The following is a 56726-nucleotide window of genomic DNA, read 5'->3' on the forward strand; positions in this document are numbered from 1 at the left end:
CTACATAGAGGCGGTTTTCGGTTGAGGTTACCCACTGACAAAACCGCTCCCAAGCGCTCGCGTTGGAGCTTTGTTGAAGAGTTGTGGTCATGTTTTTATGATGGCTATGTATTTTTCTAGGTTCTGTGGCGGTTTCCTGCCACTTACAACAAACATATTAACTTGTTTATTTAGTTTTGTAAAGGGGTTTTCACAAAAAATTTTAGGAAATTTATAATAAGTATTTCTTATCATCAACTTTGTCAGAGTCACAATATCTGGCCGGATGAAGTCTACAAGCACTCAAGAACAACAACAAGCACCCCATTACAGGGGTGCTTGGTACTTTTGATTGAAGCATAAGGCTTAAGAATTAGCCTTGGATAGTAGGAATGGCTTCAACACTGGCTAAATCTAAGGGGAAATTGTGAACGTTGCGTTCGTGCATGGCTTCAATACCCAAGTTAGCCCGGTTAATGACATCCGCCCAGGTATTGAGAACATGGCCGTCAGAATCCAATAAGGACTGGTTAAAGTTAAAACCATTCAAATTGAAAGCAAAACAGGCAACTCCCAGAGAAGCAAACCAGATACCCACTACAGGCCAAGCTCCCAAGAAGAAGTGCAAAGCACGGCTGTTATTGAAGGAAGCGTATTGGAAGATCAGACGACCAAAGTAGCCGTGAGCAGCGATGATATTATAGGTCTCCTGTTCTTGACCAAAAAGATAGCCTCGGTTTTGGCTTTCGGATTCAGTAGTTTCACGCACTAAAGAAGAGGTGACCAAGCTACCGTGCATAGCGGAGAACAATGCGCCACCAAAGATACCGATTACACCCATCATGTGCATCGGATGCATCAAGACATTATGTTCGGCTTGGAGAACGATCATAAAGTTGAAGGTGCCGGAGATTCCTAGAGGCAAACCGTCAGAGTAAGACCCTTGACCGATGGAATAGATCAACAGCACCGCAGTCGCAGCAGCTACGGGAGCGCTATAAGCAACTGCAATCCAAGGTCTCATACCAAGACGGTAGGAGAGTTCCCACTCCCGACCCATATAGCAAAAGATGCCGATGAGGAAGTGGAAGACAATTAACTGATAGGGACCGCCGTTATAGAGCCATTCGTCCATATTGGCTGCTTCCCAGATGGGATAGAAGTGCAAACCAATTGCGTTGGAAGTAGGAACCACTGCTGCAGTAATAATGTTGTTACCGTAGAGCAATGAACCGGAGACGGGTTCGCGGATTCCATCTATATCGACAGGAGGTGCTGCGATAAAAGCGATGATAAAGCAGAGGGTTGCAGTTAGGAGAGTGGGAATCATTAGAACACCGAACCAGCCTAGGTAGAGGCGGTTTTCGGTAGAAGTTACCCACTGACAAAACTGTTCCCAAGCGCTCGCATTAGATCTGGGTTGTAGGGTGGTCGTCATGATTTTATAATAGCTTATAGCTATCTAGATGTTCAAGCTATACAGCGATTAAATTTTCGCTTACCGTTTTATCTTAATATATCTATTTAGTAATGTAAAGGTGTCTTAAGGTTTTTTTTATGAGATATCTGGAATCCTTAGATAGATTAAACTTCGAGGTGGCCTATCTAGCCTGCCATATCGTCAATCCATCATCTTATAGCTATGTATCGAGAAGTAACGTATAGCCCTGCTTATACCCTCGTACCAACTTACGAATGTTTCAATCAATGCAGCTACTGTAACTTTCGAGTTAGTCCTGGTGACGATCCTTGGTTGAGCAGTATTCAGGCTCATGAGCGGTTGCAAGCCTTACAGGGTAAGGGAATTTGCGAGATCTTAATTCTCAGTGGCGAAGTCCATCCGGCTAGTTCTCGCCGCAGAGCTTGGTTAGAGAGAATTTATAGTGTGGCTGAGTTGGCGCTTTCCTATGGGTTTTTGCCCCATACTAATGTAGGGCCGTTAAGCTTTGAAGAGATGGCTTGCTTAAAAGAAGCGAATGTTTCCATGGGGTTGATGGTGGAGCAGGTGTCTGGACAGTTATTGGAAACGGTTCATGCTCGCGCACCGAGTAAGGAACCGGGATTAAGATTGGAACAGTTAAGATGGGCTGGAGAGCTGGGAATTCCGTTTACGACGGGGATTTTGGTGGGCATTGGGGAAACGGAAGCAGATAGAATAGGGAGTTTAGAGGCGATCGCCGAAATTCATCAGACCTACTCTCATATACAAGAGGCGATCCTTCAACCCTATAGTCCTGGACACCAACAAACCAGCACCTTACCTGGATTTGACTTAACCGGACTACCTCCCCTAGTTGCTCTGGCGCGTCGCATTCTGCCTTCAGAAATTACCCTACAAATTCCGCCCAATCTTGTCTATTATCCAGACCTATTATTATCTTGTTTAGAAGCAGGAGCAACCGATCTCGGAGGACTTGGCCCCAAAGATGAAGTGAATCCAGATTATCCCCATCCCTCTCCTGAAGATCTGCAACAATTCCTTCAGCCTTACGGATGGCATCTACAACCGCGCTTACCGGTATATCCCCAATTTGATTCCTGGTTATCCCCAAGGTTGAATAGCGCAGTTGGGCAGTGGCGAGAAAAAATTTCCGTTAGGGTCTAGTCAAAGTTTAATTGATTCTGTTATTCTAGAAAGAGTGGTCAAACACGGCGACATAGCCAAGCGGTAAGGCCGAGGTCTGCAAAACCTCTATCCCCCGGTTCGAATCCGGGTGTCGCCTTTTTAATTAAACATGAATCCGGGAAGTCATTGCGAAGGTCGCGCTAGCGGAATGAAGCGAAGGGTTGGGGCAGATTCACAAAGGTTGTTGGTAGGAATTGAAAGATATTGGTGAACCTGCCCCTACAATTATTAATTGTTAATTATTAACTGTTTCATTCACGGGGAAGCGGTTGAGCAATTTCATCGCCCAAATCGCATTATCTTTCAACGTATCGGAAACATGGGGAATATGGGGAATTTGAGATAATAAATCTAAGGTTCGTCGGAGCAAGCGCACAATATCCCCTTCATCTAAACTCGTCTGTTCACACAGTTCTGCCCAATCCTGTTCTTGGGCCCATTGTTCCACTAAAGCGATTAATTCATATTCTAACCAAATGGGCAGGGCTACATCATAACGCCGTTGTTGCTGGAAGAGTTGGCGACGCATTCCTTGGAGTTCCAACAGGCTCTCAATCACGGGTTGAGACGTATTATAGTTCACCCAACTATCTGGCCGGGGTGTTTCGGTTACGAGGGCAGCACAGGCGGCAGCTAAATGATGGGGTTCCAAGTGGGCAAAGGCTTCAGAGGTTAAGGCGATGCCGAGCCATAACTCATTTTCTCCCCGCAGGGTAGCCGCAGATTCACCGAGGGGCGTGGGAACGAGGTTAGGATTGAGAGCGTTAAAGGCTTGGAGAATGGCAATTAAATTGAGAAACTCTTCCCAATATCGAGATTTAAGACGCTGAAACTTGCTGAGGCGATCGCCAATTTCTGTTTCTAGTCTAGCAGCACGAGAAATCTGCTTGAGAACCCGACCCCGTTCCGGCCACTGATGTACTGGATGCTCCATTAACTTATTCGTGATTTCCTCAACTTGCAAGAGTTGATCGTCCACCTCTGGAGCGGCTAATGTGGGTTCTAACTGGGGAATCTGGTTCGCTGTGGCGGTCGTTTCCGCGCCACTACTGCGACATTCTCCTGGTTTTAAGCCTAACTCTGGGGGCAGTTCCCAACCATCCACGACCTTAAACCGGGGAATATCCCCATATAACCCCACCACATCTCCGTAGGTCGCCACCATCCAGCGATTATCTGCCCCCAAACAGACCAAATAGGGGGCTTGGCCGCTGCCGGGGACTTTTCTGACCAAAATGGCGGAAATGGCTTGAGGAACGGTAATATGCTTACCTTTCAAACTCAGCACGGTTCCCTGGACGGCAAAATCGATCGCCGCCGCTAAATCCTTAGTTCGTGCACGTTCCGCTTGGTTTTGCAAGGTTTTCAACAGTCGTTTGGCTTCCCGCAGTCGTTCTTGGAGTTTCTTATAACTGGCGGCCAATTCCTGGAGGGTTTCGAGGTTGCCATAGGAAGCCAGTTGGGAATGAATTTGCTTTTCTTCAGCTTGCAACGCGGCGATCGCCTGCTGCTGGGGAATTAAAGTTAAATTGGCCATATACTGACCAAAACTACGCTCGATCAGTTGTTTGGCTTCCTCCAAACTATGGGTTTGCAGCAGGTTCAGCACCATCCCATAACTCGGAGTAAACTGACTCACTAAGGGATCGGCTCCCGCTGTAGCTAAATACCCCGCTTCTTTTGCTCCCTCAAACCGGGTTTCCACCACTACTAAATGACCAATTTCATCCATTCCCCTACGTCCTGCGCGTCCTGCCATTTGCAGAAATTCACTGGGGTTGAGCAGACGGTGGCCCTGATCCGTGCGTTTGGATAAGCTGGAAATGATGGTGGTTCTGGCAGGCATATTAATCCCGGCCGCTAGAGTTTCTGTCGCAAATACAACCTTAATTAATCCCTGTTGAAACAGTTCTTCGACTAGGGATTTCCAAGCCGGTAATAACCCCGCATGGTGAGAGGCAACCCCTCGATAGAGGCATTCCACTTGGGATCGTCGAATGGCTTCAGGATGCTCGTGCAGCACTAGTTCTATATGGGCGGCTACTTGCCGTTTTTCTTCGGAGGAGAGCAGAGAGAGTCCCACTGTTTCAGCCACAGCGCGATCGCATCCTTTACGGGAGAAAATAAAGTAAATCGCCGGTAGCATATCCCGATCGCTGAGTTGGGAAACCACGGATAACAATCCAGGGACTTGATCCTTGGGTTTCACCTTAGGCGGTTTCTTTCCCCTAGCTTTGGGATTCAATAAGAGGCGGTTAATGCTGTTGCCTTTCTTATTCAGTAGGGGAAAAATGCCTTTCAGGTTGCAAAAGTTATATTGCAAGGGAACTGGACGGAAGTCCGAGTAAATTAGTTCTGTGGGGCCATGAACATCTGAGAGCCAGGCAGTGAGCTGGTCGCTGTTGGCTACTGTTGCGGAGAGGGCCACCAGTTGAATATGGGGAGGACAGTAAATAATAGACTCTTCCCAAACCGTTCCCCGTTGGCGATCGTTCATATAGTGGCATTCATCCAAAACCACCGCCTCTACCCCTTGGATCGATGTGCCAATTTGACCAATCGGTGTTCCGTAGAGCATATTACGAAACACTTCTGTTGTCATGATCACAACTGGTGCTTCCCGATTAAGGGATAAATCGCCAGTTACTAATCCAACATTTTCTGTGCCAAAGACTTGACTGAAATCACGCAATTTCTGATTCGAGAGCGCTTTCAGGGGAGTGGTATAGAATACTCTCCTCCCCCGTGACAAGGCGCGATAAATGGCGTATTCTCCAATTAAGGTTTTACCCGATCCCGTGGGAGCGCATACCACAACGGACTTATCAGCATTCAATGCAGCGATCGCCTGATGTTGGAAGTCATCAAGTTCAAATGAAAACAAGCGTTTCGGGTCAAGGTCAGTAGACGAAGGAGAACTATTCACCGTTCTAAATTCTGAGCATAAGCTAATTTGCTCTATTCTAGTGTATTCTGGCTAACGGCGTAGAGAAAGTCGGCGATCGCATCACGGAAGGACACGAGAACAGGGTGATACGAGAGTACGGAGATACTCCAGACGCAGGGAGTAACAATAGTTTTAGAGTGCGTTATTAACGCACCCTACTAAGTCTAGTCAGAGCGATTGACTTTATTTACCCATAAAGTAGGCTTTGCTTCCAATGATAGAAGCAGCTAACCAACCGGCAACAATAACGAGGCTAAGAAAAACGAAATCAACCATGAGGTTCTCCTGATGTGTTCAGATAAAAGACGTTGCAGTGAAAGACGAAGGCAAGGGACTCAACTGTTTTAGAACTTCCGTAGTATTCTCGGAGGTTCCTATTAGCTTTTATCACCCTGAAAGTAAGCTACACTTCCGATAACTGAAGCAGCTAACCAACCGGCAACAACGACAAGTGCAAGAATAACTAGGTCAACCATGATGTTCTCCTTATGTGATTGATTGCTTTCCAGTGAGAGATTGAGATAAACGCTGAGGCGTTTCAGTGGGATTATGGGAAGTGGTGATTAGTTTTGTTCACCTTGGAAATAAGCTGCGCTTCCGATCGCAGAAGCAGCTAACCAACCGGCAACAATAACGAGGCTAAGAAAAACGAAGTAAATCATGACTGTCTCCTAGTTTGTGAAGTTTTGTGTCCTGACTTGTTAATTAATGTAACAAGATATTGCAATAAATGTCAACATGATCTATATCACATTCAGGAGAATAGTAGGGTGAGGATAGAAGAGGAATATTCCTTTTTCATAGATTCATCTGCTATATTCTTTGCTTTCCTTTTTCAGGATCAAGAAGAGGCGATCGCCTCTTCCCCATATTGATGTGACGCTCACAGGTGCTTAGAATACGATTGTGTCCTATTCGTATCAGAAGAATCCCTGTGGCTACAACTCCAACCCATCCAGCTCAAACGATTGCCTCCGTCCCCGATCTCCTCGGCCGTTTTGGTCAGTTTGGCGGCAAATACGTCCCAGAAACCCTCATGCCTGCCCTAGCAGAACTAGAGCAAGCCTACGCTCATTATCGCCACAACCCTGAATTTCAAGCCGAACTCCAAGGCCTACTCCGTGATTATGTCGGTCGTCCCAGTCCCCTCTACTTCGCCGAAAGACTCACCCAACACTACCGTAAACCCGATGGTATTGGCCCCCAAATCTATCTCAAACGAGAAGACCTCAACCATACCGGCGCTCATAAAATCAATAATGCCCTGGCTCAAGTTCTCCTGGCCAAGCGCATGGGCAAACAGCGTATTATTGCCGAAACCGGAGCCGGACAACATGGGGTCGCTACCGCCACGGTTTGTGCCCGCTTTGGTCTGAGCTGTGTGATTTATATGGGCGTTCACGATATGGAGCGCCAAAAACTGAATGTCTTTCGGATGCGACTGCTGGGAGCTGAAGTGCGCCCCGTAGAAGCGGGAACTGGAACCCTGAAAGATGCTACCTCAGAAGCCATTCGCGACTGGGTAACGAATGTGGAAACAACTCACTACATCTTAGGTTCAGTTGCCGGGCCCCATCCTTACCCGATGATGGTGAGAGACTTTCATACCATTATTGGTGAAGAAACCCGCGCCCAAGCTTGGGAAAAATGGGGCGGACTACCCGATATTCTTTTAGCTTGTGTTGGTGGTGGATCGAATGCCATGGGACTCTTTTATGAGTTTGTTAAGGAAAGTTCTGTGCGCCTCATTGGTGTGGAAGCGGCCGGAGAAGGGGTGAATACGGATAAGCACGCGGCAACCCTCACCCAAGGCCAAGTAGGCGTATTACATGGAGCGATGAGCTATCTGTTGCAGGATGAAGATGGCCAGGTGATTGAAGCCCATTCGATTAGCGCGGGCTTAGATTATCCCGGAGTTGGCCCCGAACACAGCTATTTGAAGCAAACGGAACGGGCTGAGTACTATAGCGTGACGGATCGCGAGGCAGTCGCTGCCTTTGAGCGCTTATCGAAATTAGAGGGCATTATTCCTGCTTTAGAAACGTCTCATGCGATCGCCTATTTAGAAACCCTCTGTCCCCAACTCGAAGGCAATCCTCGCATTATTATCAACTGTTCCGGGCGGGGTGACAAAGACGTGCAAACCGTGGCTAAATACTTGGGTTAAGTCCGGGAATGGGGGAATGGGGAGATTACCTGTTCCCTAATTACCCATTACCAACGCAAAGCGCTTTTAAAATAAAAAAACGCCCCACAAGTGGGCGTCCATCAGGGTGCATCAAATTCAATATACCATACAAATGAGGGGTGAGACCCCTCACCTCAATATTCTTTCATCAGAATTTTTTATGGAAACGACCAGAACCATTGTTATAGCGAAAAGTGCTGCCCGTGAAATACAGTGTTGAATTCTGTCTTGTCATGTACCCTAACCCTATTCTCTATTCCCTAGCGCGAAGCGCTATATACGCTGAATTCAGTTAACGAGGGAGACGGATGGTAAAGGTTGTCCCTTGTTGCTCTTCGGATTCAAAGCTAATTTGGCCCTGGTGAGCATCAATAATGGATTTGGCGATCGCCGTTCCCAGTCCTGTTCCCCCCCGCTTGCCATGGGTTACAAAGGCCTCAAAGAAGTCTTCTTGAATCGCTTTCGGAATGCCTGGACCATTATCCCGAATCTGGATCGCCACCCATTCAGCCTGGCTTTTAGCCGTTACTTCGATGCAGCCACCTTTTCCTTCAAACGCTTCTACTGCATTAGTAATGATGTTTTGCAGAACCCGCAACAGCTTATTAAAATCAGCATAAATTTCCACCGGTTCAATCTGCACGACCCACTCCACTTGAGCAGAATGCAAGTAAATTCGATTGAGCTTTTCAAACTGTTTCAATAAGTCCGACAGTTGTATCGGTTGCCGATAGAGGGTGGCATGGCCCTTAGAAAACTCTAACACTTCTTCCGCCATTCCCAACATGCGGGTAATTTGTGCTTGAATCAGATCGCACCATTCTTGAGTTTCTTCATCAGAGTGCATCTCTTGGAGCATAGAACTTGAGAGCTGAATGCCATTAAAGGGACTTTTGAAGTCATGGATAATAGTATTCACCATTTCGCCCACCAACACCATTTTTTGTTTATGAACAATTTGATTCACATATTGGGTGGTTGTAATGCGAATATGGTGGATAATATGCCGGAAGAGGGCTAAAATAACTTCCCCTTTGCTATTTTGTAAAATATCCATCAGTTTATCTTGGGGAATTTTCGCTAAAATACTTCCTTCAGCGGCTGTTGCTCTGGCACTTCTCGGTTTCCCATCTAAGACACCAAATTCTCCAAAAAAATCATTTTCCTTAGCTAAGGCGATCGTTTGATATTTCTCGGTATCGATCATCTTGCTAAATTCAACTTGACCGGCTAACACCAGATAGAGTCCATCCGGAACTTCACCTTCTTCAAAAATCACAGTTGGTTGGTCAAACTCGATCGTATCCGCCAGATCGCATAATTGAGCGACTTGATCGGGTTCAAAATAACTAATAAAAGGATGGGATTCCAAGTTCATGGGCCATACTCACCTTGAATCTTAGATGGCAATGATTTTTGATGCAATCCTAATGGACTGATTTTATTTTACCGGACTCTAGAGCTGACCAAAATAAATAATTGTTACTGAAATATAGAACTGGTAATGGGTCATGGGTAATCACTAATGAGTTAAGAAGGGTAGATATACGCAGGAGTATTACCTGAAAGCAGAAACTTTTGTATTACCGAAGTTGGGCATCGACTTGAGGTTTTAAGGTGTTAAATAACAGATTAGCAGCTAATTGATTACCGGTTAAATTCCAGTGGGTATCCCGTAAAATATAGAGGACTTGTTCTTTGCCTGCTTCTTGAAAAGGCTCTAACATATCCAAATAATCAATATCATGGGCTTCGAGGGCTTCAATGACTACTTTTTGAGGCAGTTCCAAATCATAGTCTTGAGGATTGAGTTCATAGGCCGTAAAAATCTTACTCGCCAGAGTTGGGTCAATTTGGTATTCTGACGGATAAAGCGCCACCACAAAGGGAATATTTTTTTCTTTCAGCAGTTCTGCCATTTGCACGACTGCTTGCAGAGAATATTCAAACTGAGGGGTGAAATTTCCTGCTTGATAGGCGGGTAAGTTATTTATTTCCAGCTTCCAGCGTTCAATGTCTAAAAAAGTTTCTTCTGAATAGATGGGGGCTGGTTCAGGGCTAGGATTAGGAGCGGGAGTATCTTGGGCGATAGCTCCCTCAATCAGTTCAAATTTTCCTTGATTTTCCTGTTGAGCTTGTTGCAGTTTCAGTTGTTCCTGAAAAATTCGATAGCGTTGCTGTAAAAACATCTTAACTCTAGATTGTCCAATGAGAGGATATCCCAAGATCTTCAATTCTTTAGTGCGATCGATATCGATAAACGTATCGTTAAGAACAATCCGTTTTTGATTGACTGGCGTATGTAAATCATTGCCAACAAAAAAGCCCAAAACTACGAGATCGGGATTAAACTTTAAACCATATTTTTGTAGCATTCCCAAATACATGGGCGGATCGGCCATGGGAAACCCCACATTAATCACCTCAACTTTGGGCGCTCCATAATAGTCTTCAAACTGTTGCTCTAAGAGTGCCGTATAGTTGCCATCTAGATTGCCTGCCCAGCTATAGGAATCTCCAACGACTACAATACGGTAGGTTCCCGGTGCTTTCTCTAGGGGATAATCGCGATCGTTAAATCCATATTCATTCGTCCCAGGAGTCTCAGGATTGACTCGAAATCCGAGATCCGCATCATACTGGAAAAAACCCTTAAATAGATAAGGTTCCATCACGATCATAAATAGTTCTGCGGCTAACCAGGGAACCCCTATCCACAGAAATCCTAAAAATGCCCAATTAACTACTCTACGAAAATTGAGTTTCTGCCACCCTTTCATATTATTTGGTTTTAACATCATCCAATAAATTCTGATATAAGATCTCTGATGCTAATTGATTCCCTGCTAGATTCCAATGGGTATCTCTGAGTAAATATAAGGTTTGGGTTTGACCCACTTGACGGAATTGATCGAGCATATCAATATAAGAAATTCCCTCTCGATCGAGAAACTCAATGAGCAACTTTTGCATCAGATTTAGATCGTAGTCTTCCCGGTTGAGTTGATACATTTCAAAAAGTTGATCGGCTAAGGCTTGACTAACTTGAAACTCATCGGGATAAATCGCTACCTTAAATTCAATTTGGCGCTCTGCCAAAAGTTGCTTCATTTGGGTAATACTGTCAAACAAGTATTTAATTCTATCATCGTATTTACCTTCTGTGTGCGCTCTAAGATTACAAAACTCTAATCTGGCTCGCTGAATTTTTAAGAAAGTTTCCTCGGTAAATGTACCTTGTTCCTCTTGTGGAGTCGGGTTTGCCCATGCCGGTTGTTCAATTTGAGCAGTTTCTTGAAAAACCTTATATTTTTGCTCAATAAACATCCATAGGCGAGACTTAAAAATAATTGGATATCCTAATATCTGAATTTCGTTTCGTTTATCAATATCAATTTGAGTATCATTGACCACAATACGTTTGCGGTAGGGGTCAGCATCAATAAAATCATTACCCACAAAGACCCCCAAAACGACTAAGTCTGGCTGATATTGCAAACCGAATTTTTGCAGCATAATTAACTGCTCCCCAGCATGGGTCATGGGATAGCCTGCATTAATAACTTCCACAGGAGGTAAATCTGGGGTTTGAGCAAACTGATTTTCGAGTAGGGTCGTATAGTTACCCTCTAATCCCCCTGCCCAGTTGAACGAGTCGCCAACGATCATCATTCTTACGGTTCCGGGAACTCGCTCGAGAGGATAGTCTTGGTCGTTAAACCCGAAACGGTTTGAGCCTAATGTATCGGGTCTGACTCGAAAGCCCATATCGGGATCGTACTGGTAGAAACCCCTGAAAAGAAAGGGATCGAGCAGGATCATGGCCATCTCAACGATAATCCAAGGGATACCAATCCAGCAGATCAACAGAAGGGCAACTTGAGAGACTTTATTGACTTTGAGGGATTTTGTCGGTTTAATCATTAAGAAAGTTTACAATATGAACGCACCTGAAGATTATGCCAAGCGATCGCAATCATGAAGGTCGTCCAAGAGAAAAGTAAACTTATGCTCTGCTTTCCTGAACCAATATAGCGATCGCAGTGCCTATTAGAGTAAACCCTAAGTTACAATCTCTATTCATGATCCCAAAAAAAATCCAAAATTGGCTTAAATTAACTGGCGTGGGGGTGAACTAAATGAAGATCCTAGGAATTTCAGCGTTTTATCATGATAGCGCGGCGGCGATTGTCTGCGATGGTGAAATCGTAGCCGCAGCGCAGGAAGAGCGGTTTTCGCGCAAGAAACACGACCCGCGTTTTCCGAAACATGCGATCGCCTATTGCCTGGAAATGGCCCAAACCACGATCTCTGACCTAGATCATATCGTCTTCTACGACAAACCCCTACTCAAATTTGAGCGTCTCCTAGAAACTTACCTGGCCTATGCCCCCAAAGGCTTTCGGTCATTCTTGGCAGCCATGCCCGTCTGGTTAAAAGAAAAGCTCTATCTGAAAACGGTATTAAGAACAGAACTCTCAGAAATCGGACAGTGCAAGAAAACTGAGCTTCCCCAACTGATGTTCACCGAGCATCACCAATCCCATGCCGCCTCCGCCTTCTTCCCCAGTCCATTTGAGAGAGCTGCTGTTCTCTGTCTGGATGGGGTAGGTGAATGGGCAACAACTACCGCTTGGCTCGGAGAAGGCAACCAACTGATTCCCCAATGGCAAATTGACTTTCCCCACTCCTTGGGCTTGCTCTATTCTGCCTTTACCTACTACACCGGCTTCAAAGTCAACTCTGGGGAATACAAACTCATGGGACTTGCGCCCTATGGCGAACCCAAATATATTGACACCATCCTCAGCAACCTGATTGATGTCAAAGACGATGGTACATTCCGGTTGAACATGGACTACTTCAACTATGCCACCGGTCTGACAATGACCAATAGCAAGTTTGATGACCTATTTGGCGGTCCTCCCCGGAAACCCGAAACCCCCATCAGTCAGCGAGAAATGGACATCGCCAGCTCCATCCAGTGGGTGACTGAAGATGTGGTCATCCGTCTGGCGAATACAGTGAAAAAAGAACTCCAGGTGGAAAACCTCTGTTTAGCCGGTGGAGTTGCCCTCAACTGCGTCGCCAATGGTCGAATTCTACGCGAATGTGGCTTTAAGGAAGTCTGGGTACAACCAGCGGCTGGCGACGCGGGTGGAGCATTAGGCGCTGCCCTATCTGCTTGGTATGAATACCACAGTATGCCGCGTACCGTGAAACCGGTGATTTCTCCGGTAATGTTCAGCAGTGCCAAAGAAACTGCCACAGCAACCGTGGGAACCTTAACCCCAGAAAAAATTGCTGCTCCCGTACAAGACCAAATGCGTGGGTCTTATTTGGGGCCGAAGTTCTCTGATGCTGAAATTCTGGACTATTTGGACTTAGTGAAAGCTTCCTATGTTCTCCTAGATGATGCTCAACTCATGCCCCGGTTAGCTGAAATTTTGGCTACTGACAATGTGGTGGGATGGTTCCAAGGTCCGATGGAGTTTGGCCCCCGCGCATTGGGTGGACGCTCGATTATTGGTGACCCCAGGTCGCCGAAAATGCAGTCGGTGATGAATCTGAAAATTAAGTATCGAGAGTCTTTCCGTCCCTTTGCCCCTTCAGTTTTGGCCGAGCGCGTGTCTGATTTCTTCGAGCAATATAGCCCTAGTCCCTATATGCTGATGGTGGCTCCTGTTAAGGAATCTTTGCGTATTCCGATGACCGAGGAGCAAAAGCAACTGTTTGGAATTGAAAAACTCAATATTCCGCGATCTGAAATTCCTGCCATTACCCACGTGGACTATTCGGCGCGTATCCAAACGGTTCACAAGGAAACGAACCCCCGCTATCACAGTTTAATTAGTCATTTTGATAAACTGACCGGGTGCGGTCTGATTGTGAATACGTCCTTTAATGTGCGCGGTGAACCGATTGTTTGTACTCCGGAAGATGCTTATCGCTGCTTCATGCGTACCGAAATGGATTATCTGGTTCTGGAAAATTTCTTGTTAGCTAAGACTGACCAACCCGCTTGGGAAAAAGATGAGTCTTGGAAGACAGAGTTTGAATTAGATTAGGTCTTGATTCCCCCAACCCCCCAGAGCTGTTTCATTCTCCTCTGAAAAATGGGGAGATGGGGGGATGGGAGGATGGGGGGATAGGGCGTTTTAATCATAATAAATCATCAGATTAAAAGTGATAAAACGTTCAGTCCCTAAGAAAAGTAACTACGAATAGGACGAATACAATCGTTAATCTGTTATGTATCCAATCAAAAAACTCAATACAAAAGAACTCCGCCAATTTGGTCTCCTGTTTGGGGTAATGGTGGGTTTAGTTTTTGGGATTATCTGGCCATTGATCCTCGGTCATAGCAGTGCCCTGTGGCCCTGGATTGTGCTGGGTATTTTCTGGGCTTGGGCATTAGTTGCGCCGAAAACTCTCGACCCGTTTTATCAAGGTTTTGCCCGCTTTGGTTTGATGATGGGTTGGATTAATACCCGCTTGATTTTAGGGATTATTTTTTATGGGATGATCGTGCCGATGGGGTTTCTGAGAAAACAGTTTGGAGGCGACCCCATGCGTCGAGAATGGCGTAAACCGGTGGAGACGTATCGAATTCCTTCCCATCCCAGAACAGCGAAGAGTTTGGAATATCCATTTTAGTCAATTGTTAACTGAAATCCATTGGAGTGTCATATATGGAATTTTTTGAAGATCTTTGGGCTTTTTTAGGAGAGCGTAAAAAGTATTGGCTGTTGCCGTTAATTATTAGTTTGGTAATGGTTGGTGCTTTGATTATCCTCAGTCAAGCGTCTGTGATTGCACCGTTTATTTATACATTGTTCTAGGGAGATTAGAGTAACCTTATCTGGTAGAGGCGAAGATTTTTTCGCCCCTACCACCAGTTTTTATTTGTTATATCCAGGGAAGAGTTCTGCATTAGAGACTCTATCTTTTCAGTTATGGCAGTTAATAGCCAGCGATCGCACGAAACCTGATTTTTTTGAGCCAAACATTGAATTTCCAGAAATAATTCGTCTGGTAAGTTTAGGCGAGAACTATAGCTCTGATCCCCAACACCCTCTCCCGTGCTAATCCTGTAGGGTTTTCGTACGGGAGAGGGGACTAAATCTGTCTCTCATCTATTAGAGAAAGGCTATATTCATGGGCTAACTTTCTCCTCTGATTGTAGATCAGATGAACGTATGATTAGCGTTTCGTAGTCGGGAGACCATAACGGTTGTCATAGTCATGATCGTCGTCATGGTCATGATCGTCGTCATCGTCGTCATCGTCGTCATCGTCGTCATCGTCATGATCGTCATCATAATGATCGACCCCATGCTCTTTGGCTTCGTAGGATGGATATGTAATGGAAATTTCGGACTCTTGGAGAGGCTCTTCCTGAGCAGGGAAAAGTGCTGATAGTGCGATACCATCAAGACTGAGTAGGAGAGAAATGATAACGGCGATCGCCAGAATCCCTTGATTGATCATTGGATTTACGATTTAACTGTAATAAATACTTGGGATAATTGTATCATAATTTAAATGGGTATAACTATGTCTCGATTCACCATTATCAAGCCAGAAGAATCGTATACTTTTGCAGATTACTTTAAGCTTAACTTTGCGCCGCAAGATATTCTGGCATGTTTTCAGGTTTTACTCTCTAGGCGATCTCTACAATTTCCCCAGTATACCGGTACTCTCGATCGCCTACTCGACCTCACAACTCGCATTGAAGAGAGCCTCCCGCGTCTTAGCCTCACCAGTGAAATGGCTCGTCGGGAATTCCTGATCGCCCCGGTTTTAACGGACGTGCTGCACTATACCCAAGCTACCCTCAATGTTGAATATCCCGTGTTCGTGAGCCATCAACTCAAAGGTTCCCTCGATTATTTGCTGCAAAGCGATGGTGTTTTCCTGGTGATCGAAGCTAAAAATGAAGATCTAGAACGGGGTTTTGTGCAACTGGCGATCGAATTGATTGCTCTCGATCAATGGATCGAGAGCAATCAAACCCTTCTCTACGGCGCAATTTCCACCGGCAATATTTGGCAATTTGGTCAATTCGATCGCCAGTCTCGTCAAGTCACCCAAGACCTCAATCTTTACCGTGTCCCTGCTGATCTAGAAGACCTGCTACGCATCCTAGTCCAAATTCTGAATAATTAAATATTCCCTTGATTGACAATTTGCTCTAAAGTAGTTTCCATTACCTTGTTCGTGTGTCCCATAACCGATAAAACTAAGGCTTCTCGATGAATGCGTTGTGCAGGGTGATGTTTTTGGTTGGCGCTGCCTCTGGAAACCATAATCGTAGCTAAACTACACTGATGAGTCAAGGCGATCGCCTGAGCGCGTAGTTGCAACTGTTGCTCTAGAGATAACTGCTGTTCCTCTTTTTCTGTGTAAATTTTGGTACGCAAATGCTCCAGTTGCTCGGATAAGGCTAAAAATTGAGGGGCGATCGAGGCTTGAGCTTTGCTGGCATTTTCGACAATATCTAAACCGGATCGTGCCAATCCTAGCAAAGAGAACGTCGGATTTAAAACATTCTGGCGGGTTTTTTCCTCGATCCAGTCTTTAGATTGAAGACTAATCACCGTTTCATCCGGAACAAAATAGCGATCGCATTCGGCACTCACTGTATTGGTTGACGACATTGCCGCTAAAGACATGGGAGCTGAAAATCGTAACTCTCCTTTAGCAGAGGTGACAAACGGAATCAGGGCAAAAATAATCCTCTCATCTTCCAATCTCGCAGCAACAACCGCTTCTTGAAACAAATTCCAACCGGTTATCCAGGGCAGATATCCAGACAATAGATAACCGCCTTGAACTTTCGTTGCTGTTAATGTCGGTTTTTCTCGGCGCAAATGGGCATAGGATACACCGACTAAAATCTGACCCGATCTCATTTTAGGGAGATAATGACTTTTCAGCCTTTCATTATCTCCGTTAGCAATAAACGATCCTGCACTTTGATGTTGAGTTTGGGTAAAATTGAGCGTGCCGGAATATCGAGCTAGTCTTTCCAAGACTCTAAAATAATCTAATTGACTCACTTCTGTTTCACTCCAGGGTGGAGGAACATTAAGAGCCAGTAGCGATCGCGCCCCTAAACCCGCTAATCCTTCTCGCAAGATTTCCGTTTTTTCTTCCATGGCTTCTGGATTCGGAGCTGTTTTGAGATAATCTTCCGTTTGTTGCGATAAATCTAAACAAGTGGGGGCTGGCATTGTTTCTAAAATAGGTCGGTGGTTTTTGGCAGAGTTTCTGGCGATCGATACGAGTCAACTTTGAGACTTCATGAATCAACTCATGATAGTGTCATTGAGAGGATCTGTCGATCGAGCTTTTGAAACCATTCTATGGTCTGAAAACTGGCACATGAAAGGTGAATGTAAACCCAAAATAATATCCTCCTTCTTCACACCCATTGCCGTTAACTTTTCTCCCAAATCCACATCCGTGAAATTTCGTTGCAGCCATATTTTATCATCCTTAATATCAATACATTAATTGCTTGTTTGGCGATCGCAGCTTGAGTAAAGTCAAACCCAAAAAAGTTTCATAAACAACATCTGGCACGGCAAGATACCCCTCTTCTGTCACTTTTGGATAAAGGGGCGTGAAACCCTGATTCCTTCGTTAGCGATCGCGGGCTGTAATGACGGAAATTCGTTAGAATTTCCCAGAGTGACAGAAGAGGGGTACAGCACTTTGCGCTGTTATGAGGGACAGTGTTGAATCCTCAAAGCTATGTACCAAAAGCCTATTCCCTATTCCCTATTCCCTAGCGCAAAGCGCTATAAAGGCGGCGATCGGGTTCTAGTTTCTCAAGCATAACTTGATAGTTAACAAAGTGTCCAACCGCCACATGAAAAGCAAACATGGGAGAAAGATCGGAAAATGTTTTGATCTCAACCGCTATTTTTTGCTCTTCTTTGGTTGCCATCAATAATTTTTCTGCTGCCAGATCGATATAGGTCGTTGTATTTCCCCACTTCAAACACAACGGGTCGTCAGTAACTGTCCAGCCTTCTTTTTCCCCTCTTAACTTGTTCGTGAAAAGTATCCTTTGCCATCTCAGGTTAATTACATTCTTGATGACCCAGAATAGACCAAACCCCGTCCCATATCCAACGTCACAAATTCTCCATCGCGAATGACCTGTGTGGCTCGCTCAACGCCCACAATAACCGGAATACCTAAACGTAAACCAATAATCGCAGCATGACAAGTGGTATTATCCATTTCCACAATAATGCCCCCCGCTTTGCGAATCGCTTCAATAAAATCGGCTCCGGTTTCTGGAGCAACTAAGATATCACCGGGATGAAAATGGGTAGCCTCTAACCCATTTTGAGCAATTCTAGCTCGACCGCTGACTAATCCTTGACCGATACCAGTTCCTTTACCTAAGACGGCCGTAACGATTTGGACTTTAATCAAATCCGTTGAACCAGAAACGCCGGTTAACGTTCCCGCCGTCATCACGACTAAATCCCCTTCCTGGAGTAAATGTTGCTCTTGGGCTGCATTAATGGCGGCTTGAAAGGTCTGATTCATCGAAGGTAAATCTAGCACCAAAAGGGTGTCCACTCCCCAAACCAACTGCAATCGCCGCGCCACAGAAACTTGCGGAGTAATCGCTAAAATAGGAGGCTCGGGGCGGAATTTAGATACATTACGGGCTGTTGCTCCAGTTTTAGTCAGAGTCATAATGGCGGCTGCATTGAGCTGTTCCGCAATCCGACTGACCCCTTTGGAAATGGCACTGGGAATGGACTGACGACCTTGGGTCTCTGCGTTGCGGGTATGGGGTTCTTTTTCGATCCGTTGGGCAATGCGCGCCATCGTAGCCACAGCTTCCACCGGAAATTTACCCACCGCAGTTTCATTGGAGAGCATCACCGCATCAGTTCCATCTAGAATGGCGTTGGCAACATCGGAAATTTCTGCACGGGTAGCGCGGGGAGAGTTAACCATGCTATCGAGCATTTGGGTTGCTGTAATGACGGGAATACCGAGACGGTTAGCGGTGGCAATCAGGCGTTTTTGCAGCATGGGTACATCTTCGGCAGGGACTTCTACCCCCAGATCCCCACGAGCGACCATCACGCCATCGGATAGGCTCAGAATTGCGTCCATTTGCTCGATCGCCTCATGTTTTTCGATTTTGACGATCGCGGGGACCTGTTTACCCGCATTGGAGATAATTTCTTTAATTTCTAGAACATCTTGGGGATTACGGACAAAGGAGAGCGCCACCCAGTCTACTCCTTGATCTAAGCCAAAGGCTAAATCAACCCGATCTTTGTCGGTTAAGGCTTTTACGGAGAGATAAACGCCTGGAAAGTTCACCCCTTTGTTATTGGAGAGGATTCCGGGAACCGTGACGCGACAGTGAAGTTGTTCAGTTTTTCGATCGATCTCTTCCACTTTCATTTCTACCCGACCATCGTCGAGGAGAATGGTTGAGCCAACAGGTACTTCTTCAGCAAGGCGATCATAGCTGACAAAACTAATATCTTGCTTGCCCAGGATGCGATCGCTCGTTAAGGTAAAGCGATCGCCTTTTTTCAGCACCACCGATCCTTGCTCGAATTTACCCAAGCGGATTTTGGGGCCCTGTAAATCCTGTAAAATGCCCACTGGTCGATTCAGCTCAAACGAGACTTGGCGGATCAGACGGATATTGCGCTGATGGTCCTCGTGGGTTCCGTGGGAAAAGTTCAGTCTGAGAGTCGTTGCGCCCGCTAAAATCAACTGGCGAAGCACGTCTGCACTGCTGGTAGCTGGGCCAATGGTAGCAACAATCTTGGTTCGACGGGGAGAATACTGCGATCGCATGGAGTGTTTATCAACGATGAAGTCGTTGTTCATTGTACCGAGCAACCTAGGCCAATGGATCAGTTCAGTCTAACCATTCTGTATCCGATTCGGCTACCATTGGTATTTGTTTTCTATCCCTAGAATAGGTTTTTGATTCGACCACAACAGTTGAAGCGTCTGTCAAAAAGACTGGCGACGACGGATTTCAGGAGACTGGGGATATTTTAATGGGGGTGTGGTCGGTGAAGATTTAGACTCTAGATTTAAGGGAATAGACAGGGGACGACGAGCAGAGGAATCCATAGATAAAGGGGATTGCATTCCCTTCAGACTCTGCAAAAGGGACTCGCGCACCACCGGTTCTTGTTCGCGACTGAGCATCAATCGCAGGGCATTAAAAATCATCTCCGACTCTTTTTGTCCAGAGCGGGTATAGAGCAACCGATTCACCCGACGCACTGCCAACAACCGTAGTAGAGGTTCGGGGTGAGTTAAATCCGTCAGGACTCGATCTAGCTCCAGTTCTTGCTGCTTATACTGGAAAAGAAGCGATCGTCCCACTAGCAGCCCTAAAATGGCTAAAATGCCCAATCCTTCCAGAATTTGGCTGGCAGCTATCCAACCATTTTCCGCCTCTATCCAGACCGCGATCGCCATATAAGTAACTAAAGTTACCCCACCACCACCCGTAACCGCGAATGCCAACTGACGATTCGGCCCAGTTACCCAGCGTCGCATTTGGGCCCATCGCCATTCCCAGTTCCAGGATTGCATCCGATAGAGAACCACCATCATCGTCATCCCTAAACCGGTTGCCAATACCAGTCGCCAGTTCCAGGCCATTAATACAGCAATCAGGGTGAGGAAAAACAACCAACTTCCTGACCCCTGAAATAGGGATTTCCTCATCAGGTTAACCTTTACCTTTCATAGTTGCCTTCAATTTGCTCTGTCTATCTTAACCTGATAACCTGAGTTCGCAGAACATTCAGAGAAAATGCGGCTCAAAATCGTTAGACCCGATTGACCCTCCAACGCTAAAAAATTGATTGCACTCGCGTCTAAATTTCATAGGTAGACGATTGTAGTCGAAACATCTGGGCATACATGCCATTCAAATCCATCAGTTCCTCATGGCTACCCATTTCTCGAATTGACCCCTGCTCAAGGACAATGATGCGATCGGCCATGCGTACAGTAGAAAATCGATGACTAACCAAGAAGGTCATTTTACCCGATGCCAATTTTCGGAAACGCTGAAAGAGGTCATATTCAGATATTGCATCTAAAGCAGCCGTCGGTTCATCTAAAATCAGGATTTGTGCGGGAGTCATAAACGCCCGTGCCAACCCCACTTTTTGCCATTGTCCCCCCGATAATTCACTTCCTCCTGGAAAGATTTTTCCTAACAAGGTTTCATACCCATGGTCTAATCCTTGAATTACACTATCCGCCCCAGAATCAATCCCGGCTTTGCGAATGCGATCGCGATTATTATATTCATCAATGTTACCAAACCCAATGTTATCACTGACACTCAAATGATAACGGGCAAAGTCTTGGAAAATCACTCCAATATTCTGCCGTAATTCCTTCAGATTTAATTGAGTGATGGGAATATTATCAATCGTAATCTCTCCAGACGTGACATCATAAAACCGGGTCAACAGCTTGAGTAAAGTCGTTTTCCCGGCTCCATTCATGCCGACTAAAGCAATACTTTCCTGTGGTGCAATGGATAAATTAATATTCTTTAAGGTGGGTTTGCTCGCTCCTGAGTAGGTGAAGCTGACATTCTTGAACGTTAATCCTTGGCGCAAAGGAGAAGGAAAGGGTTGGGCATTTTTGGGGTTGATCACATAAGGTTGAAGGGCTAAAAAATCAAAAAACTGGCTAACATGCAGATTCACTTCATATAATTTCGCAATTTCTTCGAGCAGTCCTTGAATCGCTGTTTGAGATTGACGAAATGCCCCCGAATACATCGTCAAGGAACCAATCGTAATTTCACCACTCAGGGTTGCCGCAACAATCCAAAAATAAGTCAAATAAAATCCCAGTTTAGAGATCAGAGTCGAACTGAGTAGGGCAACGACTTGCTGGCGAGACATTTCTTCTATTTCTGCATTAAACTGCCAGCGAATCTCTCGCCATTTCTTTAATAGGTGATCGCTCAAATTAAACAGACGAATTTCTTTGACAAAATCTTGATGGGTTAAAACTTGCTGTAAATAATCGGCAAATCGACCACTCTGAGTTTGTTTGCGGAGGACTCTAAAGCGCCGACCTGAAAATTGGACACTAATCATAAATGCAGGTAGGGCACTGAGCAGCAATATAACCGTTGCCAGGGGACTAAAGCTAATAATCAGGCCCAATAGGGCGAATAATTTCAGACCTTGGCCGACAAAGGTGGTGAAGTAGGTTAGGGCACGAACGGGATAAGTGCTACCGCTTTGTTGGGCCCGGCTTAACAAATCGTAAAATTCGGGCAGTTCGTAATGGGCTAAATCTAAGTAAACGGCTTGTTTAAGCAGGAGTTGACTGGCGTAGAGATTAAAACGATCGCCTAAAATTTGAGCAGTATAAGTCGATAATGACTTGAGGCTATCACTCAACAGATGCAGCAAAAAGACCGTAAACACCAAGATAAAGATGGGAGACCACTCGGAACTGGGTAGTCCAATGGTATTCAGGATGCGATCGATAATCAGCTTACCAATATAAAGCTGGATCGCAGGTAATACTGAAGCGCTCAGGGTGGTCAGCAAAGACAAGAGTAGCCACCGCGGACTCGCAGACCAAACTAAGCGCAACAGTCGAGGCGTATTGCTGAGGACAGAAAAAAAGCGTAAGGACACTGGCTAAAGGAGGGATATTGTTGCGCTTTAGCGCTTTGAACATTCTAGCGCTTTAGTGCAACAACGAACCGATTTTTCTAATCCACCACTTTAGCTGAGACACTCCACTATCCATTGACTGACAAAAGGAGATCAACGGCAACCCCTAAAGAGTACTCATCACTTTCCGAGCCGCCTCTAGAGTCTTGTCAATATCTTCCTCTGTATGAGCCAAAGACGTAAACCCAGCCTCAAACTGAGAAGGCGCTAAATAAATGCCCTCCTCTAACATTCCCCGATGGAAGCGGCCAAACTTAGCGGTATCCGACTGTTTCGCATCGCTAAAATTATGGACAGGGCCGGCTGTAAAGAAGAAGCCAAACATGGCACTAATAGAACCGCCGCAAGCCTCATGGCCGGTTTCTTTGGCAATAGCGAGCAAGCCATCAATCAGTTTTTTAGTAATCTTCTCCAAAACATCATACTGGCCCTCCTTATTCAAGATGTCTAGGGTTTTAATCCCAGCCGTCATTGCCAGAGGATTACCAGAAAGGGTTCCCGCTTGATACATGGGGCCAGCCGGAGCGACGAGGGACATAATCTCCTTACGACCGCCATAGGCTCCAACCGGTAATCCGCCACCAATGACCTTACCCAAGGTTGTTAAATCAGGTGTTACACCAAATTTGGCTTGCGCTCCACCGTAGGAAATCCGAAATCCGGTCATTACTTCATCAAAAACCAATAAAGCACCATGGTCTTGAGTGAGCAGGCGCAATCCTTCTAAAAATCCCGCATCTGGGGGAATAAAGCCAGAGTTACCTACGACGGGTTCTAGGATGACTCCAGCAATTTCGTCAGGATTGTCATTAAACAGTTTTTTCACCGCTTCTAGGTCATTGTAGGGGGCGGTGAGGGTATTGGTGGTGGTGGATTTAGGAACTCCTGGAGAGTCCGGTAAGCCTAGGGTCGCGACCCCAGAACCGGCTTTAACCAGGAACATATCGGCGTGGCCATGGTAGCAGCCTTCAAATTTGATGATTTTTTCCCGTCCGGTAAAGGCTCGCATCAGTCGCAGGACGGACATACAGGCTTCGGTTCCAGAGTTGACAAACCGAACCATTTCAATGCTGGGAACGGCGTTAATTACCATGTCCGCGAGGATATTTTCTTGGGCACAGGGAGCGCCAAAGCTGGTTCCTTTGTCTAGGGATTCGTGCAGCGCTTTAATTACATCTGGATGGGCATGACCGCAAATAGCGGGGCCCCAAGTGCCTACATAATCAATATATTGGTTGCCATCGACATCCCAGATATAGGCTCCCTTTACACGGTCAAAAACAATAGGTTGGCCGCCCACAGATTTGAACGCCCGCACGGGAGAGCTGACTCCTCCAGGCATCAGGGTTTGGGCGGCAGTAAAGATTTCTTGAGATTTGGTGGTGTTTAGTGGTGTTACAGTCAAGGTAATCTCCAGGCGCGAAAATACGGATAATTTTGGGCTAAATGCTCAAGTGTTTTTTAGCAATAAGGGCTAGATTACACTAAAACTTAGCTCCTTCATCACTTCCTCCGTTAGAGAAGGGGTAAGATTGAGTAAGGATGCTTACAAGGGTTTTAGAGCTACTGCAAGCGATCTGTTGTTTGTTGGGGTAATTGATTAAGTTTTATGTCTGTTGAGTCTTTTCCTTCCCAGGCGATCCCGGTCGATCGCATTAAATATAATGATCGAGGTTTGGTTCCTGCCATTGTTCAAGACGATCTTGATGGTACGGTGCTGATGATGGCTTGGATGAATCAGGAATCCCTACAAAAAACCTTGGAGACGGGAGAAACCTGGTTTTGGAGTCGTTCCCGTTCCCAGTTGTGGCATAAGGGGGCAACGTCGGGTCATCTCCAGAAGGTACGATCTCTTCGTTATGATTGTGATAGCGATGCTTTGTTAATTGGAGTCGAGCAAATTGGTGATATTGCTTGCCATACGGGAGAGCGCAGTTGTTTTCATCAGGTGGAAGGAACCATTACTGCGCCCCCTGCGGATATGCTCTCTCAAGTGTATGAGGTAATTTGCGATCGCCGCGATCGTCCTACCCCAGAATCCTATACTTGTAAATTATTGGCCGATGGGGATAATAAAATTCTAAAGAAACTGGGTGAGGAAACAGCAGAAGTGGTCATGGCTTGTAAGGACGACGATCCTGAATCTATTGCCTCAGAAGTGGCCGATTTGTTTTATCACACCTTGGTTGCCCTTGCCTATCATCGTGTGCCCTTAAAGGCGGTTTATCAACAACTACAACAGCGTCGCCGATAACATCCATTCTCTCAACCATTAACTTTCAACTATGCATCTTTCTCTTGACCTGCCTGATGCTCAATCCACTGAAGAATTGGGGATCAAACTCGGTCAAATTCTAGCCCCCGGAAGTGTTGTCCTTCTCAATGGGGATTTGGGTACGGGGAAAACGACGTTAATTCAGGGACTCGGTAAGGGACTCGGTATTGAGGATCTCATTGACAGTCCCACGTTTACCTTAATTAATGAATATCTTGATAGCAGAGTGCCTCTCTACCATTTCGATCTCTATCGCCTCAGTCCCGCCCAAGTGCCTAGCCTGAATCCAGAATTATATTGGGAAGGTGTAGAAGTCCCTCTGGGTATTGTAGCCATTGAGTGGGCGGAGAAGTTGCCCTATTCTCCGCCAGAGGTGTTGATTTTGGATTTGAGTTATCAGGAAAACCAAAGACGGGTTGAGCTGTGGGCGAAAGGCCCTTTAGCGATTGCTGTTCTAGAGGCGATTTCCCAAGCCTATCAGTGTCCTTCTGCTGGTCTCTCTTGTCGATCGGGGAATAGGGAATAGGAGGTTATTTCTATCTCGCTATCTTCTCCTAGAGCGGGAAACTCCTGCCAAACTCCTCGGCACAGCGTACAAAGAGTTCTACCCCCATCTGTAATACAATCTCGTCAAAGTCAAACCGGGGATGGTGATGGGGATAGGCAAGATCTCGCTCTGGGTTGGCCGATCCCAGAAAGAAGTAGCATCCAGGAACCTGTTGCAGGAAGAAAGAGACATCTTCGGCCGCTAGGGTTTGATAGTCGGGCAGGAGTTCATTGGAGGTTTCTACGACTCCTTGGGCGACAGAATATACAAAACTGGACATGCGGCGATCGTTAATGACGGCTGGATATTGCTGCCAGTAGTTGAGATCGTAGGTTGCACCATGGATCTGGCAGATTCCAGCTATCGTTTGTTCAATCCGCTCTTGTAGATAACCTTGGAATTGGGGATCAAAATAGCGGACCGTTCCGCTCAGTTTGGCCGTATCTGCGATGACGTTATGGCGAGTCCCTGCATGGAGTTCTCCAATAGTAACGACAGCCGATTGTAAGGGGTTGACGTTGCGGGAGACAATCGTCTGGAGCGTATTGACAATTTGAGCGCTGACCATGACTGAATCTATGGTTTGATGGGGCATGGCTCCATGGCCGCCTTTGCCCATAATCAAGAGTTTAAACGATTCTACGGCTGCCATAAATGGGCCGCTGCGAAGGGCAACTTTACCCATGGGTAGGACATTCCACAGGTGCAGACCGATGAGGGCATCGACATCAGGGTTTTTTAGCACCCCGGCTTCAATCATGGGTTTAGCACCCCCTGGCCCTTCCTCTGCGGGCTGGAAAATGATTTTTATGGTTCCGGAAAAGTTCTGCCGGTGTTTGGCTAAATAGTGGGCAGTTCCTAGGGCGATCGCCGTATGACCGTCATGGCCGCAGGCGTGCATTTTACCTTCATGCTGCGATCGATACGGAACTCGATTGAGTTCGTTAATGGGTAAAGCATCCATATCAGCGCGAATCGCTAAAACAGGGCCAGGGGTTTGGCCGGTAAGGGTGGCGACAATACCAGTTCCGGCAATCCCCGTTTGATGCTCAATCCCCCATCGGGTCAGCAGTTTTGACACAAAAGCTGAGGTCAAATATTCCTCAAAACCCAGCTCAGGACATTGATGAATTTGCCTTCGCCATTGGACCAGTTCAGGCTGTAAGGCTCGAATTTCTAATCTAACTGACTCAAGATTGACGGAAGGAGGAAGAAGGGTGGATGAAATCATGAGGTTCGCTGGCCCGATAAAATGTAGGATTCAAAGTAATATTGAGAACTTTCTTGTCCTGAATAACCACTTGTGTTGCCAAAATGAAGCAAGGAAAAGATCCTTAATTATAGTATAACGGGTCATGAAATTCGGTTACAGATTCTTTGATCGTCCTGGATATATCTGCTACACGGATGTCTTTTTAAAGCCGTTTTGATATAATTAGATAGTAGAAGAACTTTAATTTATCCTTTCTGGAGCAATTGCTAACCCCCAATTCTTCCCAATCTAGGTGATGCGAATGGAGAACTAAAATATTAATCAAAGCCTCACCAATTGAACCGTCAACCCATCATTTTAATCGAGGAAAAGCTTTTAATTTCTTATGAATCATCAAAATTAGGTTAACGCGATCGCCATTTACACTCAGGTCATCTGACTTTCAAAACCATGCTATTTGCTCCGCTCAGATACTGTCCCTTTGTAATGATTAAGGATTTGAAGTTGTGATTGCTATTTCACCTCGTCCCGTGCGCCGGCAATGGAATACCATTAGTTTCGCTTCTACGTTGTACCTGTGTCCTGTACTCGATCTACTCCTCACTCACATCCCTTCCCATGTGCCTCTCGACTGGCAAGCACAGGTTAGACTCGGACTACAAGAAGCCCTGGTAAATGCAGCTAAACATGGTAATAATCTCGATCCGGGTAAGCAAGTTTCTGTGAGGTTTTCAGTATCCGAAGGCTATCACTGGTGGGTGATTTCAGATCAAGGATGCCAAAGCAGGGAGAACTGTTCCTGTATTCCCGTTGACTCGGCGGGGCTTCCTGAGCATGAGTCCGAATGTGGGCGCGGTTTGTTTATTCTCCACCAAATTTTCGATCAAGTCCATTGGTCTCCGGAAGATCGAGAACTGCGACTGTGCAAAAGTTGGAGATAGTCCAAGCTTTAGCGATGATCGGGACAAGGAGGAGCGCTAATAGAGCGATCGAGCCAACCGGTAGCTTGTTGCAGTCGAGGAAGTGCTTCTTCTTTTTGGTTTTTTAATAGGAAAATTAGAGCAGCGATCGCCTGTTCCTGGGCCCTCGCGGTACGGTTAGACTTGAGCTTATGCCAATCGGCTGAAGAAATGGCTAACCGTTGAGCTAAGACTTGTGCAATCTCCAGAGTCGTCAGATCTGAGAGGCGATCGGCGATCGGGGTCTGTGTAGTGGAAAAATTAGACATTGGAGCAGATAACCTTGATAGAATACCGTTGTTCTTGATTGTAACGGAATAGTCCTAAATTCCAAAAATCATCCCATTTTCCGTGTCCCTCTGTCTTCCTCTGAAAGCATTCTCCCATGTCCGACGATCGCTCTCCCCCCTCTGAAACCGATCCCCAACCTGACTGGGAACAGAGCTTGATGGACTTAGAAGAGAGCCTATCAAGTCTCAAACAACGGTATACCCAAGTCAAAGAAGGACAGCAGCAAAAACAGGATCTTCAGCACCGGTTAGGGCAACTGCAAACGGAACTTAAACACATTAAAGAACAAATAGCAACCTTGGAAGTAGAGCTAGAAAGTCGCCTCCTGTCCTGGTTAACGGTCAAAGAACCCTTTTGGCAAGCGGTGCGGTTTGGGGGATTAGGCTTTGCGATCGGCTGGGGTTTACACTGGTGGTTGAGACGATAAGGTCACCTTTTTAAATCCTCAGTTTTTTACCCTTGAGTACGGTTTTCGGCGATAAAGCTCAGTGTTAATCTTTGATAATGGGTCTTATGATATTTACCCTTGAGCAATTAGAAACCCAAATTATAGCCTCTCCACAAAATTGGCGGCCGTTGGTTCTAACGAATGGCTGCTTTGACTTGCTTCATATTGGTCATTTACGGTATTTACAACAGGCAAAGTCGTTTGGGCGATCGCTCATTGTTGGCATTAATAGCGATCGCTCCGTGGGCAACCTCAAACCCAATCGCCCCATTGTACCTGAATCTCAACGAGCAGAACTGGTGATGGGCTTAAAACCTGTTGACGGGGCGATCATTTTTGACTCTTTAACGGCTATTCCCTTAATTGAAACCCTAAAACCTGATATTTATGCCAAAGGAGGAGACTATACACCAGAAACTTTACCGGAAATGCCAGTCGTTAGAGCCTGTGGTTGTCGTCTAGAACTGATTCAGATTGAAGTAGCCACTTCTACGAGTGGTATGATTAATAAGATTTTGTTGAATTGAGGTTACTGAGAACAGTTTTTACTGTTATTAGGCAATAGGCAATAGGCAAGTCTTCTGTTGGTTACAGAAAGGGTAACACTTCAGAAATCAGAAAACCCTTGTGACATGCTGAGAAGTATAGACCCCTTGTAATTGTTGAGATTCCCCCTTTCTCAAATGAACAAAAAGCACTCGAGCGGGTAAATACTTTCCTTTATGTTCAATGCGATCGCTCTGTCGAATTCGCAGTCGGAAAGCCAGAGACGGTTCTCAAAGCAAGTACCTCACCCAAGCCTGTCCGATCAATTCTCGGTCCCCACAGATGAAGGCAATCTCAGCCTCAGGGAAGAGACGATGAAAGGCTTCGAGCCATCTCATTCTCTGATCGCTGTTACTATTGCCTTTCTTTTCCAGTATCCACCACAATACGGGCATGGCAACTCCCTGATCGATAATACCCAAGGTGAGGATTTGTAGCAATGCTTTCCTAATTCCCAACTGGTACGGTCTACACTCAAAACCCAAGGTTGGGGTATGTGCATCCAACAGACTATAATCTGGGCGATTTCAGTATAATCGAGGTCAAACCCTCGAAAAAATCTTTGTAGTCGCTTGTAATTAGATGCGGGTTTGGCGTTAAAAAGAAGACCAATATTTTGCATTAATAATTAACCTAAAGGGTAAAGAAATGACAGAATATGCGACTTCAGCCTTAACTAAATGAACCTGAATCAAGACCGAATTCACCAAACCTGGGAAAAAATCGCCAACCAATTAAATCTAGAACCTCTTCCCCTGCCGCCTATCCACCCATTCGAGACCCTAGAATCGACGAATCAAACCCTGTGGCAACTGCTCAGGGAAGGTGCCCCAACTGGTACAGTGGCGATCGCCAGGCAGCAAACCTCTGGGCGAGGACAATGGGGGCGATCGTGGTCTTCTGGTGATGGAGGGCTATATCTGTCTTGGGCGATCGCCCCTAAATTGCCCACTGAGAAAGCGCTATTGCTCACCATTAGTAGCGCTTGGGGAATAGCCACTCTCTTGCGTCAATATCATCAACCCGACAACTCAGAAACCCAACTCCCCATACAAATCAAATGGCCCAATGACTTAATCCTTAATCAAAGAAAAGTGGGAGGTATTCTCACCGAAACTCGCGTGCATCAAAACCAGATTCACCAGGCTGTTGTTGGGGTGGGGATAAATTGGGAAAACCCAGTACCTGAACCGGGAATTAGCCTCAAAGAAGGGTTCAACGAGCGATCGGTTACCAGCGATCTCACTTATCTAGAAGATCTTTTAGCCCTAATCTTAAGGGGATTAATCTCCGGATACGAGGCGAGCGATCGGAAAAAAGGAGCAACTCTCATCTCTGCCTACAATCAACTGCTGACCCATGTTGGGCAACCCATCAGTATCCAAGGACAAAACGGCAAGATTCGAGGTATTACGGAGACAGGTCAGCTCTGTATTGACCTGAACTCCTCCCAAGTCCTCTTCAACCCTGGCGAAATTCAATTAGGTTATAAGAACTCCTACAGAAGTTAAGAAATATATGATAAAACTTGTCAGAGACCCAATAATGGGATACAAATCGAGCCACTAATCGTGAAAACACTTAACCGCCAACGAATTCAGATGAGTACGGATAAGACAACACCCACTCCAAATCCCAGCCCAGATCGCCAATATACCCGCACTTTATTTTGCCTCACCTGTCACCGTTCCCTGCTCATGCAAGGACTCGGTTGGTTAGGGGCCCTAGGTTTACTCAGTGCTAGCATGGTTTGGACTCCCAATCGAGGCGCTGCCTACGAACAAGACTCCATTGATCCGGTTGCTTATGATGCGGTTCCTGAAGTCGAATGGACAGAACCAGCATATGAACCGGCTTATGAGCCAGCATATGAACCGGCTTATGAGCCGCAATGGACTCCTGAACCAGCCGCCTATGAGCCGCAATGGACTCCTGAACCAGCCGCCTATGAGCCGCAATGGACTCCTGAACCAGCCGCCTATGAGCCAGAATGGACTCCTGAACCTGAACCGGCGGCTTATGAGCCAGAATGGACTCCCGAACCAGCCGCCTATGAACCAGAAACCTTTGATGATGCTTCTGTACCAGTGGTGATTGAAACCCATCAAGAGGCTCCTATTTCCTATTCTGCTTCGGACTTGATGCCAGAAAATACAACAACGGCTCAAGAGAATACGGCTCAAGAAAGTGCCTATATTGATACTTCTAACGATTTTGATACAGGTGCAACGGCTGCTTATGAAGAACCGACGGAAGTGGTGGTTTATGAGAACTCTGCTCCTACTGTTTCGGCACCGGAATCTCGGGATTATACGGCTGCTGCTCCGGCTCCAACTCCTAGTGCCCCTTCTGAACCTATTCCTGCTTGGTCTCCAGAAAATTATCAGCCAGCGCCCTCCTATGGAACGAGCAATGAAGAGTATGCACCAGCGCCAGCACCTGCTCCAGTGGTTGGGGGAACGACAGCGAGCGGTCGGTCTTATTTTAATACTCAAAAACCCATGGGTTTGCCGGGTAATGGCAATGTGAGTTTATTGTATCCTCTGGCGATTCCTGCTCAAGTTAGCTCCCATTTTGGCTGGAGATTGCATCCGATTTATGGAGATTGGAGATTCCATAGCGGTACAGATATTGCGGCAGCTACGGGAACCCATGTGTTAGCCGCGTTGGCTGGACGGGTGGCGATCGCCAATTTCTTGGGTGGATACGGCTTAACTGTGGTTCTCGAACATAGTAATGGAACCCAAGAAACCCTCTATGCCCACTTGTCTGAAGTATTTGTTGAACCAGGTGAAGAAGTAGAACAAGGTACGGTCATTGGAAGTGTGGGCAGCACAGGAAATTCTACAGGACCCCACCTGCATTTTGAATTGCGAGAACAAACAGAAGACGGTTGGGTAGCTTTGGACGCTGGGGCACAGTTGGAATATGCCTTAGCTCGGTTTATCCAATCCTGGGAAACGGCCTCAGCAACTCCTTATACCGGTGGCAATGCCAAGGAACTGCAACAATTACCAGCTCCGGAACTGGCGGTTGAAGAGTTGCCCTATGTGAACATTCGCCCGATGTAGGAGACGCTCGGGACGCGGGGACGCGGGGACGCGGGGATGCGGGGAATAAGATACTTCTACTTGTAAGATCCCCCACCTCCCTATCCCCCTATCTACCCGTACCCATGTTCGCTTAAGAAGTCCGCAGTAATGGGGTTTTCGGGTTTTTTATGTGGCAATCGCAATAATCCTTCCACATATTTACCTAAAATGTCTCCCTCCAAATTGACTACATCTCCGGGATGTAGATACTGTAAATTAGTATGGTCGAAAGTATGGGGAATCACCGCGACCTTAAACGTATGGGTTGCGCCTTGGTCTTGAGCGAGAGTTAAGCTAATCCCATTCACGGCAATACTGCCTTTGGGGACAATATAGCGGGCTAGATTGGGGGTGTTCAGGTGAAAAACCATTTCCCAGGCGATCGCCGTCTGTATCACCGACAGAACTTCCCCCGTACCATCCACATGACCCGTCACAAAGTGACCCCCTAATTTACTCCCCACCTTCAAAGAGGTTTCGAGATTCACAGGGACTTGGCTCATGGCTCGATGGTTCAGGGTAGTGCGACTGAGAGTTTCTGGTGAGACAGCAGCAATAAACCCCTGGGAAAGCAGGGTTTCTACTGTCAGGCATACGCCATCGACTGCGACACTATCGCCTATGGCTAAATCCGCCAAAATTAGCCCTCTCCCTTCAGGAGAACAGATAATTTGGACTTGGTAATCATTCAGAGGAGTGAGTGTCCCTAAGGTTTGGATTAATCCGGTAAACACGGGTAACGTTCAAGAAAAGTGAGCTTAAGATGAGAAGAAGACAGATTACAGATTTTATATAAACTTATGGTCTAATTAGGATAATCGATTTTAAGGTAGAGAATACTGTATGGGTTTCCTGAATCAGTTTATCCTTTAGGAAACCCCAGACAACACCCGATCTTATCTACGAGCAACGCAGCCCAAGGATAAGCATCCCTTGCCAGAGAGTGATCTAGAGGCTTTACCCGATGATTGAAATGAGAGTTGCTGGAATTGCATTAGATGCGGGCACGCGCAGTCCCATTGTTCTATTAAAGGATACGACGGAGCGCCGTGCCTTGCCCATTTACATTGGTCAAGACCAAGCCAGGGCGATCATTAATGCTTTGGAGAGGCAAAAACCTCCTCGACCCCTGACCCACGATTTGATGGTGAATGTCTTAGAAACTTGGGAGATGTCCCTAGAGAGAGTGGTAGTTCACGCGCTCCATGATAATACCTTTTATGCCCTGCTGACGATGCGTCAAGGGGATGTTGTCCATGAAATTGATGCTCGGCCCTCTGATGCTATTGCCTTAGCTCTACGAACGGGAACTTCTATTTGGGTGATGGAAGAGGTGATCGCGAATGCCTCAATTCCAGTCGATCAAGAGGCAGATGAAGCTGAACAAGAGGCATTCCGCGATTTTCTATCGGGTTTGCGACCTGAAGATTTTGCCCAACGGGGTAAAGGGCGATCGGTGAATGGAGAGTAGCTGGCGGAGACACGGAGACACGGGGACGCGGAGACGCGGGGACGCGGAGACGCGGGGAGGTGGAGATGGGGAGGATGAGGAGAATGGGGAGAATGGCAAAAATTCGATTCCCATTATCGTCCACCAAGTTGAGTTGAAACAGTTAGTAGCGTGAAATATCGACGCTTTGGTAAAACAAATCTGGATTTATCAGTGTTTTCCCTGGGGACAATGCGACCATTGGGATCGGAGGAAGGGTTTGGCCAGATTGTTTTACAGGCACTCTCAAGAGGTATCAATCATATTGAAACGGCTAGGGGATATGGTGCAAGTGAGGTCTATTTGGGCAGGATATTGCGTCAATTAGACCGCGAGTCTGTTTATTTAACTACGAAACTGCCACCAACTCCCGATCCAAAAATAATGGCAGGGTGGATAGATAAGTCTTTGTCCCGTTTGGGGGTAAAACGAATCGATTGTTTGGCGATCCATGGGATTAATACTGGGGAGCATCTGGAATGGATACAGGGCGATCGCGGGTGTATGCAGGCGGTGCAGGAGGCGATCGCCAATGATAAGGTAAATCATGTGGGTTTTTCTACCCATGGTTCCCTAGAGTTAATCCAATCTACCTTAGAAACCGGTTTATTTGAGTTTGTAAATTTACATTATTATTGGTCGTTTCAACGTCATGCTCCCCTGTTGGCGATCGCCAATGAATTAGATATGGGCGTTTTTATTATCTCTCCCGCCGATAAGGGAGGGCGCTTGTATTCTCCACCGGCTCAACTGCAAGCCTTGTGCCAACCGTTTTCGCCTTTGGAATTGAGTTATCGGTTTTTATTGGGCGATCGTCGGATTACGACCCTAAGTATAGGGCCAGCTACGGTAGAAGAGTTAGGCTCATTCCTAGAAATGGGCGATCGTCCCCTCACAGAAGCAGAACAGCAGGTTTTATCCCATCTAGAACGCCAAATGAGCGACACCTTGGGAAAAACCCAATGTCATCAATGCTATCAATGCTTACCCTGTCCCGAAGAAATTAATATCCCGGAAGTCTTACGCCTACGAAATTTAGCTCTTGCCTATGACTTGGTGGAATATGGAAAATATCGCTATGGCATGTTTGAAAATGCGGGTCATTGGTTTCCCGGAAACAAAGCCTCCCGATGTACTGAATGTGGAGAATGTTTACCCCGATGTCCCACCCAGCTCAATATTCCCCAACTCTTGAATGAAACCCATGAGTTACTAAAGGGAAAACAAAGCCGCAGACTTTGGGAAGATTAAGCACTATATGCTATATCAGAACTGCTGAGTTGATCCATTACCCAGCACGATAAAACGGTTTTTTAACCACTTTCATCGGATACCGTTTTCCACGAATTTCCACTTCAAGTTCTTGCCCAATTTTTGCCCATTTTTTCGGTAGGTATGCCATGGCAATGGGATAACCGAGGGTAGGGGAAAGCGTTCCACTGGCGACTTCAGAGACGACTTCCCCGCTAGCCAACAGGGGATAGCCATGACGAGCAATATGACGACCTTCTCCTTGTAGTCCCACTAAGCGCTTAGAAACTCCGTTTGCTTGCTGCTCTTCTAACACCGATCGACCGATAAAATCGCCTTTAGTTTTCAAATGGACTAACCATTTCAAACCCGCTTCTAGGGGGGTGGTGGTGAGATCGATATCTTGACCGTAGAGCGCTAAGGCGGCTTCTAAGCGTAGGGTATCCCTAGCTCCTAAACCACAAGGGATAACACCGGTTTGCAGTAAGGTATCCCAGAGTTGAAGAGCCGTGTCTGGATCGAGCATAATTTCTACTCCGTCTTCGCCTGTGTAGCCGGTGCGAGCGAGGAAAGACCAACTACCGAGCAGGGGAATGGGGATGTGACCAAAGCGAGGGATAGAAGAGAGGTTAGTGGTGACAAGGGTTTGTAGGGTTTCGAGAGCTTTGGGGCCTTGCAGAGCAATCAGTGCTTGGTTGAGGGTTTGGTCGTCGAATTGGATTTTATCTGGATCGAGATGTTGCTGTATCCATTGGCGATCACCCTCACAAGTAGCAGCATTGACGATAATAGCGACTTTTTCCTCTCCGTTGTCTTCTTGGCTTTGCAGATAGACAATAATATCGTCAATAATGCCTCCTTCTGAATTCAGAAGTACCGTATATTGCGCTTGGCCCGGTTTTAGACGAGCAAGATCTGAGGGAACAAGAGTTTGTAAACTGGCGATTACTGAAGCGCCACTGAGGAAGAATTTGCCCATATGGGAGATGTCAAACATTCCGACATGGGTTCTGACTGCTTCATGTTCTTGTTTGATTCCTGAAAATTGTACTGGCATTTCCCAACCGGAAAATTCAGTCATCTTTGCCTTGAGTTTTACGCACGAGTCAAACAGTGGAGTATGAAGTAAAGCCATGATTACCGTCTCAATGATCCTACAGGCACTATACCAAAAGATGCCCTCCTCCTAGAAAAGCATGAGGGCGAAAAATTTTTCGCCCCTACTTGATGAGGGACTAGCACCTTTCCTATTCCTCAAGGGGAAATCGCTATATCCTTTTGTCACAAATAATGTCCATATCGTAACAATACACTCTAGTCTTCCTCCCCAGCCAGATAAAGTTATATTGCATTACGTATGGCTCAAGCATAGGGCTTTTTACCCACCGATCCCCAGAGGAGTTCTGTTTACTGGCGATCGCCAACCCAAATCAAAAAAAATAAGTCTAATATCTTCTTAATAATTGTAGACTTTTGTCAAGATTTTCGTCATAAAGCTTAATGGTAGCTGTAAATATAAGTAAGGATTATTTGCAAAACAAGTAGAAGTGAACGTAAAGTGGCCCAAATCTTGATATATTCTTAAACATCTAGCCAATCGGCACAAAACGTATTAAGTGCTAGTTTTTAGGAAGGGATTTCATGTCTTACGCTCAAACTCAAACTCAGTCTAAAGCTGGGTACCAAGCTGGTGTAAAGGATTACAAATTAACCTACTACACACCAGATTACACACCGAAAGATACCGACGTTCTGGCCGCATTCCGGATGACCCCCCAACCGGGCGTTCCTCCCGAAGAAGCAGGCGCTGCGGTAGCTGCGGAATCGTCCACCGGAACCTGGACGACTGTATGGACTGACCTATTAACCGATCTCGATCGCTACAAAGGTCGTTGCTACGATATTGAATCAGTTCCTGGAGAAGATAACCAATACATTTGTTATGTAGCTTATCCCCTGGATCTGTTTGAAGAAGGTTCTGTAACCAATATGTTAACCTCCATCGTAGGTAACGTATTCGGTTTCAAAGCCCTACGCGCCCTACGTTTAGAAGATATGCGGATTCCCATCGCTTATCTGAAAACCTTCCAAGGGCCTCCCCACGGTATCACCGTAGAACGGGACAAACTCAACAAATACGGTCGTCCCCTACTCGGTTGTACCATCAAACCCAAACTCGGTTTATCGGCTAAAAACTACGGTCGTGCAGTATACGAGTGTCTCCGTGGTGGTCTAGACTTCACCAAAGACGACGAAAACATCAACTCTCAGCCCTTCATGCGCTGGAGAGACCGCTTCCTATTCGTTCAAGAAGCGATCGAAAAAGCTCAAGCAGAAACCGGTGAAATCAAAGGTCACTACCTTAACGTAACCGCTCCTACCGTTGAACAAATGATGCAACGGGCCGAATTCGCCAAAGAAATCGGTACCCCCATCATCATGCATGACTACCTCACTGGAGGATTCACCGCCAACACCACCCTCGCTAGATGGTGTCGCGACAACGGCGTACTACTGCACATCCACCGTGCCATGCACGCCGTTATCGACCGTCAGAAAGCCCACGGAATTCACTTCCGCGTTCTCGCCAAATGCTTACGCATGTCCGGCGGCGATCACCTCCACTCTGGAACCGTTGTGGGTAAACTCGAAGGTGAAAAAGGCATCACCATGGGCTTCGTTGACCTCATGCGCGAAGACCACATCGAACAAGACCGTCAACGCGGAATCTACTTCACCCAAGATTGGGCTTCCATGCCTGGTGTAATGCCCGTTGCTTCCGGTGGTATTCACGTATGGCACATGCCAGCTCTCGTAGAAATCTTCGGTGACGACTCCTGCTTACAATTCGGTGGTGGAACCTTGGGTCACCCCTGGGGTAACGCTCCTGGTGCAACCGCTAACCGCGTTGCTCTCGAAGCTTGTATCCAAGCTCGTAACGAAGGTCGCAACCTCTTCCGTGAAGGTGGCGACGTAATCCGCGAAGCTTGTAAATGGTCTCCCGAATTGGCCGTTGCTTGCGAACTGTGGAAAGAAATCAAGTTCGAGTTCGAGGCCATGGATACCCTCTAATCTCTGCCCAGAGTTAGAGCATCCGTTAAGAGGAAGAAAAGGCAAGAGTGTTGTCGATCACAATCTTGCCCCAAATCTCCCTCTAAAATCGGGGATTCTTTCATCCTAGCGGCCGAGATCAGGACATGGATATTAAAAACGTTGCCAAAGCTACTAGCCGTGTAATGGCGAGTTATCTCACCTATCAAGCGGTCAAAGTAGTGACGAATCAGTTAAGAGAAACCAATCCCGGTGAAGCGATTTGGCTCAGTGGATTTTCCTCAACCGGAAAAATTCAGGATGGAGAAGCTTATCTTGATGAGCTTTTCCAAGCCAAACCAGAGATGGCATTCCGGGTAATGACGGTACGAGAACATCTAGCTGAAGAAGTTACTGATTTCTTACCCGAAATGGTTCGCAGTAATATTCAACAAGGCAATATAGAACATCGCCGTCAATATCTCGAACGAGTAACGCAACTTAATATCCCTGATTCTTCTTCTGATACCCAATCACCAACCGATTCAGATTGACGATTGCTGGATCACTTCGAGTCCAAATTCTAGACACAACTGCTTAAAAACCATGCAAACTTTACCTAAAGAGCGCCGTTACGAAACGCTTTCTTATCTGCCTCCCCTGACTGATGCCCAGATCAAAATGCAAATTCAGTACATTTTGGATCAAGGCTATATTGCTGGTGTGGAATTTAGTGAAGATTCCAGCCCCGAAATGCGCTACTGGACGCTGTGGAAACTTCCCCTGTTCCACGCTAAAACTGTTAACGAAGTAATGGCTGAAATTGATGCTTGTCGTGCAGAATATCGCGAAAGCTACGTTCGCGTTATGGGATTTGACAACATCAAACAATGTCAAGTTCTGAGCTTCATTGTTCACAAACCTAATGCTAATCTCCGTCGTTACTAAGTTATAAAGACGCGATAAATTAGTAAATTAGTCGGATTTGAGGAGGGGTAAGTCACTTGCCCCTCCTTTGTCTTACGCTATAATCAGCACATCGACTACAGGATTCACACAGCCACCTCAAAATATGTCCTATGAATGAAACCGACCGTCTCCTCAAAGCCTTATTTAATTCATTCCGACCGGATGTACCCTTGGAACCGGACGATCCTCGCTATGTCGATTGTAACTCCGTGCGAGGAGATGAAGATATTTTAGTACAGTTGGGCGGCCCCATCAAAATGGCGGAGAATAATGCTTGCCTGCTGTACTCCGGACATCGAGGGGGTGGCAAATCCACAGAGTTAAAACGGTTAAAAAAAGACTTAGAAGACTATGGATTTGTAGTGGTCTATTTCGCTGCTGCGACTGAGGATGAAGGAGATTTAAGCTTTCAAGATACCCAATATCAAGATATCCTCCTTTCTTGTACGCGGCAACTTCTCAAGGAGTTAGAAGATAAGGCAGATCCATTGCCAATCGCCAATTGGTTAAGATCTCGCTGGAAAGAACTAACCGAGCTTGCTTTAACTGAAGTTTCACTCGATAATTTTAATGTCAGCATTGCTCTTTCTCAATTTACTCGAATTACCGCAGTGATGCGAACTGAGCCGAGCAAGCGAAGGCAAATTCGAGAGCTAGTTGAACCCAATACCGAATCCTTAGTTAAAGCACTGAACGAATTTATTGAAAGTGCTAAAGCATCTAGTCAGAATTCGGAAAATAAGGTAGTTATTATTGCCGATAATCTCGACCGGATTGTTCCGATTCAGGTTGATGAAAATGGACAAACGAATCTAGAAGATATTTATATTAACCGCTCCGAATTAATGCGGGGGTTAAAATGCGATATCATCTACACCGCACCCATTGCTTTACTCTATTCTAGGGCAGCTAGTGAACTGCAAGATATCTACGGAACTCCTCAAGTTCTGCCCATGATTATGGTGGAATCTCAGGATGGTCAAGTTTTAGAAGCTGGAATGAACAAGTTACGAACAGCTCTAGAGAAACGAGCCGCCTGCGCGAGCGATTTAGAATTAGTGCCCCATATTTTTGATTCTGAAGAAACTATACAATTGTTGTGTATTAGTTGTGGCGGACATTTGCGGGACTTGATGCATATGGTACGAGATGCGATTAATCAAAGTACTGAAGTACCGATTAAGCAAAAAGCAGTCAAACGAGCCATTGGTCGATATCGACGGGGATATATGGAGACCTTACAAGAGTCTGATTGGCCGTTGCTCTTTAATGTTTATCGCGTTAAACGCAGATATAACGAGCCAGAGTATCGCGACTTACTCTATAGGCGTTGCATTTTAGAATATTGTTTTGTTGATGAGTATGAAGCGCCAAATCCTTGGCATACTGTGCATCCTTTAATTCGTGGATCTAAACTATTTAAAGAGCGTTGGCAAAAGTATCGGGAGGAAAAAAATGAAAGTTGAAGATATTCTGGATTGGGATGAAGATGAATTAGAACCCGAAACGGAAGAAGAGGTTTTTGCCGAGTTAATCCGTGCCGTTCGTAATAATGAGGGTGCAGGCTGGTTTTTTGTCCAATGCGGACAAGATAAAGAAAGAGAAGTAATTGAGCGATTGCAAAATAGTTTTGGTGTCAATCGGGTTGCACTCATGGATTTGGAGGCTCAAACCAGAACCTTTTATGCCGAAGCAAAAGCTAGATATGACCAAGAACAATTCAGAGTCTTGGTTGTACGAAGAATTGAGGAAGCTTTATTTACTTATGAGGATGCGAAACGCTCGTTAGGTTGGGATGACGACAAAATTTCTAATTATAGTCTTCAGGATGTCCCTCCCTTATTAAATCATTTAAATCAAGTCCGAGAAAATCTATGGACAAATGTTCCTTGTGCTATTGTCTTTCTGTTGCCTTATTTTGCAGTGCAATATTTTAGATTTCGCGCACCCGATTTTTATGATTGGCGGGTAGGCTTGTTTATTTTACCTCAAGACAAGAGCGATCGTGCAATGATTGACTGGGTACTGGAATCTAAATATAAGGAGTATTGCCAACTCTCCAGTGCAGAACGCCTAGAACGAATTGCAGAGCTGAAGAATATCATAACATCTTCTGATATGGAAGCCGAACAAAAAGCTAATTTATTAGTCAAGCAAGGATTATTATTTGACAGTGAAGAAAGTTATGAGAATGCTATTTCTTGCTATAGGAAAGCTACTGAATTCGATCCAACCTATGTGAGAGCTTGGAATACGTGGGGAGCAACTTTGTGTGATGATTTAGGACGAGTAGAAGAGGCCATCTCTAAATTTGATAGAGCGATAGAAAAAGATCAAAGTTTTTCATCGGCTTGGCACAATCGTGGTGTTGCTTTGGGTAAATTGGGAAGATATGAAGAGTCTTTGTTGAGTTATGACAAATCAATAGAACTGGAACCAGATGACTATTCTGCATGGCGTAATCGCAGTAAAGCTTTGCGTGAACTAGGACAGTATGAGGAGGCAGTAAAAAGTTGTGAGAAATCAATTGTAATGCGACCAGATGACGCTTCTACTTGGAATGATATGGGTGTAATTCTTTGTGATGATTTAGGGAGATATGAGGAAGCAATTAAGAGTTTTGATAAAGCGATAGAGATTGAACCAAATTTCTCAGCTTCTTGGCATAGCCGTGGTGTTGCTTTGCAGAAATTGCGACAGTATCAAAAGGCTATAGATAGTTATAAAAAAGCGATAGAAATACAACCAGGCTACACTAATCCTTGGAATAATCTTGGTACAATACTTTGTGATAATTTAGAGAGGTATGAAGAAGCAATTTACTGCTTTGATGAGCTTATAAAAATTGATAAAAAAAACTCTACTGCGTGGTACAACCGTGGTGTTGCTTTGCGTAAATCAGGAAGGTATGGAGAAGCTATATCTAGTTGCGAAAAAGCAATAGAGCTGCAATCAAACTACCCTTCTGCGTGGCACAATCATGGTATTGCTTTGCGTAAGCTAGAACGATATGAGGAAGCTATATCTAGTTGCAAAAAAGTGATAGAACTGAACCCGGAATACCTTGATGCTTGGAATACAATGGGTGCAATACTTTGCGATGACTTAGGAAAATATGAAGAAGCAATTCACTGCTTTGATAGAGCCATACAGATTGACAAAAACAACTCAAATTCTTGGTACAGTCGTGGTGTTGCTTTGGGTAAACTAAGACGGCATGAAGAAGCGGTATCTAATTATGAAAAAGCGATAGAAATCAAAGCAGATTATATTCTAGCTTACAACAATTTGGCCTTAAGCTTAATTAAACTTAAAAGTCGTAAAGAGGCGATCGCCTGTTACGAAACAATTTTACAACTCAAACCGTACAATATAGGCATCCGAGGTGTACTATTCAGGCAACTGTTGAGAACAGGACAATGGGTGAAAGCCTTTAAACAATTGTTAAGTAATATTAAGTATTCACAAAGCTTATCTAAGCTGGATCGCAGTACACCTGAATGGCAAGAGGTTTATAACTATGCTAAAGCAACGAACAACAAGATATTACGGTGGAGCTTAGAGCAAAACTCATCGGATAGATAAAACGCAACCTAAATCCCGATCCAATAATTGAGAAGAGATATATGAAATTTTAACACTTAGTCGATTTTATTTAATTCATAGGAATGCATTTTATGAATGAGCCAAAGAGCAGCTCTCCATCTGGAAATCCTAAAGTATTGTTAGAACAATTACAGATTGGGGTCAGTATCATCGTCGCTATTTTTGGGATTTACACATCGTGGCAAGCGACTATAGCGGCAAGAAATTCAGCAGAAATACAGACAGAGCTTAAAGAACAGGCACAAGAAAATCAAAGAGTGCAAAAGTTTGTTGAGCTAATTCAGGCACAGTTGGAAAATTTAGCTGGGGAAGACAACACTAAAGCTAAAATTGCCCTGATTAGTCTTTATAATTTAGCTGAAGATGATGATGAAAAACGAATTTTGTTCACGATTCCTATATCCAGTCAGAATCAAGCACTTACTCAAACTATATCGGGATTAATCCTTGATGATGACTCTGTGACCGACGAATTTAAGGATTATATTCGCGATAAATTGAGCAGTGTGCAAACTGCCCAAAATCCTGAGATGGAGTTCTATAGTAACGCAGAAATAGCCAATCGTCCGGATAAAGAACTGTTGCAAAAGCTCACGGAAGAGCAACCGAATATAGAGGGATGGATTTATTTGGGTAAAATCCGGTCTGGTAGTCAAACGTTGGAGGACGATAATACTAAAACGATTAAGCAAGATACAATTCCTCAAACGCAGAACACTATTGAAACAATGACTTCGATAAATTTAAGGGAGCGAGGTACAAGGTTGGCAAGTATTAAGGGTATTATTCCTCCTAATTCTAGGCTGAAGGTTGAAGAGATCACAACTGTGATGATGGATGAAAATCATGAGACTGTTTGGGCAAAAATATCACTAGCTTCTGCTAACTGAAGTCAACAATTTAATCATCAACTTCCTGCAAGTAATACAGCTAGCATGTTTCCTGATACAATACTGAAGTTCAGTCCCTGTATCGGATAGATGGCATCAGAATCTGTATGACTTATTATATTGCGCCTCAATTTCTCAATAAAGTTGCTATCCATATCACCAAGAATTTCTTAGATTTACCTCAAGTGCCGGTTCCTCTGATTTTAGGGATTCATGGACGCAAGGGAGAAGGGAAAACGTTTCAATGTGAATTAATCTTTGAGAAGATGGGGGTGGAAGTTATCCATATGTCTGCGGGAGAATTGGAAAGTCCGGATGCAGGAGATCCGTCTCGGTTAATTCGGTTGCGCTATCGGGAAGCGGCTGAATTAATTAAGGTGCGGGGGAAGATGACGGTATTAATGATTAATGATTTGGATGCGGGGGCAGGTCGTTTAGATGAGCGTACCCAGTATACGGTAAATACGCAATTGGTACATGGGACATTAATGAATATTGCCGATCGCCCCACGGATGTGCAACTTCCCGGAAGCTACGATCCCACCCCCCTACATCGCGTCCCCATTATTGTCACGGGAAACGACTTTTCCACGCTCTACGCTCCCCTCATTCGGGATGGACGGATGGAAAAATTCTATTGGGAACCCGATCGCCAAGATAAGGTAGGCATTGTCAGTGGTATCTTTGCTCCCGATAATCTTCCGAGTGCAACCATTGAACAGTTAATCGATCGCTTCCCCGAACAACCGATTGATTTCTTCGCCGTTCTGCGATCGCGCCTGTATGATGACCAAATTTTACACCTGCTCGAAACCGTCGGCTATGACAAAATTGGCAAACGATTAGTTAATAGTAAAGAAAAACCGCCCGAATTTCCCAGCCAAACCTGGAGTTTAGAGCAACTGCTGCAAATGGCAGAACAATTGCAAGAACAGCAGCAGCACATTAACCGGCTGAAATTATCCCACACTTATCAACCCAAACCCGAATCTACAACAGCACCCTCTCCCAGAGTGACAGAGGAATTATCCCCAAATTCTCCCTCTATTAATCTCCCCTCAGAGGTTACTCAACCAGTGCAACAGATTCTAGAGGGAGGCTACAGTTTAGGTGTAGAAATCGCTGATTCTCGCAGATTTCGGACGGGATCGTGGCAAAATGCTGGCCCCATATCGACTCAAAGTCTGCAAGAGGCACTCTTCCAATTGAGCGGTATTTTAGAAGAGCATCCCCATGAATATATCCGGTTAATTGCGATCGATCGCCAACGCAAACAGCGCATTCTAGAGACCCTAATTCAAAAACCGTAGAGCGCTTCTCTCTTCTGGAAGAATACAGCTTAAATCTTTAAACTCTAAGCAATACAAGCTATTCCCTAGCGCGTAGAACTTATAAAGGGCTAGGCCAGGCTACATAGATATCGACCCAGCAATCCACCTTGAATGGAGCTGTCTACAATCTGAAAGCCAGCCTTCCTAAAGAGTTCCTCAAGAATCCAGTCAAAAGTAGAATATTCTTCCTGGAAATGGACAATTGCATCCTCTCTTAAAAAGTTGCCACCAACTGACTCCTGGCGATCTATAAACTGGTTCACATTAGGTTCATAGTTATTCTGTTCAACGATTACGTCCTGAATAAATAATTTACCATCACTTTTAATCAATCTTCGCAATCTATCGAGAGCAATGAATTTGAAGAAGTCTGGGAGATGGTGAAAGGAAAAAGAAGATGTGATTAGATCGTAATGACTTGGGGGACTGGTATGAGTCAGAAATCCACCTTCTTCAAAGTTGATTGAGACTTCTGCTTCATTAGCCTTTGTCTTAGCGTACTCAAGCATGGTGTTAGAAACATCAATAGCAGTTACGTCCAATCCTTTCTTGGAGGCTTCTATGGAAAAGATACCAGTGCCACAGCCAATATCAAGAAGTTTCATTCCTGGCTTTGCCCCAATTAGCTTGAGTATTTCATGGCTTTCTAGCTTGAGGTCACGAAACTTTGAGTGGCTTTCATCATATAAAGCCACTTCTTCAATAGATTCGTAATCTTTGCCAATTTGTTGGCGCTCGTTCCAGATCCAGTCTTTAAGAGATGTCATCGTATTTACTCCTGGCTATTAGTCATTAAATATACTGATTTGGGCTATTGTGGATAGGGAAAGTTCTAGGGAATAGCCTCGTAGTACATTGTGAGAGAGAATTAAACCCTATTTCCTAATATTCTACAGCTAGATGATGACGCTTGTTCATTAAAAGAGGTGATTTTAGTAACAATCTTCACGCTCTTCATTCAAGGGGTATAGAACCACGCTCATAGCAATAAACCTTGAACCCTATTGCTCGGTTGGCGATCGCTCTTTCCCCAACCCTTTATCCGACTTTGCATTTTGACTCTTAGAAATTATTCTTAATAAAGTGTTTCCCTTAGTTCTTCCATGAATCCTCAACATTCTAAAAATCTTTATCAACAAGTCTCTAGACGAAAACTATTGGGCTTTGGAGCTGCCAGTGGTGGTTTACTGGTCGCTTCAGCTCTGCTCAAACCCAGCATTTCCAAAGCATTTCAAGCCATCCGTATTCCTTCTCTGCCAGCAGGCTATACTCCACCATCAGAGCATCCCTTCGATCCCATGGTCTTATTACGGGAATTTGACTATGGTACGGTCAAACACGAACAGGGTAAAAAAGTCCGGGAGTTTGAAGTCACCGCTAAAAGCTCTCCATTACAGCTCAACAGTGTAGTCACTTTTATCAGTTGGAACTTAAATGACAGAGTTCCCGGGCCAACCTTCCGAGCTAAAGAAGGCGAACGGATTCGGATCGTTTTCCATAATGAAGGCGGCCATTCCCACAGTATGCATTTTCACGGTACACACCCCGTAGACATGGATGGGATCGAACCCATCCGCCAGGGAAAAACGATGGTATACGAATTTGATGCCGAGCCGTTTGGTGTTCATCCTTATCATTGCCATATTGCCCCCGTAACCCGCCATATTAGCAAAGGACTCTATGGTTTATTAATTGTTGATCCACCAGAGGGACGAGTTCCAGCCGATGAGATGGTGATGGTGATGGGAGGCTTTGATATCAATAACGATAATCAAAATGAACTCTATGCTTTTAATGGTATCCCTAATTACTATCGAGACCATCCGATTCCCGTTTACCAAAATCAGTTAATTCGTTTGTACTTGCTGAATATGATTGAGTTCGATCCGGCTGTCACGTTCCATATTCATGCCAATATGTTTCAGATTTTTCCCACCGGACGCACCTTAAAATCTTCAGCAGAATCAGACGTGGTTACGATGGGAACCGCAGAACGACATATCTTAGAATTTTCGTACAAGTACCCCGGTCAGTATATGTTTCATCCCCATCAAGATGATATTGCAGAGCGTGGCTGTATGGGTTTTTTTGATGTTTTGCCTGTTTAGGGGGTGGGTTGTCGACTTGATGGAGGAGATAGTCTAGCTATTGACATTAATCAGCAAATAGATCTATCCTCTCCAGATGAGCTTTTCTTGAAAGTAATTCTTAATTGTAATGACAAAGCAACTAAAATCCGTAGAACTGTTCTTGGCGATCGGTTTAGTGACAACTATGGGTGCGAGTAGTGGGGCAACTGTGTATCGCCAAAGTCAAAACCAAGAATCGGTTTCAACCCTGGAAACCCTGAATATGGTAAGCGAACAGGGCCATGGACATAGTAAGCAAGGGGGTGAAGCGGGCGAAGGAGGGGGAAGTTCAGGCGATCTGGATGTGGATTATATGACTGCTCTAGCTCTGATGCAAGGCCATTTGATTGTAGCGGAAGAATTAATCGAAGCAGGGGAATACACTCAGGCAGAGCCACATATTGGACATCCAGTAGAAGAACTCTATGGTGATGTAGAGGAACAATTGACCGATCGCAATGTACCCCAATTTGATACGACCCTAAATGAACTTCATGATTTAGTTAAATTCGATCCTCAGAGTGCCCGACTCAGAACTCGGTTCCAAACCTCTGTCAGGGCAATTGATGGCGCAATGATGGCAGTCCCTAAAGATTTAAGGGAGTCTCCAGAGTTTGTATTGGAAGTCATCGGTAGAGTGTTGGAAACAGCAGCAGCCGAATATGAAGCGGCGATCGCCGATAACCGATTTGTAGAAATTATAGAATATCAAGATTCTAGAGGGTTTGTTGTTTATGCCAATGAGCTTTATGCAACCATTGCCGATACAATGAAGCGATCGCGTCCTGATGACCACCAAGTTATTCTAGAGAGCTTACAAGAACTTCAGTCCATTTGGCCTTCTGTTAATCCTCCGAATACACCTTTAGCAGAACCGAGTAAAGTATTCAGCTTAGTTTTTCTGATTGGAGATCGTAGTTAATACCTATTATTGGATTGGTTAGACTAACAACTGTATGACTATTCATTTTATTCACACTTATGCAAGAGGTCTAACCATCTATGATTGTTCGTATTCCTAATGTGTTGACAGAGGAAGAACTTCAATCTCTTACCCAATCCCTCGCGGAAGCCGAATTTGTAGAGGGAAAACTCACGGCTGGATGGCATACTCAGCAGGTTAAGCACAACCAACAATTACCGCATAATCGAAAGACTAAAACGTTATCTTCTCTCATTTCCCAATCCCTCGAAAGAAATCAACTCTTTCAAGCTATAGCTCGACCTAAAGTAATTCATTCCATTTTATTGAGTCGCTATAGGGAAGGCATGTCTTATGGACGGCACATTGATAATGCATTGATGGGTGGCTCAAATTTTCTGAGATCGGATCTCTCGTTTACGGTTTTCCTGAGCGATTCCAATAGTTATACGGGAGGGGAATTGGTGATTGAGCAAGCAGATGATGAGAAGAGCTACAAGTTAGAGGCGGGTAGTGCGATTGTCTATCCCTCCACAACACTGCATCGAGTCGAGTCCGTTCTCACGGGGGAGCGTCTCGTGGCGGTTGGGTGGGTTCAAAGCCTGATCCGCGATCGCGATCGGCGAGAAATTTTGTTTGACTTAGAAACAGTAAAACGCTCGTTATATGCTCGGGAGGGTAAAACGAGCGAATTCGATCTGATTGCCAAAAGTGTGGCTAATTTGCTCAGAAAATGGGCAGAGTGACCAAGTTATGGCGCTAGAGACTGAGTAATGGATCAACCCTTTTCTCTTAAATATCCCCCTTTTTTCTAAAAGAAATCTCCTCAACTGTCGATTAAAGTGTTATGCTAGATTCCAGACCCGGACTTATGCGATTACAACGCTCAAACCTTGTCAGGACCGGAAGGTAGCAGCAATACGAGATGCTTGTAATAGGCGTAAACTCCGGGTCGCCCTGTGTCAGAACGAGGATTCAGAGATGCCAGGTTTAGGAGATTTCGTCAAGAAAGCATTCTATATGGGAGTTGGGGTGGCATCCTATGCAGGGGAAAAGGCTGGAAGCGCGATCGCCGATCTGCGCCCTCAAGCCCAAAAGTTAGCCAATGAAATGGTAGAGCGCGGAGAAATTACGGCTGAAGAAGCCAAGCGCATGGTCGAAGAAATTGTCAATCGCGCTCAACAACAAGTCAATCAGCAAGAAACCGAAACCTATTCAGGAGAAACGCTCAAAGAACCTCGTCGGATCGAAATTTTGGATGATGAGGAGCCAGAACCTTCTACAGATGAGGAGCAAGTTAACGAGTTGCGCGATCGAGTCGATCAACTCAAAGAGGAGCTGAAGCGCCTTCAGAAAGATTAAGTAAAGTTATGGAAGATTGGCAAAAAGAGTGGCAGAATCTCTGTGAAAGCTTTACTACTGGAGTTGAAGAGTTTTTTCAGGAAGTCGAAGAAGAATTAGGAGAGTGGGTTAGTGAGATGGCGGAAATCACCATCGAGATTGCTGAAACTCTCGACAATCTGCTCTTTCGAGATCTAGAAGCTTCTTTAAATGAATGGTTAGAACCCATTGAAGACTCCCCATTAGAGTCTAGGGAAGAGGAGCCATATTACAATCCTTTTGGGGATTTAGAGCAATTCCCGATAAACCCTGAACATCAAGCTTGCGTGGGATGTTGTCATTACCACGGACAAGTGTATGGGGGTAACCTGTTGGTTTGTGGGATGCATCCCTACGGACCGGAAGATGCTTCTTGTCGAGACTGGGCAGGAATGGACGGGAGCTAAAAAGGTCCCTTGAATTGGATGACCAAGTTTCCTCTCCCTATTCCTCCCCTATTCTCTACTATCGAGTCTCCTTGTCAACTCTTGATATAGCGCTTCGTGCTAGGGAATAGGGAATAGCTCGTATTCCTTAGGGGCTAAGGCTTCAAGCTATACTTCATAGAAGAGAGAATTACTATATTATCGATTTATTATTCAGGGTTAACAATTGATCCAAAGAACAAAGGCGTTTGGGTTTCGTGGTCGTAAATAGCGCAGAAAAAGGGGCGATCGACGACCATTTCAAATGGATTAGAGGGTGGACGAATAGAAGTAGCAACAATGCCGACGGAGGTAACCGCAGCCGCTTCTGTTCCTTTTTCGTTCACTTCTACAAAGGTTTTATGTTTGACTCCATCGATCTTGGCAGAAATATCGCTAATTTCAGAAAAATCAGCTTGTTGACTAAACGCCAGATCCATGCCTAATGCAGACAAAACGGGTTTGAGTTCTACACCATATTCGAGTTGAAATTTAGGTAGGGCAATCGAACCTTCATTCTCTTGAAATTGACCGAGCCAAGTTTGCCAGATGCTACTGTTGAGTTGGGCATAAAATTGGGATAAGTTTTGCTCAGGTTGAGGCAAAAATACATAGAGACTAAATCGCCCATCACCATAGGGTAAGCGAATGGCTTGAAACTGCTCATTTTCTAGATAATCATAACTCCCGGTTTGGAACATCATGGGATGTTGTTTTTCTTGCCCGTTGAGGAGATAAAAAGGACGCTCTTGGGTGAGAGTTGGGTTAAATTCGTTTTGCCATTGTCCATGAAAATAGGTGGCATTGATGAGGAATAGGAGATCGTCAGGATTGATCTGATCGACAATTTGGGGGATTTTGCCTTTAGTTTGCCGTTGCACCCAATTATTGATGTGCTTAGGAGTAGCGGGATCGGTAAAATCTAGCGATCGCACCTTAGCATCGTAATAGGTTTTCGTTTGTTGTAGAAAATCTGCCTTAAAGTTCACATCATTTCTACCCCACAGAGAATTAGCGATGCTCAGTTCAATGGACTCATCCGTATTTTCTAAACGCTGCTTGAGCGTAGCATAGGCTTGATTAATGTCATTTAAACTCATGCCTTGTAGCTCTAAGGCATTTGCCATAGCCGTTTGAGTGTCTCCAGATGCCCCATTGTAAGTCATGGTAAGGGCGATCGCCACACTCGAAGGCGAAATAAAGATATTTTTAGTTTCTTCTTGTGCTAATAATTGCTGCCATAGCTTAAAGCTAAAGCGGGTATGAGCATCGGTCAATTGGGGATTCACACCAGTATTGGTTGCAGATACAATGGGAGATGAGGCGATCGCTCCTGGAGTAGTCGGGCGAAAACATCCCCATAACCCCAAGAGGACTAAACCCGTTGTCATCAGCATACCGAGCTTTTTCAGAGTTAGTACAGTCATGATTAGCGCTCCAGCATAAGGGGTCTCTAAGTACAGGACAAAAGTTTTATGGGTTGAAAGAGAGAGTCAGAAAAAGAGAGAGGGTCAATGAAAAAGCGGCGCAGGAGGTCACAACCATAGCGGAACAGGCTACGGGCACGGCGACCCTGAGCTTCAATGAGACGAATTGGCTTTTGAGCATGTCGCCAGATTCTGGCTTTCATCGCCCAGACAAAGGCCAGGGCTAAAGGAGCCAGCAACTTCGATAGACGCTCGCGCTCGGTAAAATGAGTCGATTCTAGGCAAAATCCCTGCCTCTTGAGTGCTCCAAAGAGGGTTTCAATTCCCCAGCCACGACCATAGTCGGCCAAAGCAGTGCGGGGAGAGTATTCGGTGATGAGAATGAGAAAATCATCATCACTTTTTTGTTTCTTCTGTTTGGGCTCAAGGCGCACTCCTATGATATAAACCGGGCGACCCCAAACCCAGCGTCGTCCCGGTAGAACTCGCTGCTCACCGATGGAGAGAGAGCGAAACAGATGAACACAAGCAATGGCCGGTTGACCCCGACCTCGACTAATCTTGTCGGTTTGACGAATGCGCAGACGGAAGGGAATTGGCTGGTCTATCATCACAAATGAGAGCCAAGGCTTACCAACAAACTCCCGGTCACCGGTTAAATAGGCAATCTTTACTCCGGGAAAGAGGGCTTCCAAGCGCTCCAACAAGTCCATACGCTCTTCACTATTACTGTTGCCTTTGTTTTTCTTCAGCATTGTCCACATCAAGGGATAGCCGATACCCTCATGCACCACAGACAGCATGAGGATATTGAAGTGGGTCTTGCCGAATGACCAGTTGGTCCTATCGATGCTCAACACCCAGGGTTGGGGAATTTGAGCAATGCTCATCACCATCAGTGCGAACTTATCAATCTCCATTTCAAAAGAGCGGAAAAATCGCTGCATTTGTTTATAATTTGACGCTTCAGCCGCTCTTGCTCCCCAGACTGTTGCCAGTTCAGCTAGGTTCACCGTTTTGGCTCTGAACACAGCGATGATGAACAAGGCGATGAAAGATAGTCTGGCTCCATGCCAACCGAGATGGGGTCATAATTGCTCTCGAATCGAGTTACTGTATTGCATGAGGGTCTGATTGATTTTGTGGTAACTTCTATCAAACCCTCTCCTTGCATCCTTTTCAAGTTTTTTGTCCTGTACTGAGAAGCTATAAATCCTTTCAGAATAGCATAGAATTTGTGATCGTGGTAAAATACGAGAGTAAGGCCCTCCTAAAAGGATGGGGTTTCAGACTCCAAATTTTTGATGAGCTCACTTTGGCATTGGCAGATGGCTCAAGGGTTGACCTATCTGACCTGTAGCTTACTCGACCCTTGGAAGCATGGTTTTTTTACCCGCCAGTTTGCGCCGCAAACACCTGAATCTTTAGCACCTCTTCTGGATGAGCAGGCCCGAGTATATCGGGTAAAACAAGTCCACGGGCCACGGGTTTTGACCCCTTCAGAGGTGGAAAGTTTGGGGGTTGAGCGTCCAGAAGCCGATGGTTTGTTATCGGAAAATGCCCATGATTCGGTTTGGGTGTGTTCGGCTGATTGTGTGCCGGTGTTAATCGGAGATTTAGGTACAGGACAGGTGGCAGCTCTTCATGCAGGCTGGCGGGGGACGGCGGCGGAAATTGTCCCGGAGGCGATCGCCCGTTTTCAAGCATTAGGGACGCGGCTCGAAGATCTGCGGATTGCCCTAGGGCCGGCGATTTCTGGAGGAGAGTATCAGGTAGGATTAGATGTGGCTCAACAGGTAGGAAAAACTCTGATTCAAGGCGAGAGTACTCCAGATTGGATCGAGCAGTTATCAGGAGGGAAACATTCGGTCTTATGGCCCGATTCTGAACCCGATCGCATCCGCTTAGATGTACGCCAGGTCAATCTCAGGCAACTGCAACAGTTGGGAGTCCATGGAGAACAAGTGGCGATCGCTCCCTATTGTACCTATCAAAATCAGCATCGGTTCTTTTCTTATCGGCGCGATCGACTCAAATCAGTTCAGTGGTCAGGTATCCTGACTTCAATGAAAAATTAAATATTAAAAATGACTCTTCCCTTCAAGGGAGTCTTGAGAGGCAAGTTGCTCTCAGTCATTCCTTAATCATCCGATTGCATTTGAGGGGTATTGATAAACGTACTATGTTTATCAGCTTCACTCAGTTCCGCATTCAGTTTGCGATCGCATTTTCTCACCAGCTTCGCCTTCGGATCGCTCACTCCTAGACGAATTCGCAATCTCGGCCCAGAATTGCCTAAACGGACGATCGAGCCATCCTCTAAGACATCCTGTGTGACCAACTGTTGGTTAACAAACGTACCATTTGAACCAAATCCCTTGAGATTCCAACCCTCTTCACTTGGCCATAGCTCTGCGTGATGGCGGGAGACCACAGAACTATACACTACAATGTCATTATCGTGAGAACGACCAATACGAATAGGTTCGTCTCGATCCGGTTCAAACGTCCAACTATGCATCGCTACAGGTTGAGTCGGATGCATCAAAGATATTGTAAGCGCTGACATAAAATTATCCTGATAGAGTTTAAATTAAGCAAAACTATAGTCAACAATTAGGAAAAATACAGGGACTCATTATAGATAATCATTATAACTCGACTCGACTGACTCAGGCGATTGGTTTCTACCCTCACAAACATAGAGAGATCTCAGAATTTCTAATCTCGATACGCAATAATTTTGTTAAGAGAATTTCTTCAAAGGAAGGAAAATTTTAAGTAGAGACAAAGTCTGTCTTGTCTCTACTATGATAGTAATGTGTCGCATCAATAATCTGGATTTTATATTACCTACAATCATCCATAGAAACAATCATCTTGCCAATTACAGCGCTTTGCGCTGTTATGAGGGACAGTGTTGAATCCTCAAAGCTATGTACCAAAAGCCTATTCCCTATTCCCTATTCCCTATTCCCTAGCGCAAAGCGCTATATGGGGATTATTGACCACCTATTCTCCAATCCGTAAATAAGATTGTTTATCCCGAATAATACGATCGTGAAAACGAGATTGCCAAAACCATTCAAACCCTAAGCGGCGTGCAGGTTTGGTTACCGCAGATTTATAACTTCCAATAATCGATAAAATACCATCCATTTGAACCATAATCCCAGGATTGTAACCGCGCTGAGGAAACTCGATATTTCCCCTTAAATTTTTCCTGATTCATTACTGTTAATCCATCTGATATAAACCAGTGAGACTAATCCCTATGGATCGATCGCCGTCGTCATTTTATTAATTTTCTCCTTAATTGCCGGTATAGATGGATCGATAGATTTTCGATCCAGAGGAGAAGACGACGATTGCTCCTGGTCAAAATCGGTTTTAATCTGAATCTTCGGCCCAGAACGAGCCAGTCGAATCACCACTTCACCAGTAATCGGCATTTGTTCAATCCGCCGATCGTCGAGATATGTACCATTAGTTCCCAGGTTCACCACATCCCAAGATTCCTCGCCAAGGCGGAGTTCCACATGGTGACGGGAAACCACCGCACTATAGAGAACGACATGATTATCTGTAGAGCGTCCAATTCGCACAAGGGATTCTTGTGTAAATTGCCAATGCTGAATGGGGGTATCTTTGAGAGGATGTAACAAGGTTAGGGTAATCACATCAGTAACAGGTAAATAACGAGGAGTAGGGGTCTGCTGTTTGTTTTCGTTGAGTTAAGGAATAATCTGGAGATGATCACAGTTCAAATACAAAGCTTACCAGATCATTTTTACCTAATGTAATGCGATCGCCGGTTTTTAAGCGATAGCGATTGCCTGGACTTAGGGGTAAGTGATTAATATAGGTTCCATTGGAACTTGCGAGATCTTCGATGTAATACTCGCCGTTTTCAATGCGAATAGCAGCATGAACCCGCGAGACTACATCTGCGTGGGCAAAACCAGAAACATCTATATCTGGGGGAATACGGTCATTGGGTTTCCCGATATGTAAAACCGAAAGATGATTGGATAACTCAAGTCGATCCTTGGTAGAGAGATGAACCAGGGAGGCACTGGCTGATTGCAGTTCAGTTAACCGGTTTATTTTGACTGGAGTGGAGGGTTCGGCTTCCACTTCTGTTATTATGGATAATTCGGAGCTAGAGCTGGCAATGGGTTCCGGAGTCACCAGAGGATCGGGTTCGACTAAGGGAGGAATTTCTAAGACTTCTTCCTCTGCATCAAGATTGGCGGTGGAAACAGACGTAACTTTTAAGGCGGTTCCACATTGACCACAAAACGTGGCATCTTGCTGAACGGCTGCTCCACAGTTAGGACAAGTCGTTAGAGCAGGAAGCTCAGTATAACAAGCTTCGCATACTTGAGCGCCATCAGGGTTTTGGTGAGTACAATTTGGACAAACAATCATAGGATCAATGGAAAGGCAAGAGGCAATAGGAAAAAGATTGAATTCGATCTAATAATTTAATTGTTAATTGATTCTCCTGCTGCTGCTTCATCTAAGAGCCACCAAAGCTCTCCTTTAGGAGCAATTAAACGAGAGGGATAGGCTTTGCTGTCTCCTTCTGGAGCAAAGACTTGGGTTAAAGCGTTGATTTTATTAGCTCCAGCGACTAGAAAAATGACACAGCGAGCCTCATTAATCAGAGGAACCGTAAAAGTAAGACGGGGTTGGTCATCTTTATTACCGACGGTGACCCGGCGATCGCCGACTGCTAAAGCTTCAGTATGGGGAAATAGGGAAGCCGTATGCCCATCATCCCCCATCCCTAACAAAATAATATCGAAGGCCGGAAACTCACCAGACGACTTACCAAAAAACTGCTGTAAGTGAGTATCATGGGTTTCGGCATCCTGTTGGGGGTTTTGCGCTCTGGTGGGCATGGCATGGATATTCTGTGGGGGAATAGGAACCTGATTAAGCCAGGCTTGGCGAGCCATATTTTCATTACTATCCGGATGAGTGCAGGGGACATAGCGCTCATCTCCCCAAAAAACATGAATTTTGTCCCAGGGAAGAGTTTCTTTACTCAGAGCTTCATAGAGTGGCTTAGGGGTACTGCCTCCAGCGAGGGCAATGGTACTGTAGCCATGGGAGGCGATCGCCGTTTCTATTTTTTCTTTCACTAAGGCAAGGGCGCGGCTGACGAGAGCGCCTTTATCCGGTAAAACTTCTATGATTTTAGTCATGTTCCCAACAATAAAAGAGGTAAGCGTGAGCGATTTTCCCGATTTATCTTCCCCATTATCTAGCCTATGCCAACTCCTAGTCTTTACTCGATATCCAGAATTGGGTAAGGCCAAAACCCGCTTAATTCCTGCATTAGGAGTGCAGGGAGCGACGGAATTACATCGTCAACTGGCCGAATGGGCGATCGCCCAAGCACGGCAGCTACAAGATCGCCATAAAGGGGCAATACAGCTCGTGGTTTATTTTACAGGCTCAACTGTTCAGGCCATGCAGACCTGGTTAGGTGCTGATCTAGTTTATCGCAGTCAGGGACAAGGGGATCTAGGGGAAAAACTCTACAGGGCAATTGAGCAGAGTTTTGCTGAAGGAATGGAGCATATCGTTGTTATCGGAACAGACTGCCCCAGTCTCACCCCAGAACTTTTTGCCCAAGCCTTTCATACTTTAGGTTCCCACGATTTAGTCCTCGGCCCAGCCGCTGATGGGGGTTATTATTTAATCGGTCTATCACGCCCCATCTCTGAATTATTTCAAAATATTCATTGGGGAACCTCAGAAGTTTTTTCCCAAACCCTCAATATTGCCCATGCTTTAGAATTATCCTATGTTCTCTTACCGGTTCTCCCCGATATTGACCGCCCAGAAGACTTACAGTGTCAATTAAAAATTAATCCTTAAAAATCATTGAGGAATCGTCCCTCTCTGTGTCTATTCGTCTCCATTTTCCTCTCTTCCCTACTCCATTTCCTGAAGCGTTTTCCATCCCGGTTGCCATAGGGAACGGTCTTTAAGTTGGGCGGCATTTAACCAAAAG

57 protein-coding genes, 1 tRNA gene, 1 other RNA gene and 2 pseudogenes (1 of these 61 running past the window's edge) are annotated in these 56726 nt (G+C 45.4%); 31 read left to right on the forward strand and 30 right to left on the reverse strand.

The features are described 5' to 3' along the window. Positions 1-352: 352 nt before the first annotated feature. Positions 353-1417 (reverse strand): photosystem II q(b) protein, encoded by a 1065-nt coding sequence (gene psbA / locus AC3A14_RS04665; protein WP_318734212.1) that lies wholly within the window; start codon positions 1415-1417, stop codon positions 353-355. A gap of 204 nt (positions 1418-1621) precedes the next feature. Here psbA and cofG point away from each other — a divergent pair, with 204 nt between their 5' ends. After that, positions 1622-2584 (forward strand): 7,8-didemethyl-8-hydroxy-5-deazariboflavin synthase subunit CofG, encoded by a 963-nt coding sequence (gene cofG / locus AC3A14_RS04670; RefSeq protein ID WP_318734214.1) that lies wholly within the window; start codon positions 1622-1624, stop codon positions 2582-2584. Positions 2585-2630: 46 nt separating this feature from the next. After that, positions 2631-2702 (forward strand) — tRNA-Cys (locus AC3A14_RS04675). A 138-nt stretch (positions 2703-2840) separates the two neighbouring features. Here AC3A14_RS04675 and AC3A14_RS04680 read toward each other — a convergent pair. The 4 genes from AC3A14_RS04680 to AC3A14_RS04695 form a co-directional block, all read right to left on the reverse strand. Continuing rightward, positions 2841-5531, reverse strand: a complete 2691-nt coding sequence (locus tag AC3A14_RS04680) for a DEAD/DEAH box helicase (protein WP_318734216.1) — start codon at positions 5529-5531, stop codon at positions 2841-2843. Positions 5532-5735: 204 nt separating this feature from the next. Continuing rightward, positions 5736-5828: a photosystem II protein, Psb35-related gene (locus AC3A14_RS04685; protein WP_487778919.1), complete on the reverse strand. Its 93-nt coding sequence runs from the start codon at positions 5826-5828 to the stop codon at positions 5736-5738. Positions 5829-5929: 101 nt separating this feature from the next. Further along, positions 5930-6028, reverse strand: coding sequence for a photosystem II protein, Psb35-related (locus AC3A14_RS04690; RefSeq protein ID WP_487778920.1), 99 nt, complete (start codon positions 6026-6028; stop codon positions 5930-5932). 87 nt (positions 6029-6115) lie between these two features. Beyond that, positions 6116-6214, reverse strand: a complete 99-nt coding sequence (locus tag AC3A14_RS04695) for a photosystem II protein, Psb35-related (protein WP_487778921.1) — start codon at positions 6212-6214, stop codon at positions 6116-6118. A gap of 272 nt (positions 6215-6486) precedes the next feature. Here AC3A14_RS04695 and trpB point away from each other — a divergent pair, with 272 nt between their 5' ends. Then, positions 6487-7719, forward strand: a complete 1233-nt coding sequence (gene trpB / locus AC3A14_RS04700) for a tryptophan synthase subunit beta (protein ID WP_318734218.1) — start codon at positions 6487-6489, stop codon at positions 7717-7719. Between the two features lie 313 nt (positions 7720-8032). Here trpB and AC3A14_RS04705 read toward each other — a convergent pair whose 3' ends face one another. From AC3A14_RS04705 to AC3A14_RS04715, 3 genes are all read right to left on the reverse strand, one after another. Continuing rightward, complete coding sequence (locus AC3A14_RS04705; protein ID WP_318701699.1) at positions 8033-9118, reverse strand: ATP-binding protein; 1086 nt, start codon at positions 9116-9118, stop codon at positions 8033-8035. A gap of 205 nt (positions 9119-9323) precedes the next feature. Continuing rightward, positions 9324-10541, reverse strand: a complete 1218-nt coding sequence (locus AC3A14_RS04710; protein WP_318734220.1) for an alginate O-acetyltransferase AlgX-related protein — start codon at positions 10539-10541, stop codon at positions 9324-9326. After that, positions 10522-11664 (reverse strand): alginate O-acetyltransferase AlgX-related protein, encoded by a 1143-nt coding sequence (locus AC3A14_RS04715; RefSeq protein WP_318734221.1) that lies wholly within the window; start codon positions 11662-11664, stop codon positions 10522-10524. The genes AC3A14_RS04710 and AC3A14_RS04715 overlap by 20 nt, the downstream gene beginning before the upstream one ends. A gap of 215 nt (positions 11665-11879) precedes the next feature. Here AC3A14_RS04715 and AC3A14_RS04720 point away from each other — a divergent pair, with 215 nt between their 5' ends. The 3 genes from AC3A14_RS04720 to AC3A14_RS04730 all read left to right on the forward strand — a co-directional run bounded on the left by AC3A14_RS04720 (position 11880) and on the right by AC3A14_RS04730 (position 14582). Beyond that, the gene (locus AC3A14_RS04720; RefSeq protein WP_318734224.1) at positions 11880-13808 is read left to right on the forward strand and encodes a carbamoyltransferase family protein; all 1929 of its coding nucleotides are present in this window, start codon (positions 11880-11882) and stop codon (positions 13806-13808) included. A 184-nt stretch (positions 13809-13992) separates the two neighbouring features. After that, positions 13993-14397, forward strand: a complete 405-nt coding sequence (locus tag AC3A14_RS04725) for an SxtJ family membrane protein (protein ID WP_318701691.1) — start codon at positions 13993-13995, stop codon at positions 14395-14397. A gap of 35 nt (positions 14398-14432) precedes the next feature. Beyond that, complete coding sequence (locus AC3A14_RS04730; protein ID WP_271942356.1) at positions 14433-14582, forward strand: DUF5989 family protein; 150 nt, start codon at positions 14433-14435, stop codon at positions 14580-14582. A 361-nt stretch (positions 14583-14943) separates the two neighbouring features. Here the strand turns inward: AC3A14_RS04730 and AC3A14_RS04735 are convergent, their stop codons facing one another. Continuing rightward, positions 14944-15231: a hypothetical protein gene (locus AC3A14_RS04735; RefSeq protein ID WP_318734227.1), complete on the reverse strand. Its 288-nt coding sequence runs from the start codon at positions 15229-15231 to the stop codon at positions 14944-14946. A gap of 66 nt (positions 15232-15297) precedes the next feature. On the opposite strand from AC3A14_RS04735, the gene AC3A14_RS04740 reads away from it, so the two are divergent. Continuing rightward, positions 15298-15912 (forward strand): PD-(D/E)XK nuclease family protein, encoded by a 615-nt coding sequence (locus tag AC3A14_RS04740; RefSeq protein WP_318734232.1) that lies wholly within the window; start codon positions 15298-15300, stop codon positions 15910-15912. Here the strand turns inward: AC3A14_RS04740 and AC3A14_RS04745 are convergent. The 7 genes from AC3A14_RS04745 to hemL form a co-directional block, all read right to left on the reverse strand. Further along, on the reverse strand, positions 15909-16979 hold the full coding sequence (locus AC3A14_RS04745) for an acyl-CoA dehydrogenase family protein (protein WP_318701684.1): 1071 nt from the start codon (positions 16977-16979) through the stop codon (positions 15909-15911). The two genes, AC3A14_RS04740 and AC3A14_RS04745, sit on opposite strands and share 4 nt — an antisense overlap. A gap of 75 nt (positions 16980-17054) precedes the next feature. Then, entirely contained in the window at positions 17055-17255 is a 201-nt protein-coding gene (locus AC3A14_RS04750) for an element excision factor XisI family protein (RefSeq protein WP_413039143.1), read from the reverse strand. A 281-nt stretch (positions 17256-17536) separates the two neighbouring features. Continuing rightward, positions 17537-17752: an element excision factor XisH family protein gene (locus AC3A14_RS04755; RefSeq protein WP_413038581.1), complete on the reverse strand. Its 216-nt coding sequence runs from the start codon at positions 17750-17752 to the stop codon at positions 17537-17539. A gap of 86 nt (positions 17753-17838) precedes the next feature. Continuing rightward, on the reverse strand, positions 17839-19596 hold the full coding sequence (pyk, locus tag AC3A14_RS04760; protein ID WP_413038583.1) for a pyruvate kinase: 1758 nt from the start codon (positions 19594-19596) through the stop codon (positions 17839-17841). A 162-nt stretch (positions 19597-19758) separates the two neighbouring features. Continuing rightward, complete coding sequence (locus AC3A14_RS04765; protein WP_318734460.1) at positions 19759-20487, reverse strand: hypothetical protein; 729 nt, start codon at positions 20485-20487, stop codon at positions 19759-19761. Positions 20488-20639: 152 nt separating this feature from the next. After that, positions 20640-22439 carry an ABC transporter ATP-binding protein gene (locus tag AC3A14_RS04770; protein ID WP_318734458.1) on the reverse strand — a complete coding sequence of 600 codons (1800 nt, stop codon included), beginning with the start codon at positions 22437-22439 and terminating at the stop codon, positions 20640-20642. Between the two features lie 145 nt (positions 22440-22584). After that, positions 22585-23883, reverse strand: a complete 1299-nt coding sequence (gene hemL / locus AC3A14_RS04775) for a glutamate-1-semialdehyde 2,1-aminomutase (protein ID WP_318701679.1) — start codon at positions 23881-23883, stop codon at positions 22585-22587. Positions 23884-24087: 204 nt separating this feature from the next. Here hemL and hisIE point away from each other — a divergent pair, with 204 nt between their 5' ends. Both hisIE and tsaE read left to right on the forward strand, forming a co-directional pair. Beyond that, a complete protein-coding gene (hisIE, locus tag AC3A14_RS04780; RefSeq protein ID WP_318734455.1) occupies positions 24088-24732 on the forward strand; it encodes a bifunctional phosphoribosyl-AMP cyclohydrolase/phosphoribosyl-ATP diphosphatase HisIE in 645 nt (214 codons plus the stop codon). Between the two features lie 31 nt (positions 24733-24763). Further along, entirely contained in the window at positions 24764-25279 is a 516-nt protein-coding gene (tsaE, locus tag AC3A14_RS04785) for a tRNA (adenosine(37)-N6)-threonylcarbamoyltransferase complex ATPase subunit type 1 TsaE (protein ID WP_318701676.1), read from the forward strand. 28 nt (positions 25280-25307) lie between these two features. On the opposite strand, the gene AC3A14_RS04790 is transcribed toward tsaE, so the two are convergent. Further along, entirely contained in the window at positions 25308-26531 is a 1224-nt protein-coding gene (locus AC3A14_RS04790) for a M20 metallopeptidase family protein (protein ID WP_318734452.1), read from the reverse strand. 488 nt (positions 26532-27019) lie between these two features. Here AC3A14_RS04790 and AC3A14_RS04795 point away from each other — a divergent pair, with 488 nt between their 5' ends. Further along, positions 27020-27454 carry an ATP-binding protein gene (locus AC3A14_RS04795; RefSeq protein ID WP_318701672.1) on the forward strand — a complete coding sequence of 145 codons (435 nt, stop codon included), beginning with the start codon at positions 27020-27022 and terminating at the stop codon, positions 27452-27454. Between the two features lie 8 nt (positions 27455-27462). Here AC3A14_RS04795 and AC3A14_RS04800 read toward each other — a convergent pair whose 3' ends face one another. Continuing rightward, positions 27463-27741: a DUF6439 family protein gene (locus tag AC3A14_RS04800; protein WP_318701670.1), complete on the reverse strand. Its 279-nt coding sequence runs from the start codon at positions 27739-27741 to the stop codon at positions 27463-27465. 116 nt (positions 27742-27857) lie between these two features. On the opposite strand from AC3A14_RS04800, the gene AC3A14_RS04805 reads away from it, so the two are divergent. Both AC3A14_RS04805 and AC3A14_RS04810 read left to right on the forward strand, forming a co-directional pair. Beyond that, positions 27858-28190, forward strand: coding sequence for a sll0565 family protein (locus AC3A14_RS04805; protein WP_318701668.1), 333 nt, complete (start codon positions 27858-27860; stop codon positions 28188-28190). Positions 28191-28267: 77 nt separating this feature from the next. Continuing rightward, positions 28268-28738: an adenylyltransferase/cytidyltransferase family protein gene (locus tag AC3A14_RS04810; RefSeq protein ID WP_413039250.1), complete on the forward strand. Its 471-nt coding sequence runs from the start codon at positions 28268-28270 to the stop codon at positions 28736-28738. Between the two features lie 123 nt (positions 28739-28861). Here the strand turns inward: AC3A14_RS04810 and AC3A14_RS04815 are convergent. Beyond that, positions 28862-29346, reverse strand: a pseudogene (locus AC3A14_RS04815) (transposase family protein); the annotation flags it as partial. A gap of 91 nt (positions 29347-29437) precedes the next feature. Here AC3A14_RS04815 and AC3A14_RS04820 point away from each other — a divergent pair. After that, on the forward strand, positions 29438-30268 hold the full coding sequence (locus tag AC3A14_RS04820; protein ID WP_318734445.1) for a biotin--[acetyl-CoA-carboxylase] ligase: 831 nt from the start codon (positions 29438-29440) through the stop codon (positions 30266-30268). Between the two features lie 60 nt (positions 30269-30328). Then, positions 30329-31828, forward strand: a complete 1500-nt coding sequence (locus AC3A14_RS04825) for a M23 family metallopeptidase (RefSeq protein ID WP_487778922.1) — start codon at positions 30329-30331, stop codon at positions 31826-31828. A gap of 92 nt (positions 31829-31920) precedes the next feature. On the opposite strand, the gene AC3A14_RS04830 is transcribed toward AC3A14_RS04825, so the two are convergent. Continuing rightward, positions 31921-32583: a riboflavin synthase gene (locus tag AC3A14_RS04830; RefSeq protein ID WP_318734439.1), complete on the reverse strand. Its 663-nt coding sequence runs from the start codon at positions 32581-32583 to the stop codon at positions 31921-31923. 230 nt (positions 32584-32813) lie between these two features. On the opposite strand from AC3A14_RS04830, the gene AC3A14_RS04835 reads away from it, so the two are divergent. Together AC3A14_RS04835 and AC3A14_RS04840 are read left to right on the forward strand one after the other, a co-directional pair. Further along, positions 32814-33320: a bifunctional nuclease family protein gene (locus AC3A14_RS04835; protein WP_318734436.1), complete on the forward strand. Its 507-nt coding sequence runs from the start codon at positions 32814-32816 to the stop codon at positions 33318-33320. Between the two features lie 150 nt (positions 33321-33470). Further along, positions 33471-34589: an aldo/keto reductase gene (locus tag AC3A14_RS04840; protein WP_318736150.1), complete on the forward strand. Its 1119-nt coding sequence runs from the start codon at positions 33471-33473 to the stop codon at positions 34587-34589. A 37-nt stretch (positions 34590-34626) separates the two neighbouring features. Here the strand turns inward: AC3A14_RS04840 and gcvT are convergent, their stop codons facing one another. Beyond that, positions 34627-35724, reverse strand: a complete 1098-nt coding sequence (gene gcvT, locus AC3A14_RS04845; protein ID WP_318701652.1) for a glycine cleavage system aminomethyltransferase GcvT — start codon at positions 35722-35724, stop codon at positions 34627-34629. Positions 35725-36230: 506 nt separating this feature from the next. Here gcvT and AC3A14_RS04850 point away from each other — a divergent pair. The 7 genes from AC3A14_RS04850 (at position 36231) to AC3A14_RS04880 (ending at position 44394) form a co-directional block, all read left to right on the forward strand. After that, positions 36231-37661 (forward strand): form I ribulose bisphosphate carboxylase large subunit, encoded by a 1431-nt coding sequence (locus tag AC3A14_RS04850; RefSeq protein ID WP_271942261.1) that lies wholly within the window; start codon positions 36231-36233, stop codon positions 37659-37661. 125 nt (positions 37662-37786) lie between these two features. Then, positions 37787-38173: a RuBisCO chaperone RbcX gene (rcbX, locus tag AC3A14_RS04855; protein WP_318701650.1), complete on the forward strand. Its 387-nt coding sequence runs from the start codon at positions 37787-37789 to the stop codon at positions 38171-38173. 52 nt (positions 38174-38225) lie between these two features. Next, positions 38226-38567, forward strand: a complete 342-nt coding sequence (locus AC3A14_RS04860; protein WP_271942267.1) for a ribulose bisphosphate carboxylase small subunit — start codon at positions 38226-38228, stop codon at positions 38565-38567. Positions 38568-38698: 131 nt separating this feature from the next. Continuing rightward, complete coding sequence (locus AC3A14_RS04865; RefSeq protein WP_318732947.1) at positions 38699-40054, forward strand: P-loop NTPase fold protein; 1356 nt, start codon at positions 38699-38701, stop codon at positions 40052-40054. Beyond that, positions 40044-42173: a tetratricopeptide repeat protein gene (locus tag AC3A14_RS04870; protein ID WP_318732948.1), complete on the forward strand. Its 2130-nt coding sequence runs from the start codon at positions 40044-40046 to the stop codon at positions 42171-42173. Before AC3A14_RS04865 ends, AC3A14_RS04870 begins: the two co-directional genes overlap by 11 nt. Before the next feature lie 92 nt (positions 42174-42265). Then, the gene (locus tag AC3A14_RS04875) at positions 42266-43084 is read left to right on the forward strand and encodes a hypothetical protein (RefSeq protein ID WP_318732949.1); all 819 of its coding nucleotides are present in this window, start codon (positions 42266-42268) and stop codon (positions 43082-43084) included. Between the two features lie 107 nt (positions 43085-43191). Further along, entirely contained in the window at positions 43192-44394 is a 1203-nt protein-coding gene (locus AC3A14_RS04880; RefSeq protein ID WP_318732950.1) for an AAA family ATPase, read from the forward strand. An 89-nt stretch (positions 44395-44483) separates the two neighbouring features. On the opposite strand, the gene AC3A14_RS04885 is transcribed toward AC3A14_RS04880, so the two are convergent. Then, positions 44484-45182, reverse strand: a complete 699-nt coding sequence (locus AC3A14_RS04885; RefSeq protein WP_318732951.1) for a class I SAM-dependent methyltransferase — start codon at positions 45180-45182, stop codon at positions 44484-44486. A gap of 336 nt (positions 45183-45518) precedes the next feature. Here AC3A14_RS04885 and AC3A14_RS04890 point away from each other — a divergent pair, with 336 nt between their 5' ends. The 6 genes from AC3A14_RS04890 (at position 45519) to AC3A14_RS04915 (ending at position 49253) form a co-directional block, all read left to right on the forward strand. Beyond that, positions 45519-46523, forward strand: a complete 1005-nt coding sequence (locus AC3A14_RS04890; RefSeq protein ID WP_318732952.1) for a multicopper oxidase domain-containing protein — start codon at positions 45519-45521, stop codon at positions 46521-46523. A gap of 109 nt (positions 46524-46632) precedes the next feature. Beyond that, complete coding sequence (locus AC3A14_RS04895) at positions 46633-47466, forward strand: hypothetical protein (RefSeq protein ID WP_318732953.1); 834 nt, start codon at positions 46633-46635, stop codon at positions 47464-47466. 80 nt (positions 47467-47546) lie between these two features. After that, entirely contained in the window at positions 47547-48212 is a 666-nt protein-coding gene (locus AC3A14_RS04900; RefSeq protein WP_318732954.1) for a Fe2+-dependent dioxygenase, read from the forward strand. A 114-nt stretch (positions 48213-48326) separates the two neighbouring features. After that, an RNA gene (ffs, locus tag AC3A14_RS04905) (signal recognition particle sRNA small type) lies at positions 48327-48423 on the forward strand. Positions 48424-48447: 24 nt separating this feature from the next. After that, entirely contained in the window at positions 48448-48828 is a 381-nt protein-coding gene (locus AC3A14_RS04910) for a phasin family protein (RefSeq protein ID WP_318732955.1), read from the forward strand. An 8-nt stretch (positions 48829-48836) separates the two neighbouring features. Next, positions 48837-49253 (forward strand): hypothetical protein, encoded by a 417-nt coding sequence (locus tag AC3A14_RS04915; protein ID WP_318732956.1) that lies wholly within the window; start codon positions 48837-48839, stop codon positions 49251-49253. A gap of 188 nt (positions 49254-49441) precedes the next feature. Here AC3A14_RS04915 and AC3A14_RS04920 read toward each other — a convergent pair whose 3' ends face one another. Further along, entirely contained in the window at positions 49442-50698 is a 1257-nt protein-coding gene (locus AC3A14_RS04920; protein WP_318732957.1) for a serpin family protein, read from the reverse strand. A 26-nt stretch (positions 50699-50724) separates the two neighbouring features. Further along, a pseudogene (locus AC3A14_RS04925) lies at positions 50725-51822 on the reverse strand (IS4 family transposase). A gap of 180 nt (positions 51823-52002) precedes the next feature. Here AC3A14_RS04925 and pgeF point away from each other — a divergent pair. Continuing rightward, positions 52003-52776 (forward strand): peptidoglycan editing factor PgeF, encoded by a 774-nt coding sequence (pgeF, locus tag AC3A14_RS04930; RefSeq protein WP_318720064.1) that lies wholly within the window; start codon positions 52003-52005, stop codon positions 52774-52776. Between the two features lie 62 nt (positions 52777-52838). On the opposite strand, the gene AC3A14_RS04935 is transcribed toward pgeF, so the two are convergent. The 5 genes from AC3A14_RS04935 to pgl form a co-directional block, all read right to left on the reverse strand. Then, entirely contained in the window at positions 52839-53267 is a 429-nt protein-coding gene (locus tag AC3A14_RS04935; protein WP_318701482.1) for an FHA domain-containing protein, read from the reverse strand. A gap of 443 nt (positions 53268-53710) precedes the next feature. Continuing rightward, entirely contained in the window at positions 53711-53866 is a 156-nt protein-coding gene (locus AC3A14_RS04940) for a hypothetical protein (RefSeq protein WP_318701483.1), read from the reverse strand. Positions 53867-53970: 104 nt separating this feature from the next. Continuing rightward, positions 53971-54378: an FHA domain-containing protein gene (locus tag AC3A14_RS04945; protein WP_318701484.1), complete on the reverse strand. Its 408-nt coding sequence runs from the start codon at positions 54376-54378 to the stop codon at positions 53971-53973. Positions 54379-54454: 76 nt separating this feature from the next. Beyond that, the gene (locus AC3A14_RS04950) at positions 54455-55129 is read right to left on the reverse strand and encodes a double zinc ribbon and FHA domain-containing protein (protein WP_318701485.1); all 675 of its coding nucleotides are present in this window, start codon (positions 55127-55129) and stop codon (positions 54455-54457) included. Positions 55130-55185: 56 nt separating this feature from the next. Next, the gene (gene pgl / locus AC3A14_RS04955) at positions 55186-55911 is read right to left on the reverse strand and encodes a 6-phosphogluconolactonase (protein ID WP_318701486.1); all 726 of its coding nucleotides are present in this window, start codon (positions 55909-55911) and stop codon (positions 55186-55188) included. A 25-nt stretch (positions 55912-55936) separates the two neighbouring features. Between pgl and AC3A14_RS04960 the strand changes: the two genes are divergently transcribed. Then, on the forward strand, positions 55937-56590 hold the full coding sequence (locus AC3A14_RS04960) for a TIGR04282 family arsenosugar biosynthesis glycosyltransferase (RefSeq protein WP_318701487.1): 654 nt from the start codon (positions 55937-55939) through the stop codon (positions 56588-56590). Between the two features lie 57 nt (positions 56591-56647). On the opposite strand, the gene AC3A14_RS04965 is transcribed toward AC3A14_RS04960, so the two are convergent. Beyond that, on the reverse strand, positions 56648-56726 hold the final stretch of the coding sequence (locus AC3A14_RS04965; RefSeq protein WP_318701488.1) for a TIGR02450 family Trp-rich protein. Its footprint extends 155 nt past the window's final position; the window shows 79 of its 234 coding nt (coding positions 156-234); its start codon lies off the right edge, out of view; it ends in the stop codon at positions 56648-56650.

Source organism: Roseofilum sp., assembly GCF_982964205.1.

What these genes read in the sequence shown, in the direction of transcription:
- AC3A14_RS04940 (WP_318701483.1), bottom strand. Translation starts at nt 53,866, where the DNA reads ATGGTTCAAATGGATGGTATTTTATCGATTATTGGAAGTTATAAATCT.
- AC3A14_RS04790 (WP_318734452.1), bottom strand. Translation starts at nt 26,531, where the DNA reads ATGATTTCATCCACCCTTCTTCCTCCTTCCGTCAATCTTGAGTCAGTT.
- AC3A14_RS04685 (WP_487778919.1), bottom strand. Translation starts at nt 5,828, where the DNA reads ATGGTTGATTTCGTTTTTCTTAGCCTCGTTATTGTTGCCGGTTGGTTA.
- rcbX (WP_318701650.1), top strand. Translation starts at nt 37,787, where the DNA reads ATGGATATTAAAAACGTTGCCAAAGCTACTAGCCGTGTAATGGCGAGT.
- psbA (WP_318734212.1), bottom strand. Translation starts at nt 1,417, where the DNA reads ATGACGACCACCCTACAACCCAGATCTAATGCGAGCGCTTGGGAACAG.
- AC3A14_RS04705 (WP_318701699.1), bottom strand. Translation starts at nt 9,118, where the DNA reads ATGAACTTGGAATCCCATCCTTTTATTAGTTATTTTGAACCCGATCAA.
- pgl (WP_318701486.1), bottom strand. Translation starts at nt 55,911, where the DNA reads ATGACTAAAATCATAGAAGTTTTACCGGATAAAGGCGCTCTCGTCAGC.
- AC3A14_RS04870 (WP_318732948.1), top strand. Translation starts at nt 40,044, where the DNA reads ATGAAAGTTGAAGATATTCTGGATTGGGATGAAGATGAATTAGAACCC.
- AC3A14_RS04920 (WP_318732957.1), bottom strand. Translation starts at nt 50,698, where the DNA reads ATGACTGTACTAACTCTGAAAAAGCTCGGTATGCTGATGACAACGGGT.
- AC3A14_RS04950 (WP_318701485.1), bottom strand. Translation starts at nt 55,129, where the DNA reads ATGATTGTTTGTCCAAATTGTACTCACCAAAACCCTGATGGCGCTCAA.
- AC3A14_RS04715 (WP_318734221.1), bottom strand. Translation starts at nt 11,664, where the DNA reads ATGATTAAACCGACAAAATCCCTCAAAGTCAATAAAGTCTCTCAAGTT.
- AC3A14_RS04875 (WP_318732949.1), top strand. Translation starts at nt 42,266, where the DNA reads ATGAATGAGCCAAAGAGCAGCTCTCCATCTGGAAATCCTAAAGTATTG.
- AC3A14_RS04895 (WP_318732953.1), top strand. Translation starts at nt 46,633, where the DNA reads ATGACAAAGCAACTAAAATCCGTAGAACTGTTCTTGGCGATCGGTTTA.
- tsaE (WP_318701676.1), top strand. Translation starts at nt 24,764, where the DNA reads ATGCATCTTTCTCTTGACCTGCCTGATGCTCAATCCACTGAAGAATTG.
- AC3A14_RS04800 (WP_318701670.1), bottom strand. Translation starts at nt 27,741, where the DNA reads ATGTCTAATTTTTCCACTACACAGACCCCGATCGCCGATCGCCTCTCA.
- AC3A14_RS04725 (WP_318701691.1), top strand. Translation starts at nt 13,993, where the DNA reads ATGTATCCAATCAAAAAACTCAATACAAAAGAACTCCGCCAATTTGGT.
- AC3A14_RS04885 (WP_318732951.1), bottom strand. Translation starts at nt 45,182, where the DNA reads ATGACATCTCTTAAAGACTGGATCTGGAACGAGCGCCAACAAATTGGC.
- AC3A14_RS04710 (WP_318734220.1), bottom strand. Translation starts at nt 10,541, where the DNA reads ATGATGTTAAAACCAAATAATATGAAAGGGTGGCAGAAACTCAATTTT.
- cofG (WP_318734214.1), top strand. Translation starts at nt 1,622, where the DNA reads ATGTATCGAGAAGTAACGTATAGCCCTGCTTATACCCTCGTACCAACT.
- AC3A14_RS04835 (WP_318734436.1), top strand. Translation starts at nt 32,814, where the DNA reads ATGATTGAAATGAGAGTTGCTGGAATTGCATTAGATGCGGGCACGCGC.
- AC3A14_RS04740 (WP_318734232.1), top strand. Translation starts at nt 15,298, where the DNA reads ATGTCTCGATTCACCATTATCAAGCCAGAAGAATCGTATACTTTTGCA.
- AC3A14_RS04915 (WP_318732956.1), top strand. Translation starts at nt 48,837, where the DNA reads ATGGAAGATTGGCAAAAAGAGTGGCAGAATCTCTGTGAAAGCTTTACT.
- pyk (WP_413038583.1), bottom strand. Translation starts at nt 19,596, where the DNA reads ATGCGATCGCAGTATTCTCCCCGTCGAACCAAGATTGTTGCTACCATT.
- AC3A14_RS04880 (WP_318732950.1), top strand. Translation starts at nt 43,192, where the DNA reads ATGACTTATTATATTGCGCCTCAATTTCTCAATAAAGTTGCTATCCAT.
- pgeF (WP_318720064.1), top strand. Translation starts at nt 52,003, where the DNA reads ATGAGCTCACTTTGGCATTGGCAGATGGCTCAAGGGTTGACCTATCTG.
- AC3A14_RS04850 (WP_271942261.1), top strand. Translation starts at nt 36,231, where the DNA reads ATGTCTTACGCTCAAACTCAAACTCAGTCTAAAGCTGGGTACCAAGCT.
- AC3A14_RS04860 (WP_271942267.1), top strand. Translation starts at nt 38,226, where the DNA reads ATGCAAACTTTACCTAAAGAGCGCCGTTACGAAACGCTTTCTTATCTG.
- hisIE (WP_318734455.1), top strand. Translation starts at nt 24,088, where the DNA reads ATGTCTGTTGAGTCTTTTCCTTCCCAGGCGATCCCGGTCGATCGCATT.
- AC3A14_RS04935 (WP_318701482.1), bottom strand. Translation starts at nt 53,267, where the DNA reads ATGTCAGCGCTTACAATATCTTTGATGCATCCGACTCAACCTGTAGCG.
- AC3A14_RS04820 (WP_318734445.1), top strand. Translation starts at nt 29,438, where the DNA reads ATGAACCTGAATCAAGACCGAATTCACCAAACCTGGGAAAAAATCGCC.
- AC3A14_RS04910 (WP_318732955.1), top strand. Translation starts at nt 48,448, where the DNA reads ATGCCAGGTTTAGGAGATTTCGTCAAGAAAGCATTCTATATGGGAGTT.
- AC3A14_RS04865 (WP_318732947.1), top strand. Translation starts at nt 38,699, where the DNA reads ATGAATGAAACCGACCGTCTCCTCAAAGCCTTATTTAATTCATTCCGA.
- AC3A14_RS04805 (WP_318701668.1), top strand. Translation starts at nt 27,858, where the DNA reads ATGTCCGACGATCGCTCTCCCCCCTCTGAAACCGATCCCCAACCTGAC.
- gcvT (WP_318701652.1), bottom strand. Translation starts at nt 35,724, where the DNA reads ATGGCTTTACTTCATACTCCACTGTTTGACTCGTGCGTAAAACTCAAG.
- AC3A14_RS04765 (WP_318734460.1), bottom strand. Translation starts at nt 20,487, where the DNA reads ATGAGGAAATCCCTATTTCAGGGGTCAGGAAGTTGGTTGTTTTTCCTC.
- AC3A14_RS04720 (WP_318734224.1), top strand. Translation starts at nt 11,880, where the DNA reads ATGAAGATCCTAGGAATTTCAGCGTTTTATCATGATAGCGCGGCGGCG.
- AC3A14_RS04890 (WP_318732952.1), top strand. Translation starts at nt 45,519, where the DNA reads ATGAATCCTCAACATTCTAAAAATCTTTATCAACAAGTCTCTAGACGA.
- AC3A14_RS04810 (WP_413039250.1), top strand. Translation starts at nt 28,268, where the DNA reads ATGGGTCTTATGATATTTACCCTTGAGCAATTAGAAACCCAAATTATA.
- AC3A14_RS04730 (WP_271942356.1), top strand. Translation starts at nt 14,433, where the DNA reads ATGGAATTTTTTGAAGATCTTTGGGCTTTTTTAGGAGAGCGTAAAAAG.
- AC3A14_RS04735 (WP_318734227.1), bottom strand. Translation starts at nt 15,231, where the DNA reads ATGATCAATCAAGGGATTCTGGCGATCGCCGTTATCATTTCTCTCCTA.
- AC3A14_RS04745 (WP_318701684.1), bottom strand. Translation starts at nt 16,979, where the DNA reads ATGCCAGCCCCCACTTGTTTAGATTTATCGCAACAAACGGAAGATTAT.
- AC3A14_RS04900 (WP_318732954.1), top strand. Translation starts at nt 47,547, where the DNA reads ATGATTGTTCGTATTCCTAATGTGTTGACAGAGGAAGAACTTCAATCT.
- AC3A14_RS04690 (WP_487778920.1), bottom strand. Translation starts at nt 6,028, where the DNA reads ATGGTTGACCTAGTTATTCTTGCACTTGTCGTTGTTGCCGGTTGGTTA.
- AC3A14_RS04695 (WP_487778921.1), bottom strand. Translation starts at nt 6,214, where the DNA reads ATGATTTACTTCGTTTTTCTTAGCCTCGTTATTGTTGCCGGTTGGTTA.